Source organism: Ideonella lacteola (assembly GCF_038066555.1).
GTDB classification, from domain to species: Bacteria; Pseudomonadota; Gammaproteobacteria; order Burkholderiales; family Burkholderiaceae_C; genus Ideonella; species Ideonella lacteola.
Genome location: NZ_JBBUTG010000004.1, coordinates 399,072 through 454,569 on the forward strand (window position 1 = coordinate 399,072; position 55,498 = coordinate 454,569).

54 protein-coding genes (1 of these 54 running past the window's edge) are annotated in these 55,498 nt (G+C 69.2%); 21 read left to right on the forward strand and 33 right to left on the reverse strand.

The window, feature by feature from the left end; all coding sequences use genetic code 11:
- Both AACH06_RS09780 and AACH06_RS09785 read left to right on the forward strand, forming a co-directional pair.
- Positions 1-1,003 carry the 3' portion of an FAD-dependent oxidoreductase gene (locus tag AACH06_RS09780; RefSeq protein WP_341425464.1) on the forward strand. 227 nt of this gene lie to the left of the window's left edge, so only the last 1,003 of its 1,230 coding nucleotides appear in the window; the start codon falls outside the window, past its left edge; the stop codon is at positions 1,001-1,003.
- Positions 1,004-1,097: 94 nt separating this feature from the next.
- On the forward strand, positions 1,098-1,562 hold the full coding sequence (locus AACH06_RS09785; protein WP_341425465.1) for a RidA family protein: 465 nt from the start codon (positions 1,098-1,100) through the stop codon (positions 1,560-1,562).
- 37 nt (positions 1,563-1,599) lie between these two features.
- On the opposite strand, the gene AACH06_RS09790 is transcribed toward AACH06_RS09785, so the two are convergent.
- The 9 genes from AACH06_RS09790 to recG form a co-directional block, all read right to left on the reverse strand.
- Positions 1,600-2,490 (reverse strand): LysR family transcriptional regulator, encoded by an 891-nt coding sequence (locus AACH06_RS09790; protein ID WP_341425466.1) that lies wholly within the window; start codon positions 2,488-2,490, stop codon positions 1,600-1,602.
- Between the two features lie 22 nt (positions 2,491-2,512).
- Complete coding sequence (locus tag AACH06_RS09795) at positions 2,513-3,019, reverse strand: Dps family protein (protein WP_341425467.1); 507 nt, start codon at positions 3,017-3,019, stop codon at positions 2,513-2,515.
- A 105-nt stretch (positions 3,020-3,124) separates the two neighbouring features.
- A complete protein-coding gene (locus AACH06_RS09800; RefSeq protein WP_341425468.1) occupies positions 3,125-4,297 on the reverse strand; it encodes a hypothetical protein in 1,173 nt (390 codons plus the stop codon).
- A gap of 22 nt (positions 4,298-4,319) precedes the next feature.
- Positions 4,320-7,136, reverse strand: coding sequence for an ATP-binding protein (locus tag AACH06_RS09805; protein WP_341425469.1), 2,817 nt, complete (start codon positions 7,134-7,136; stop codon positions 4,320-4,322).
- A gap of 8 nt (positions 7,137-7,144) precedes the next feature.
- Complete coding sequence (locus tag AACH06_RS09810) at positions 7,145-7,849, reverse strand: hypothetical protein (RefSeq protein ID WP_341425471.1); 705 nt, start codon at positions 7,847-7,849, stop codon at positions 7,145-7,147.
- Between the two features lie 13 nt (positions 7,850-7,862).
- Complete coding sequence (locus AACH06_RS09815) at positions 7,863-9,296, reverse strand: hypothetical protein (RefSeq protein WP_341425473.1); 1,434 nt, start codon at positions 9,294-9,296, stop codon at positions 7,863-7,865.
- On the reverse strand, positions 9,296-10,219 hold the full coding sequence (locus tag AACH06_RS09820) for a hydrogen peroxide-inducible genes activator (protein ID WP_341425474.1): 924 nt from the start codon (positions 10,217-10,219) through the stop codon (positions 9,296-9,298). Before AACH06_RS09820 ends, AACH06_RS09815 begins: the two co-directional genes overlap by 1 nt.
- Before the next feature lie 146 nt (positions 10,220-10,365).
- Positions 10,366-11,922: a M4 family metallopeptidase gene (locus AACH06_RS09825; RefSeq protein ID WP_341425475.1), complete on the reverse strand. Its 1,557-nt coding sequence runs from the start codon at positions 11,920-11,922 to the stop codon at positions 10,366-10,368.
- A 320-nt stretch (positions 11,923-12,242) separates the two neighbouring features.
- Positions 12,243-14,393 carry an ATP-dependent DNA helicase RecG gene (gene recG / locus AACH06_RS09830; RefSeq protein ID WP_341425476.1) on the reverse strand — a complete coding sequence of 717 codons (2,151 nt, stop codon included), beginning with the start codon at positions 14,391-14,393 and terminating at the stop codon, positions 12,243-12,245.
- A 172-nt stretch (positions 14,394-14,565) separates the two neighbouring features.
- Between recG and AACH06_RS09835 the strand changes: the two genes are divergently transcribed.
- The 6 genes from AACH06_RS09835 (at position 14,566) to AACH06_RS09860 (ending at position 20,869) form a co-directional block, all read left to right on the forward strand.
- Positions 14,566-14,715 carry a hypothetical protein gene (locus AACH06_RS09835; protein WP_341425477.1) on the forward strand — a complete coding sequence of 50 codons (150 nt, stop codon included), beginning with the start codon at positions 14,566-14,568 and terminating at the stop codon, positions 14,713-14,715.
- A 424-nt stretch (positions 14,716-15,139) separates the two neighbouring features.
- Positions 15,140-16,243, forward strand: a complete 1,104-nt coding sequence (queA, locus tag AACH06_RS09840) for a tRNA preQ1(34) S-adenosylmethionine ribosyltransferase-isomerase QueA (protein ID WP_341425478.1) — start codon at positions 15,140-15,142, stop codon at positions 16,241-16,243.
- Between the two features lie 72 nt (positions 16,244-16,315).
- Positions 16,316-17,464 carry a tRNA guanosine(34) transglycosylase Tgt gene (gene tgt / locus AACH06_RS09845; protein ID WP_341425479.1) on the forward strand — a complete coding sequence of 383 codons (1,149 nt, stop codon included), beginning with the start codon at positions 16,316-16,318 and terminating at the stop codon, positions 17,462-17,464.
- 21 nt (positions 17,465-17,485) lie between these two features.
- A complete protein-coding gene (locus tag AACH06_RS09850) occupies positions 17,486-18,037 on the forward strand; it encodes a hypothetical protein (protein WP_341425480.1) in 552 nt (183 codons plus the stop codon).
- Positions 18,030-19,298, forward strand: coding sequence for a helix-turn-helix domain-containing protein (locus tag AACH06_RS09855; RefSeq protein ID WP_341425481.1), 1,269 nt, complete (start codon positions 18,030-18,032; stop codon positions 19,296-19,298). The genes AACH06_RS09850 and AACH06_RS09855 overlap by 8 nt, the downstream gene beginning before the upstream one ends.
- Positions 19,299-19,420: 122 nt before the next feature.
- A complete protein-coding gene (locus tag AACH06_RS09860) occupies positions 19,421-20,869 on the forward strand; it encodes a serine hydrolase domain-containing protein (RefSeq protein ID WP_341425482.1) in 1,449 nt (482 codons plus the stop codon).
- A 54-nt stretch (positions 20,870-20,923) separates the two neighbouring features.
- Here the strand turns inward: AACH06_RS09860 and AACH06_RS09865 are convergent, their stop codons facing one another.
- From AACH06_RS09865 to AACH06_RS09950, 18 genes are all read right to left on the reverse strand, one after another.
- On the reverse strand, positions 20,924-21,463 hold the full coding sequence (locus tag AACH06_RS09865; RefSeq protein ID WP_341425483.1) for a hypothetical protein: 540 nt from the start codon (positions 21,461-21,463) through the stop codon (positions 20,924-20,926).
- A 26-nt stretch (positions 21,464-21,489) separates the two neighbouring features.
- Positions 21,490-21,741 (reverse strand): hypothetical protein, encoded by a 252-nt coding sequence (locus AACH06_RS09870; RefSeq protein ID WP_341425484.1) that lies wholly within the window; start codon positions 21,739-21,741, stop codon positions 21,490-21,492.
- Between the two features lie 129 nt (positions 21,742-21,870).
- Positions 21,871-22,245 (reverse strand): DUF1428 domain-containing protein, encoded by a 375-nt coding sequence (locus tag AACH06_RS09875; RefSeq protein WP_341425485.1) that lies wholly within the window; start codon positions 22,243-22,245, stop codon positions 21,871-21,873.
- Positions 22,221-22,454: a hypothetical protein gene (locus tag AACH06_RS30165; RefSeq protein ID WP_423222006.1), complete on the reverse strand. Its 234-nt coding sequence runs from the start codon at positions 22,452-22,454 to the stop codon at positions 22,221-22,223. The genes AACH06_RS09875 and AACH06_RS30165 overlap by 25 nt, the downstream gene beginning before the upstream one ends.
- A 9-nt stretch (positions 22,455-22,463) precedes the next feature.
- Complete coding sequence (locus AACH06_RS09885; RefSeq protein WP_341425486.1) at positions 22,464-24,650, reverse strand: coagulation factor 5/8 type domain-containing protein; 2,187 nt, start codon at positions 24,648-24,650, stop codon at positions 22,464-22,466.
- A gap of 244 nt (positions 24,651-24,894) precedes the next feature.
- Positions 24,895-25,728 carry a DUF817 domain-containing protein gene (locus AACH06_RS09890; protein ID WP_423222001.1) on the reverse strand — a complete coding sequence of 278 codons (834 nt, stop codon included), beginning with the start codon at positions 25,726-25,728 and terminating at the stop codon, positions 24,895-24,897.
- Between the two features lie 34 nt (positions 25,729-25,762).
- Complete coding sequence (locus tag AACH06_RS09895) at positions 25,763-26,479, reverse strand: hypothetical protein (RefSeq protein WP_341425487.1); 717 nt, start codon at positions 26,477-26,479, stop codon at positions 25,763-25,765.
- A gap of 14 nt (positions 26,480-26,493) precedes the next feature.
- A complete protein-coding gene (locus AACH06_RS09900) occupies positions 26,494-27,942 on the reverse strand; it encodes a radical SAM protein (RefSeq protein ID WP_341425488.1) in 1,449 nt (482 codons plus the stop codon).
- A gap of 10 nt (positions 27,943-27,952) precedes the next feature.
- Complete coding sequence (locus AACH06_RS09905) at positions 27,953-28,747, reverse strand: prolipoprotein diacylglyceryl transferase (RefSeq protein WP_341425489.1); 795 nt, start codon at positions 28,745-28,747, stop codon at positions 27,953-27,955.
- Complete coding sequence (locus AACH06_RS09910) at positions 28,737-29,027, reverse strand: hypothetical protein (RefSeq protein ID WP_341425490.1); 291 nt, start codon at positions 29,025-29,027, stop codon at positions 28,737-28,739. The genes AACH06_RS09905 and AACH06_RS09910 overlap by 11 nt, the downstream gene beginning before the upstream one ends.
- 29 nt (positions 29,028-29,056) lie before the next feature.
- Positions 29,057-29,329 carry a hypothetical protein gene (locus AACH06_RS09915; RefSeq protein WP_341425491.1) on the reverse strand — a complete coding sequence of 91 codons (273 nt, stop codon included), beginning with the start codon at positions 29,327-29,329 and terminating at the stop codon, positions 29,057-29,059.
- A 75-nt stretch (positions 29,330-29,404) separates the two neighbouring features.
- Positions 29,405-30,469, reverse strand: a complete 1,065-nt coding sequence (locus tag AACH06_RS09920; RefSeq protein ID WP_341425492.1) for a hypothetical protein — start codon at positions 30,467-30,469, stop codon at positions 29,405-29,407.
- Positions 30,470-30,477: 8 nt separating this feature from the next.
- On the reverse strand, positions 30,478-30,768 hold the full coding sequence (locus AACH06_RS09925) for a DUF805 domain-containing protein (protein ID WP_341425493.1): 291 nt from the start codon (positions 30,766-30,768) through the stop codon (positions 30,478-30,480).
- Positions 30,765-32,726, reverse strand: a complete 1,962-nt coding sequence (locus tag AACH06_RS09930; protein ID WP_341425494.1) for an MFS transporter — start codon at positions 32,724-32,726, stop codon at positions 30,765-30,767. Before AACH06_RS09930 ends, AACH06_RS09925 begins: the two co-directional genes overlap by 4 nt.
- A 320-nt stretch (positions 32,727-33,046) precedes the next feature.
- Entirely contained in the window at positions 33,047-33,877 is an 831-nt protein-coding gene (locus tag AACH06_RS09935; protein ID WP_341425495.1) for a DUF2145 domain-containing protein, read from the reverse strand.
- Positions 33,874-34,350 carry a hypothetical protein gene (locus AACH06_RS09940; RefSeq protein WP_341425496.1) on the reverse strand — a complete coding sequence of 159 codons (477 nt, stop codon included), beginning with the start codon at positions 34,348-34,350 and terminating at the stop codon, positions 33,874-33,876. Before AACH06_RS09940 ends, AACH06_RS09935 begins: the two co-directional genes overlap by 4 nt.
- Positions 34,351-34,362: 12 nt before the next feature.
- Positions 34,363-34,845 carry a YiaA/YiaB family inner membrane protein gene (locus AACH06_RS09945; protein WP_341425497.1) on the reverse strand — a complete coding sequence of 161 codons (483 nt, stop codon included), beginning with the start codon at positions 34,843-34,845 and terminating at the stop codon, positions 34,363-34,365.
- Between the two features lie 105 nt (positions 34,846-34,950).
- Entirely contained in the window at positions 34,951-36,243 is a 1,293-nt protein-coding gene (locus AACH06_RS09950; RefSeq protein WP_341425498.1) for an amidohydrolase family protein, read from the reverse strand.
- A gap of 134 nt (positions 36,244-36,377) precedes the next feature.
- Between AACH06_RS09950 and AACH06_RS09955 the strand changes: the two genes are divergently transcribed.
- The 5 genes from AACH06_RS09955 (at position 36,378) to AACH06_RS09975 (ending at position 39,724) form a co-directional block, all read left to right on the forward strand.
- Positions 36,378-37,385, forward strand: a complete 1,008-nt coding sequence (locus AACH06_RS09955; protein ID WP_341425499.1) for a hypothetical protein — start codon at positions 36,378-36,380, stop codon at positions 37,383-37,385.
- 14 nt (positions 37,386-37,399) lie between these two features.
- Positions 37,400-38,137, forward strand: coding sequence for a helix-turn-helix domain-containing protein (locus AACH06_RS09960; protein ID WP_341425500.1), 738 nt, complete (start codon positions 37,400-37,402; stop codon positions 38,135-38,137).
- Positions 38,138-38,265: 128 nt separating this feature from the next.
- The gene (locus AACH06_RS09965; RefSeq protein WP_341425501.1) at positions 38,266-38,826 is read left to right on the forward strand and encodes a GNAT family N-acetyltransferase; all 561 of its coding nucleotides are present in this window, start codon (positions 38,266-38,268) and stop codon (positions 38,824-38,826) included.
- 86 nt (positions 38,827-38,912) lie between these two features.
- Positions 38,913-39,311: a VOC family protein gene (locus AACH06_RS09970; RefSeq protein WP_341425502.1), complete on the forward strand. Its 399-nt coding sequence runs from the start codon at positions 38,913-38,915 to the stop codon at positions 39,309-39,311.
- Positions 39,311-39,724, forward strand: a complete 414-nt coding sequence (locus AACH06_RS09975; RefSeq protein ID WP_341425503.1) for a VOC family protein — start codon at positions 39,311-39,313, stop codon at positions 39,722-39,724. Before AACH06_RS09970 ends, AACH06_RS09975 begins: the two co-directional genes overlap by 1 nt.
- 22 nt (positions 39,725-39,746) lie before the next feature.
- Here AACH06_RS09975 and AACH06_RS09980 read toward each other — a convergent pair whose 3' ends face one another.
- From AACH06_RS09980 to AACH06_RS09990, 3 genes are all read right to left on the reverse strand, one after another.
- The gene (locus tag AACH06_RS09980; RefSeq protein ID WP_341425504.1) at positions 39,747-40,667 is read right to left on the reverse strand and encodes an intradiol ring-cleavage dioxygenase; all 921 of its coding nucleotides are present in this window, start codon (positions 40,665-40,667) and stop codon (positions 39,747-39,749) included.
- Positions 40,668-40,803: 136 nt separating this feature from the next.
- Complete coding sequence (locus AACH06_RS09985) at positions 40,804-41,979, reverse strand: ATP-binding protein (protein ID WP_341425505.1); 1,176 nt, start codon at positions 41,977-41,979, stop codon at positions 40,804-40,806.
- Positions 41,976-42,689 (reverse strand): response regulator, encoded by a 714-nt coding sequence (locus AACH06_RS09990; protein WP_341425506.1) that lies wholly within the window; start codon positions 42,687-42,689, stop codon positions 41,976-41,978. The genes AACH06_RS09985 and AACH06_RS09990 overlap by 4 nt, the downstream gene beginning before the upstream one ends.
- A 161-nt stretch (positions 42,690-42,850) precedes the next feature.
- On the opposite strand from AACH06_RS09990, the gene AACH06_RS09995 reads away from it, so the two are divergent.
- Together AACH06_RS09995 and AACH06_RS10000 are read left to right on the forward strand one after the other, a co-directional pair.
- Positions 42,851-43,630, forward strand: coding sequence for an SPFH domain-containing protein (locus AACH06_RS09995; RefSeq protein ID WP_341425507.1), 780 nt, complete (start codon positions 42,851-42,853; stop codon positions 43,628-43,630).
- Positions 43,631-43,733: 103 nt separating this feature from the next.
- The gene (locus AACH06_RS10000) at positions 43,734-44,513 is read left to right on the forward strand and encodes a hypothetical protein (RefSeq protein WP_341425508.1); all 780 of its coding nucleotides are present in this window, start codon (positions 43,734-43,736) and stop codon (positions 44,511-44,513) included.
- Positions 44,514-44,535: 22 nt separating this feature from the next.
- Here AACH06_RS10000 and AACH06_RS10005 read toward each other — a convergent pair whose 3' ends face one another.
- Positions 44,536-46,569 carry a M61 family metallopeptidase gene (locus tag AACH06_RS10005; protein ID WP_341425509.1) on the reverse strand — a complete coding sequence of 678 codons (2,034 nt, stop codon included), beginning with the start codon at positions 46,567-46,569 and terminating at the stop codon, positions 44,536-44,538.
- Positions 46,570-46,595: 26 nt separating this feature from the next.
- Positions 46,596-48,659: a M61 family metallopeptidase gene (locus AACH06_RS10010; RefSeq protein WP_341425510.1), complete on the reverse strand. Its 2,064-nt coding sequence runs from the start codon at positions 48,657-48,659 to the stop codon at positions 46,596-46,598.
- 140 nt (positions 48,660-48,799) lie between these two features.
- Here AACH06_RS10010 and AACH06_RS10015 point away from each other — a divergent pair, with 140 nt between their 5' ends.
- Positions 48,800-49,687 (forward strand): DUF4034 domain-containing protein, encoded by an 888-nt coding sequence (locus AACH06_RS10015; protein ID WP_341425511.1) that lies wholly within the window; start codon positions 48,800-48,802, stop codon positions 49,685-49,687.
- A gap of 15 nt (positions 49,688-49,702) precedes the next feature.
- On the opposite strand, the gene AACH06_RS10020 is transcribed toward AACH06_RS10015, so the two are convergent.
- A complete protein-coding gene (locus tag AACH06_RS10020; RefSeq protein ID WP_341425512.1) occupies positions 49,703-50,590 on the reverse strand; it encodes a 23S rRNA (adenine(2030)-N(6))-methyltransferase RlmJ in 888 nt (295 codons plus the stop codon).
- Positions 50,591-50,723: 133 nt separating this feature from the next.
- Here AACH06_RS10020 and AACH06_RS10025 point away from each other — a divergent pair, with 133 nt between their 5' ends.
- The 5 genes from AACH06_RS10025 to ssuC all read left to right on the forward strand — a co-directional run bounded on the left by AACH06_RS10025 (position 50,724) and on the right by ssuC (position 55,484).
- Positions 50,724-51,842, forward strand: coding sequence for an alkene reductase (locus tag AACH06_RS10025; protein ID WP_341425513.1), 1,119 nt, complete (start codon positions 50,724-50,726; stop codon positions 51,840-51,842).
- A 90-nt stretch (positions 51,843-51,932) separates the two neighbouring features.
- Positions 51,933-52,262 carry a hypothetical protein gene (locus AACH06_RS10030; RefSeq protein WP_341425514.1) on the forward strand — a complete coding sequence of 110 codons (330 nt, stop codon included), beginning with the start codon at positions 51,933-51,935 and terminating at the stop codon, positions 52,260-52,262.
- 136 nt (positions 52,263-52,398) lie between these two features.
- Positions 52,399-53,397, forward strand: a complete 999-nt coding sequence (locus AACH06_RS10035; protein ID WP_341425515.1) for a sulfonate ABC transporter substrate-binding protein — start codon at positions 52,399-52,401, stop codon at positions 53,395-53,397.
- 66 nt (positions 53,398-53,463) lie between these two features.
- The gene (gene ssuD / locus AACH06_RS10040; RefSeq protein ID WP_341425516.1) at positions 53,464-54,684 is read left to right on the forward strand and encodes an FMNH2-dependent alkanesulfonate monooxygenase; all 1,221 of its coding nucleotides are present in this window, start codon (positions 53,464-53,466) and stop codon (positions 54,682-54,684) included.
- Between the two features lie 5 nt (positions 54,685-54,689).
- Positions 54,690-55,484: an aliphatic sulfonate ABC transporter permease SsuC gene (gene ssuC / locus AACH06_RS10045; protein WP_341425517.1), complete on the forward strand. Its 795-nt coding sequence runs from the start codon at positions 54,690-54,692 to the stop codon at positions 55,482-55,484.
- Positions 55,485-55,498: the final 14 nt, after the last annotated feature.

A 55,498-nucleotide genomic window follows, 5' to 3' on the forward strand; every position in this document is an offset into this window, starting at 1 on the left:
CCCGGTGCGGTGGCGGCCGCGCGCGGCGGCGTCTCACTGGCGGTGGCTGGGCGGTTTCGTGGGCGCCTGCCGCACGGCGCAGGTCCGGTGCACCACCGAGGCCTTGCTGGCGCTCTCTGCCCTCAGCCGCGCCACCTTGAAGGCCTGGCTGGCCGAGGGTCTTGCCGCCCCGTCGCTGCAGCACCGCCAGCCTGGCAAGCTGGTGCTCTATCGCCATGCCTCCGCCAGGCCAGGTGTCGAGCGGCAGCTCGCGTGGCAACGCGCACTGGGCTGCGACCAACGGGTGGTCGATGCGCCCGAGTGCCGGCAGATCGAGCCCGCGCTGCCCGAGTTGATCACTCGCTCGGTGGCCTTCGGTGTGTGGACCAGCAGTGAAGAGGTGATCGATGGTGCCGCGTTGACACGGGCTCTGGTGACGGCCAGCGGGGCCGATTGCCGGCTTGGCGAGAAGGTGGTGGGTTTCGAGCGCCGAGGCGACCGCGTGGTGGGGCTGCGCCTGGCTGGCGGCAGCGTTCTGGCCGCCGATCAGGTGATCGTCGCCGCCGGCCCGGATGCGGCCGCCTTGCTGCGGCCCCTGCGCGTGCCTGTGCCGATCGAGCCGATCAAGGGGTACAGCCTCACGCTGCCCGTGCGTCAGGCGGCCCGGGCGCCGCAGGTCAGCATCACCGATGCGGCCAGGAAGATGGTGTTCGCCCGGCTCGGCCCGGTGCTGCGCGTGGCCGGGTTCGCCGAGCTGGTGGGGCATGACCGGGCTTTGGTGCCGGCGCGATTGGCGGCGCTGCGCGAGGCGACGAACCGGCTCTTTCCCGGCGCCTGCGATCTGGACGCCGCCGTGCCTTGGGCCGGGCTGCGGCCTGCCACGCCGGATGGGGCGCCACGCATCGGCGCCACACGCTGGCGGGGGCTTTGGTTAAACGTCGGCCACGGGGCACTGGGGCTCACGCTCGCCGCGGGCAGCGCCGCGCGTCTGGTGGCGATGATGCGGGCTGATGATGTGGTTTGATGGCGCGCAGTGATGGCGCGCGGTGATGGAGGCCAGTGATGGCGCCCCACTCGGCTGTTAGCATGAATCGAACTGCGAGAAAGGCGATCGACCCATGAACGATCCTGTGACCGAGCGGCTGGCGGCCCTGGGCCTCACCTTGCCGTCGCTCACGCCCCCGCGTGGGCGGTTTCAGCTGTATCGCCGGTGCGGCTCGATGCTGTACCTGTCGGGCAAAGGGGCGCCCGCTCGGCCGGGCGATGCGCCGGTGCCCAAAGTGGGCGCCGAAGTCTCGGTGGAAGAAGCCCGGGCCCATGCGCAGGAGGTGGGCCTGTACCTGCTGGCGGTGATGCACCAGGCGGCCGGGGGTTGGGCGCGGGTGCGACAGATCGTCAAGGTGCTGGGCCTGGTCAACGCCACCCCCGATTTCAAGCGCCACACCGAGGTGATCGACGGTTGCTCGGCCTTGTTCGTCGACGTGCTCGGCGAGCGCGGTGAACACGCACGATCGGCCGTGGGGGTGGGCTCGCTGCCGATGGGCTTTGCCGTCGAAATCGAGGCGATCGTCGAGGTGGATTGAGCGGTCGCTGGCGGGCGGCGGCCCGCTGTGCCACGCGTCAGCCGGCCGGCTCGGTCACCGCGCGGAATGCCGCGATGAAGTCCGCCACCGGTTGCGGTGAACGCAAGCCCTGAGGCAATAGCGCCGTCACCCGCACCGGCACTTCGGGCAGCACGGTGCGCACGTGCAGTGCATCCGGCCGGCTGGCCTGGGCGGTGAACGAATCGATCACCGCCGGCCCGAAGCCCTGCTCGGCCAGCACCATCGCGATGTGGTGCGTCTGCACGGTGATGCCGCCCTGGGGTGACAGGCCCAGCCGGCTCCATTGGTCGGCCAGCATCGCGCCCAGCGGGTCGCGCTCGTCGATGCGGATGAAGGGGGCACGCAGCACGTCGTCCAGTGCCACCGTGCTGCGCCGATCCGCACTGGTGCGGCTGGCCCGGGTGACGCACACCAGCCGCCCGGTGGCCACCGCCTCTTCATGCAGCGTGGGATGGGGGGCGCTGCCGTAGACGATGCCCACGTCGCCTTCCTGCAGGGCAATGGCGCGCGCGATCTCATTCGAATGCAGCGTGCGGATCGAGACCGGCATCGCCGGATGCCGGTCGCGAAACCGTTGCAGCGCAGCCGGCAGGGCGCTCACCGCCAACGACGGCACCACCAGGATGCGCAACTGGCCGCCGTCACCCCGGCCCAGCGCTTCGGCGAGCCGTCGCACTGATTCGAGCTGCGATATCAGGCGCTGCACCTCGGGGTACAGCGCCTGCGCCTCGTTCGTTGGCACCAGGCGATTGCGCTGGCGGGTGAAGAGCTTGAAACCCAGCTGCAGCTCGGCGTGCTGCAGCGTTTGCGTCACCGCCGGCTGGGTCACATGCAGCAGCCGGGCCGCCGCGCTGACCGAGCCGGTCAGCATCACGGCGTTGAAGGCCTCGATGTGCTTCAGGCGCATCGGCCGGGCCCGCGCGCGGGGCTCAGTCTTCGAGCAGGCTGCGCAGCATCCAGGCGGTCTGCTCGTGCACCGTCAGGCGCTGGGTGAGCAGGTCGGCGGTGGGCTCGTCGCCGGCCTTGTCGGCGAGCGGGAAGATGCTGCGGGCAGTGCGGGCCACCGCCTCATGGCCTTCCACCAGGATGCGCACCATCTCCAGCGCACGCGGGGGTGTCGATGGCGCGTCGGGCAGCGAGCTGAGCTGCCCGAACTGGCCATAGCTGCCCGGCGCGGTGTGCCCCAGCGAGCGGATGCGCTCGGCGATCGGGTCCACCGCGTTCCACAGCTCGGTGTACTGGGCCATGAACATCGCATGCAGCGTGTTGAACATCGGCCCGGTCACATTCCAGTGGAAGTTGTGGGTGGTCAAGTAGAGCGTGTAGGTGTCGGCCAGCAGCTTCGCCAGGCCACCGGCGATCGCGCCGCGGTCCTTCTCGCTGATGCCGATGTTGATCTGCGGCGCCGTGCCGCTGCTCTTCGACTTCTTCGCCATGGTTCATCGCTCCTTCGAGACAAGAGCTCAGATTGTCCGCCAGGCCGTTTCTCCTCAGAGGGTCCTCGGGGATGCACCGTGCATGTGGGGTGCACCCCGGGCGGGTCAGAGCCACGCCTCCTGCTCGTGCTTGACGCCCCCTGCGGCCATGGCCTCGACCAGGCTCACCAGCGCCGGTGGCAGGTCGTCCCTCGCCTGCAGCCGGGCGATGGCCTGGCGGTCATAGTCGTTCAGCGGCAACGGCCGGCCGCTGGTCAGGCGATGCGGCTCCATCGCATGGGCTTGCCACGCCACCCCGAGTGAGTCGCACAGCGAACCGGCGGCCAGGGCGATCTCGACGCCGGCGGGGTCGGTATCGGCACTGACCAGCACCGGCATGGGGGCTCGTCGCAGCAGATGCAGCCACGCCTCGCACCAGCCGGTGGAGGGGCGGCCGGGCAGCCAGGCCAACAGCACGCTGGGCGGACACTGCGCGGCCTGCCGCTCGAAGCTGGTGCGGTTTTCGATGAGCCAGTGGCGCTGGACACCGTCGACGGCCGACAGCTGGCCGAAATGCTTCTGCGGCAGCCCGACGAAGGGCAGGCCCGCCAGGTGCAAAGCGGCGGCGCCGAAATGCAGGCAGGCGCTGCCGGCAATCCACAGCGTGTGGGCCAGTGGCTCGATGCCCCAGGCTTCGAGGTCGAAATGGCCGCGCAGCCACGTCCATTCCATGTCGCTGATGGCCTTGGTGTGGGGGCGGGCGTGCAGCGCGAAATCCCGTTGCAGCCCCCGCCGCTCGGAAGCGCGCCAACTGGCCAGGGCCTGCAGCAGCTCCAGGCGTGCCGCCTGGCGCTGGGGTGTGAGTCGGCCCTTCACGGTGGCCTCGGCGGCCAGACGCATCTCTTCGGGGCCTTGCCGCGCCAGGCCTGCCAGGGCGTCATCCAGCGAGGCGCGCACGTCGTCTCGTTCCTGCCGGTTCCGCAGGCCCAGGGCTTGTTGCAAGGTGGGCAGGTCACGCCAATTCAGGAACTGCAGCCACCAGCGGCCCGCGCGGTGTTCTTCGTCCAGCGTCGCCCAGCCGGCGAGCAGCAGTTTTTCAGCCAATGGTTCGACGAGGTCGAGCCGCGCGGCGCCCGCCAGCTGCCGCAGCGTGGCCGAGCTGCGCCGCTGCGCGTGCGCCTTTGCCCAGTCCGTCAGCAGCTCGCGCTCGGGGGGCGTCTGCCGCGGCAGGCCGACGGGCTCGACGCCAGGGCGCCGCTGTCGGCGCTTGCGGCTGCGCGAATGCTCCTCGACTGTCATGCCCCGCTCCGGGCTCTCCGCCTCAAGCCACCGGCGCGCCTCGCCGCTGCACCACGGCAATCGGCGGTGCCCAGCGTTCGGTGCGCGGCTTCTTGCTTGTCACCAGCGTGATCTCGGCGGGCTCGAAGACCTCGACGTTGTGCGTGATCGGGGTGGTCAGCAGGTACTGGGCCCGCGTCGACCGCAGGAAGTGCCCCACCAGCTGGATGTTGCGCACATCGAGGTGGGCGAAGGGCTCGTCGATGAAGACGAAGCCGCCGGGGGTGTCGTCGTCCTTCAGCAGGCCCACGAGCAGGATCAGGCTCTTCATGACCTGCTGGCCGCCCGAGGCTTCACCGTCGTTCAAGCCGATCGCGGCCTTGCCGTCGAAGTTGAACTTCACCGACAAGCCGGCCTGCGCCAGCACGGTGTCGTCGTTCTCCAGGTGCGGCAGCTCGGCGTTGACTTCGACACCGGCCAATTGGCCCAGCTCCTGGATGTTGCGTCGGTACTGGCGCACGGTGGCCCGCAGCACATCGATGTAGCGCTCGCGGGCGTTGTGGACGGCGATGCGGGCTTGTTCGTTGTGCGCCTTGCGGTCGTCCAGCGACTGCTGCTGTTCGCCCACCGCCAGCCCCATGCGCACGAAGCGATCCTCGACCGTGTCGTCGGTCTCCCAGCTGCCGCTGTCCAGCTCGTGCTGGATCGCGTGGGCACGCAAGCGGGCCTGGTGGGCGTTGGTGTGTTCGTCGCGCAGCGCCTGCAGCACCTCGGGTGTGCGCCAGCGCGCCGGCAGGCGGGCACGTTGTTCGCGGGATCGCGCCACCTCGTCGTGGTGCGAGGCGAGCCGGGCCCGTTGCTCGCGCGATTGCTGCTCGGCGTGCTCTTCGGCACGGCCGATCTGCTGGCGCAGCTGCTCGTAGGCGGCCTTGGCGTTCTGGTCGTCGCGCACCGCACGCTCGAGCTCGGCCTGGAGCTGCTGCCATCGCTCGCTGGCCGCGCGCCGCGCCGCCACGAGGGCGGGCAGCCGCTCGTGGGCCTCGGCGAATTCGGTCGCGCGCTCGGCCAACTGCTCGGCGGCGTGCTGCCCGCGCAGGGCACGCTGCGCATCGTCGAGCTGGCGCTTGAGCGCCTGCGCCTGGCCCGCGAGCTCGGTCAGTCGCGCATCGGCATCGGCGGTGCGGCGCTGCAGGTGGGTCCGGCGTGCTTCCAGCGCGCCGGCGCCGAACTGGTGATCGGCCGGGTCCACCCAGACCGAGCGGCCCCCGCGACCATCGCGCCAGAAGGCCTGTGGGGTGATCCATTCGCCCCCGGCGGCGCGGCCTGCGTCGACCGAGTCGACCCGGCGGATGCCGGCCAGCTGGCGCAACAGCCATTCCGGCACCGCGGCGCTGAACTCGACCACCCCGAGCAAGGCGTTGGCCGGCGCCTCCAGACGGACGGCCTGGGGCGCCACGACGTAGTGCCGGTAGCGCTGCGCTTCGGCCAGTGCGAAGGCCTGGGCTTCTTGCGCGGGGCTGGTCAGCATCACCATCCAGCGCAAACCGCGCAGCATGCCTTCCACCGCACCGCGCCAGCGTTCGTCCCGCACATCCACCACCTCGGCCAGCCACTGGTGCTCGATGCCCGCTGCGCGCAGCGCCTGCCGGAAGCGCTGCACATCGGCCGGTGGCGGTGGCACGCGGTGGCCCGCCAGCCCGTCGAGCTGCTGCTGCAGCGCTTCGCGCTCGCCCTGGGCCTCGTCGAAGCGCTTGTCGAGCGCGCGCTTGCGCTCGAGCAGGCCCTGGTGCAGCTCGGCCAGCCGCGCCGCATCGCCCTCAGCCGCCGCGAGTTGGCGCAGTTCGTTCTCGCGCTTGACGAGCTCCTCCACGGGGCGTTCAGCGTCTCGGGCCTGCAACTGCGCTGCCTGCGCCGCATCGCCCTCGGCCTTCAGCGCCCCCACCCGCGCGGTGGCGGCCTGCGCCTGCTCGTGCAACTGCAGCAGCTCGCTGCGTTGCGCCGCATGGCGGGCCTGCTCGGCCAGCAGATGGCGGCGCAGGCGGTGCAAGTCGCGCGCCTCGCGCAGCAGGCCCTCGCGGCCCTCGGCCCATTCCAGCACCGGCACCACCTCGGTGGCCAGCCGCTCGCGCTCGCGCAGCTTGAGTTGTCGCTGGCGCCAGTTGTTGACGCGGTTCTGCAGCTCGGCCAATTGGCTGCGGGCGTGGCCCAGCTCTCGCTCGGCCTGCTCTACTTCGCGTGCCAGACCCTGCTGGTGGCCGCGCGCCTGCTCGTAGCGGTCGAGCACATCCTGGTCGCCGAAGACATCGAAGACCAGCTTCAACAGCTCTTTCGGGCTGAATTCGCACAGGCGGTCGGTCTGGCCCTGTTCCAGCGACAGCACGCGGGCGATCGCCGGCGTGAGGCCGGCGGCGGCCAATCGGCGCCGCCAGGCCTCGACGCCCAGCCACTGCAGCTCTTTCTCCGGCGCCGCGAGCAGGGTTTCGATGCTGCAGTCGCCATCAGCCAGGACGTAGCGCCGTTGCCAGTCGCCGCCGGCGCGTTCGATGCGGCACGCCAGGGTGACCCGGTCGCCATGCAGCAGCGACGAGGCGAACGGCCGCGAGCTGCCCGGGCGGCCGTGGGGCCGGTTGTCCACGCAGGCGCGCAGCCAGACCTGCTGGGCGTTGGCGTGGCGGGCGTAGGTCTTGTAGCTGCGGCCACCGGAGCATTCGAGCCCCAGCAAGGTGCGCAGCGCGTCGAGCAAGGTGGTCTTGCCCGATCCGTTGGGGCCGGCGATGGTGACGATGGCCGCATCGAGCGGCAGCTGCACTCGGCGGCAGTAGTCCCAATGCAGCAGTTCGAGGGTTTGCAGATGGAACATCGGGCGGTTCAGTCGGCCTGGGGCAGAGGGGCAGGCGGTTCGGTCGAGTCGGTGGTGGCGGCGGCCGGCGTGGCGGCGCTGCGCCGCAGCACGTCGGCCAGGGCGCCTTCGAGGATGCGTGGCGCCAGGGCGTCGTAGTCGAGCAGCAAGTCCAGCAGCGGGCCTTCGGCGATGTCGTCCTGGCGCCGCTCGATGAAGCCATTCCGCTCCAGCAGCTTGAGGTTGGCGTCCAGGCGCGTCTTCTTGCCCAGCTGGGCGCCGAAGTCGACCAGCAGCGCGCGGTACGACACCACCGGGCTGACGCTGCGCGCGCTGGGCAGACTCTTGGTGGACCCGAACATCTCCACCTGCATCTGCCCTTCGGGCTCGCTGGCCCGGGCCGCCTGGCGCTCGCGCTTGGGCAGCACGATCAGGGCCCACAACACGATGAGCAGGGCCACCGCATCGCGCGGCAGTTCGAGGTTGTTGCTGGCACTGAGCCCATGCTCACCGAACACGGCGCCTTCGGCCCCGCGCTGCAACGCGACGGTGACGTGGTCGGCGAAGACGTTGTCCACCAGCCGAAGGCCGACCTCGCCCAGACGGCGTTCGACCGCCTGCCACTGGTCGGCATCGACCAGCGCGCGCTTGACGCGGGGATGGTTGCGGGGAAGCCAGCGCCGGGCCAGCAGCTCGGCCGCCAGCAAGGCGGCATCATCGACAGGGGCGCTCATCGCGGGTCCAAGGTCATCGGGCAGAGGGCGGCGTGCCGCCGTCGGTTTCAGCAGGGATGGGCAGCGCCTCGAAGGGCGCCGGCTCTGCATCGGGGGGATGGAGGCAGCCGACGCTGGCGGCGGCCACCTCAGGCCATGGCAGGGCCTGCACGCGGTCGGACCATCGCGGCCGCCACGGCAGGCGCGCGAGCTCGCCGGTCGCACCCTTGAGCGCCTGCGATTGCGGATCGCCCAGCAGCGGCATCAGCTGCGCGCGGTAGGCGACGGCCGCGTAGCGCGGATCGGAGCCGCCGGCCTGCAGCGCTTCGGCCATGTCACGCACCGCGGCCGGGCCCTCCTGCTGCCAGGCGGACAGCGCCTGCACCAGGGCATCCAGCTCCTTGGGCAGCGCCAGCGCGTGCAGTTCTCCGGTGGGCGCCGTGGTGGCCTCGGGCAAGGCTTCGGGCGCCGACACGGGGCGCTCGCGCTCGAACTCGGCCTCGGCCACGTCGAGCATGTCGTGTCCCATCACGAACACCGGGCGAACCGGCAGGGCGAGGGCGTCGCCCAACAGGGTGGCCGGGTCGGCGACCCCGCGCAGCCACTGGCGCACATCGGTGGTCGTGACGCCGGTGCTGCCGAGCGTGACGCGCTGTCGCTCCACCTGGTGCAGGGCGCGGTCGAACTGGCTCTTCATCGCCAGCAGCCGGGCCTGGGCCAGGCCGATGTCGCGCGCCAGCCGCAAGGCGCCCGGGTGCTCCTGGGCCGAGGCGGTGATCGCAGACAGCACTTGCGAGGCCCGGTCGATCAGCTCGAAGACCCGACCGTGGCGTTCGCGCGCACGGCGCAGGCGGAACTCGGAGCCGCTGGCGATGGCGTCGGCGAACTCGTCGTGCAGGCGCGCCAGCTGGGCTTGCAGGTGCTTGAGCTGCGATGGCTGCAGCGTGCCCAGCTGGTGGGCACCCGCCACCTGGGCCAGCAGGCCGGCCAGCTCCGTGTCTTCGTCGGCCGAACGAGTCAGCGGCGACAGCAGGGCCATCAGGCCCGAGGCCAGCGGCGTGACGCTGTATTCCAGCGTGCCCGCGTCCCATTCGATCAGCCCCGCCGTGCGCAGTGGCCGCAGGGCGAGGTCCAGGGCTTCTTCGCGCAGCAGATGGAAGTGCAGGTTCAGCGCTTCGCGGGTGAGACGCGCCTGCGGCAGCGCCATCAGTTCGAGGAACACCCACAGGCGCAACTGCACCAGCGCGGGCGTGCCGGTGCACAGGCTGCGCAGGGCCTCGACCAGCTCGGCCTGGTGCGTCAGCTGCCACCACAGCGGGGCGTCCATCGGCGCGGCGCCGTCGCGGAACCAGGGCTGCGCGTCTGCGCGTTCGTCCGCGCGTTGGTCCCCGCGTTCGTGTGCGTGGTCGTGATCGGACTCGGCCATGTCGAGCGCCGCCGTGTCGGCGCCTTGGATGCGGGCCGACATCACGCTGTCAGCCGCTTCACGCCCGTGAGCTCGCAGGCGTAGACCGCGTTGCGCAAGGCGGCGATGGCTTCGTAGCGGGTGAAGGTCTTGCGCCAGGCCAGCACCACGCGCCGGCTGGGCACGGGCTCGGCGAACGGGATGAACGCCAGGTGGGGCTGGGGTTCGCGGGGCACCGACAACGCGGGCACGACCGTCACGCCCATCCCCGAGGCGACCATGTGCTTGATCGTCTCCAGCGACGAGCCTTCGAAGCTTTTCTTGATGCCCTCGGCGTCGCTGGAAAAACGGGCAAACTCCGGGCAGACCTCCAGCACGTGGTCGCGAAAGCAGTGGCCGGTGCCCAGCAGCAGCATGGTCTCACGCTTGAGCTCTTCGGAGCTGACCTGCGCGCGCTCGGCCAGCGCGTGGGTGCGCGGCACCGCGGCCATGAAAGGCTCGTCGTACAGCGGGGCGATGGCGAGGCCCGTGTCGGGGAATGGCTCGGCCATGATCGCGCAGTCGAGTTCGCCGGTGCGCAGCATGTCCAGCAGTTTGACGGTGAAGTTCTCTTGCAGGATGAGCGGCATTTGCGGCGTGTGCTCGATCGCGTTCTTCACCAGCTCAGGCAGCAGGTAAGGCCCAATGGTGTAGATGATGCCCAGCCGCAGCGGGCCGGCCAGAGGGTCTTTGCCGCGCTTGGCGATTTCGCGGATGCCTTGGGCCTGTTCGATCACCTGCTGGGCCTGGCGCACGATGGCTTCGCCCAGGGGTGTCATGGTGACTTCGTTGCTGCCTCGCTCGAAGATCTTCACGTCCAGCTCTTCTTCGAGCTTCTTGATGGCCACGGACAGGGTGGGCTGCGAGACGAAGCAGGCTTCAGCGGCGCGGCCGAAGTGGCGCTCGCGGGCAACGGCGACGATGTAGCGCAGCTCGGTGAGGGTCATCCCCGCATTGTGCAGAGGTTCGCGCCCGGGGCGATGGCCAGCCCCCAAAAGGCGCCGCCCCGACGCCAGGGGCGCCGGGGCGGCGATCAGGTCGATGCGGGCTGGCTCACGCGCCCCCCCGGGCGCGCAGCTCGCCCGAAGGCTGATTACGGGCGGTTGACGGCCGTCCAGGCGGCGTTGACCGCCGCCACTTCAGGCGAGCTCGCGCCGTACAGGTCGGTGGCGGCCTTGACGGTGTCCAGGCGGGCCTTGGCGAAGGTCTCGCTGGCGGTCATGTAGGTCGTCAGGGCGCGATACCAGATCTTGCCGGCCTTGTCGCGGCCAATGCCGGTGAGGGTCCCGTTGCCGGTGGCCACACGGGTGTTGCCCGAGACGCAGGTCTTCGACGGCGAGCCGTTGGTCGTGCCTTCGGCCAGCAGGTAGAAGAAGTGGTTGGCCACGCCCGACGAGTAGTGCACGTCGAGGTTGCCAACGCCGGAGTACCAGCAGTCGGCCGAGGCGCCGTCGCTGCTCGGGGTGATCATGTTGCGCAGCGGCGAGCTGGAGAGCTCTTCGCCGATCAGGTAGTCGCCCGGGTCGTTGGCGTTGTTCGCATAGAACTCGGCCATCGAGCCGAAGATGTCGGAGGTGCCTTCGTTCAGGCCGCCCGACTCACCCGAGTAGATCAGCGCGGCGGTGCGCGAGGTCACGCCGTGGGTCATTTCGTGGCCGGCCACGTCCAGCGAGACCAGCGGCGTGAAGAAGCTGCCGTCGCCGTAGGTCATGCAGAAGCAGCTGTCGCTCCAGAAGGCGTTGTCGTAGTTGCTGGAGTAGTGCACGCGCGAACGGGCGCCATTGCCATCGTTGGCGATGCCGTTGCGGCCATGGACGTTCTTGAAGTAGTCCCAGGTCACGTTCTGACCGTAGGCAGCGTCGGCGGCCACCGTCTCGTTGCTCGACTCGGAGTTGTTGCCCCAGACGTTGTTGGTGTCGACGAAGATCGTCTCGCTGCCGGTGGACTTCTTCATGTCCACGACGTAGTGCTTGCCGCGGGTCAGATCCTTCAGCTTGTACTTCGTGCCGGCGGCGTTCTTGTTGTCGTGCAGCGTCACGTCGCCCGAGTACAGCGTCTTGCCTTGGCCGACGTCATCGGCGGTGTGGATGTCGTCCCAGCGGTCGAGCACCTTGCCGTTGGCGCCCAGGATCACATGGTGTTCGCTGGGGGTGCCGTCGGCCTGCACGCCCTTGACGAGCACGTTCCAGGCGAGTTGCGGCTGGGTGTTGCGGGCGTAGATCACCAGTTGCTGGCTGTCGACGCGGCCGTCACGGTGCGGGAAGGCGGCCAGCGCCTTGGAAGCAGCGTCGCGCGAGGCCAGTTGCGGCTTCACGTCGACGGCGATGCGCGCCACTTGGGAGATGGAGACGTCCTTCAGCGCGCCGCTGGGCGACATGTGCACCACCAGGTCGCCGCCGATGACCGGCAGGCCACGGTACTGGCGCTGGAAGCGAACATGCTGCGAGCCGTCGGCATCGGCCATCAGGTCAGAGGCCTTGAAGGTGTCGGCGGAGGACACCTGGGCGACGGCGGCGGCTTCGCTCTTCAGGTGCGACAGGGCGCGTTGAACGGCGGGATGGTCGGCAGCGGGCGCGGCCTGGACGGCGAGGGACGCGAACGAGGCCAGGGCGGCCAGGGCGGCCTGATGGATCAACGTGAACTTTGTCATTGGTGTCTCCAACGGGTGATTGGGGTGGGGTAACCGCAGGGGCCGTCTCCGGTCGAAACGGCCCCGACGGACGCATCGGGCGCCGGTACAAGCGGGGGAACGGGCCCGATGCCGCATGCACTGTCACCGTCGTCACCAACCTGCAACCATCCCGAGAACTGGGGGGCGGGTTAACGCGCCTTCACGCGATTTACCGGGCGTCGAGGCCGTGAAAACGTCACGCAGCGACGCCGGCGCGTTGATGTTTGTTGATGGTCTGTGGACTTCTCGCCATGCCCCGGCGGCCGGTTGTTCGCCCGTTTGACACGGTCATGACACGGTCAAGCCTTCAGGTAGTCCATTTGGTGGCCCAACCAACGGGTCACATGCGCGTGGGCGGCCTGGGGATGTCGGTCCAGCAGGGCGGTCGCGTGCCGTCGCGCCTGCGTCAGCAGCGGCGCGTCTTCGTCCAGGTCGGCAAAGCGCAGCAGCGCATCGCCCGACTGCCGAGCGCCCATGAACTCGCCCGGGCCGCGAATCTCCAGATCGCGCCGCGCGATTTCGAAGCCATCGGTCGTCTCGGCCATCGCACGCAAACGCTGCTTGCCGGTGTCTGACAACGGTGTCGAATACAGCAGCACGCACACGCTGGCCACCTCGCCGCGGCCGACGCGGCCGCGCAGCTGATGCAACTGCGCCAGGCCAAAACGCTCGGCATGCTCGACCACCATCAGGCTGGCGTTGGGCACGTCCACGCCCACCTCGATCACCGTGGTGGCCACCAGCACCGACAGCTCACCGGCCTTAAAGCGCGCCATCACCGCGGCCTTCTCGGCGGGCTTGAGCCGCCCGTGGATCAGGCCCACCTCGACGCCGGGCAGCGCCTGGCTGAGTTGCGCGTGGGTCTCGGTGGCATTGCGCAGCTCGGCCAGCGGTTTGCCGCGGGCCGGCTTGGCGGGTGCCTCGCCGGTCTCTTCGGCCGCTTCGATGAGCGGGCAGACCCAGTAGACCTGCTTGCCCTGGGCCACCTCGTCGCGGATGCGTGCGATCAGCTCGTCGCGCCGGTTGTCGGCGATCAGCTTGGTGACGATGGGGGTGCGCCCGGGCGGCAGCTCGTCGATCGTCGAGACCTCCAGGTCGGCGAAGTAGGTCATCGCCAGCGTGCGGGGGATCGGCGTGGCGGTCATCATCAGCAGGTGGGGTTCCAGGGCGGGCCCTTCACGGGCAGCAGGGGCCTGGGCCGCCGCGTCCTCCTCGGGCGGTGCCTGCAGCTTGCGGCGCAGGGCCAGCCGTTGCGCCACGCCGAAGCGGTGCTGCTCGTCAACCACCGCCAGGCCCAGTCGGGCGAACTGCACGTCGTGCTGGATCACCGCATGGGTGCCCACCACCAGGGCCGCCTGCCCGCTGGCCACGGCGGCCAGGGCCTGCTCGCGCGCCTTGCCCCGCTTGCTGCCCGTCAACCAGGCGACGCGCACGCCCAGCGGCTCCAGCCATTGGACGAGCTTGGCGAAGTGCTGCTCGGCCAGGATCTCGGTGGGTGCCATCAGCGCGCACTGCCAGCCGGCGTCCATCGCCACCGCCGCGGCGAGTGCGGCCACCACCGTCTTGCCCGCGCCCACATCGCCTTGCAGCAGCCGGTGCATCGGTCGGCCGAGCGCCAGGTCGGCCGCGATCTCGCGCGACACGCGGGCCTGCGCGCCGGTGAGGCGAAAGGGCAGTGTGGCCATCAGCTTCGCGTGCAGGCCGTCCGGCCGCATGGCCAGCACCGGGGCCGACAGCAGCGCGCGCTCTCGGCGCGATTGGGCCTGCGCAACCTGCTGCGCCAGCAGTTCTTCGAACTTCAGCCGTTGCCAGGCCGGGTGGCTGTGGTCTTCGAGCGTGGCCAAGGCCGTCTGCGGCGGCGGGTGGTGCAGGAACTGCAGGGCCTCGCGAAGCGGGGGCAGGCCCGCCGGCACGACCCCCGCCGGCAGCACCTCGCGCAAGTCGGCGCGCTGCAGGCCCGAAGCCACCGCCTTGCGCAAGTAGGCCTGGGGCAAGCCGGCACTGCTGGGGTAGACCGGTGTCAGCTCTGCGGCCAGCGGGGTGTCGGGCTGCACCGCCTTGAACTGCGGGTGCACCATCTCGCGCCCGAAGAAACCGCCGCGCAGCTCGCCCCGCGCGCGGATGCGCTGGCCAGGCTGCAGCGTCTTCTGGTGCGAGGGATAGAAGTTCACGAAGCGCAGCACCAGCGGCTCGCCATCGGCATCGACCAGCCGTGCCACCAGTTGCCGCCGGGGGCGGAACTCGACATGGGCCTCCTGCACGATCGCCTCGACCTGCAGGGTGTCACCAGGCCGGGCATCGGCCAGTGGCGTCAATCGCGTCTCGTCTTCGTACCGAAGTGGCAGGTGCAAGGCCAGCGCGATCGGCGACGTGAGCCCCAGCGATTCCAAGGCCCGCGCCGGGCCGGATTTGGCGGCAGGGGCGGCGGGCTTGGTGGGCGTGGGGGGCATGCCCGAGATTGTCTCCGCGCGTCATGCGCGCTCACACGCCGCCGCGACCCCACGAGTGCGGCGCGCACGCGACAGACGGTGACCGCTGTTTGCGTCTGCTCACCAACCCTGAGGCCTGCGCAGCCGGATTGGCTGGACAATCCGCACGCGCCGTTTCCCGAATGCTTCTGCCATGCGTTTCGCCCTTCGCCTGCTTGTTCTGATCACCACCGTGCTGGGCCTGGGCGTTGCCTTCGCATGGGCCTGGGATCGCTCCGATGCGCGGGCCCAGGCCGGCGCCGCGCCCGCTGCGGCGCACGCGCAGGCCGAGCACCCGCGCTGATCCCCAGCGCCACAACGCCCCGGCGGCCCTGGGGAACTGAATCGCGCCGCGGTGGCCCAGGGCCTGTTCACACTATGCAGCCCCGTGCGAACGGGTTGTCCAGGGATGCAGGGCAAGGCGCCCGACGCCGCCCAGGCTGGTGCCTGGGCAAGTTGGGCAACGCCGCCATGCGCCCTGGACGGCCCGTTCCCGAAGGGTTGCCACCAGAACCAGCCGTCCGCGGCGTTGCAAAGCCTCGCCGGGGCACCACCCCGGCTTCGTTTTGCGCCTTGCGCTCGACCGGTTCTGGTGGCAACGCATCGGGGCTGCATAGTGTGAACAGGCCCCAAGACAGGCCTACCGCACATGAGGCTTTGGCGCCCCGGCGTGCGGCATGGAACAATCCGGCCACCGTGTTTGAAGGCCGGTGAAGCCTGCAAGCCCCATGTCCGAACAGAACCAGCGCACCTACACCCTCGCCGATTTCGATTTCACGCTGCCGTCCGAGCTGATCGCGCAGCACCCCAGTGCCGAACGCAGCGCCTCGCGCCTGCTCGATGGCCGGGGAGAGCGTCCGGTAGACCGCGTCTTCCGCGATCTGCCGGGCCTGTTGGCTCCGGGCGACCTGCTCGTCTTCAACGACACCCGCGTCATCAAGGCGCGCCTGTTCGGCGAGAAGCCCACCGGTGGCGCGGTGGAAGCGCTGATCGAGCGCATCGTGCCCGATGAGCCCGGCCAGCCACCGAACCAGGTGCTGGCGCACTTGAGGGCCAGCAAATCGCCCAAGGCGGGCAGCACGGTGCGATTTGGTGACCCGGCGCAGTTGGCGACCGTGGGTTTCGATGCCGAGGTGCTGGGCCGCGCCGGGCCCGACGATTCGTTGTTCCGCCTGCGTTTCCCGGCCCATCCGCTGGCCCTGCTGCAGGCCTTCGGCCATGTGCCGCTGCCGCCCTACATCACCCACGCCGACGAGGCGGACGACGAGCGCCGGTATCAAACCGTGTTCGCGCAGCGCCCCGGCGCGGTGGCGGCGCCGACCGCGTCGCTGCACTTCGACGAAGCCGTGCTGGCTGCGCTGCAGGCGCGCGGTGTCGAGCGCACCCACGTCACGCTGCATGTCGGCGCAGGCACCTTCCAGCCGGTGCGCAGTGAGAACCTGGCCGAGCACCGCATGCACAGCGAATGGTTCGAGGTGCCCGAGGACACGGTGGCCGCGGTGGCACGCGCCAAGGCGGCGGGCCGACGCGTGATCGCTGCCGGCACCACCACCTTGCGGGCCCTCGAATCGGCAGCCAAGCGGTCGCCGGGCCGTGGGCTCACCAGCGCCCAGCAGGGCGAGACGGACATCTTCATCACGCCCGGCTTCGATTTCGAGGTGGTCGACCGCCTGATCACCAACTTCCACCTGCCCAAGAGCACCTTGATGATGCTGGTCAGCGCCTTTGCCGGGCATGACCACGTGATGGCGCTGTACCGCCATGCCATCGAGGCGCGGTATCGCTTCTTCAGCTACGGTGATGCGATGCTGCTCGATTTGAAGGGCCGCTGAGGCTCACCGGCGCGCCCGATCGTCGGCCGCGCCGCTGAACTTCGACGGCCCCAACGCTTTCCCTTCCAACCCATGCTCCAGTTCGAACTTCTGGCCACCGAGGGCCTGGCCCGGCGCGGCCGTCTCACCCTGAACCACGGCGTGGTGCAGACGCCGATCTTCATGCCGGTGGGCACCTACGGCACCGTCAAGGGCGTGCTGCCGCGCTCGCTGCACGACATGAACGCCCAGATCATCCTGGGCAACACCTTCCACCTGTGGATGCGGCCGGGGCTGGACGTGATGCGTCACTTCGGCGGACTGCACGGCTTCGAGAACTGGCACAAGCCGATCCTCACCGACTCGGGCGGTTTCCAGGTGTGGTCACTGGGGGAGATGCGCAAGATCAGCGAAGAAGGCGTGAAGTTCGCGTCGCCGGTCAATGGCGACAAGCTGTTCCTGACGCCCGAGATCAGCATGCAGATCCAGACGGTGCTGAACTCGGACATCGTCATGCAGTTCGACGAGTGCACGCCGTACGAGACCAAGGGCCACCTCACCACCGAGGCCGAGGCCCGCCACTCGATGGAGCTGAGCCGCCGCTGGATGAAGCGCTGCATGGCCGAATTCGAGCGCCTGCAGAACCCGAATGCGCTGTTCGGCATCGTGCAGGGCGGCATGTTCGAGCACCTGCGGCAAGAGTCGTTGGAGGCGCTGGTCGAGCTGGACCTGCCCGGCTATGCCGTCGGCGGCGTCTCGGTGGGCGAGCCGAAGGAAGACATGCTGCGCATCATGGCCCACACGCCGCACCGGCTGCCGGCGCACAAGCCACGCTACCTCATGGGCGTGGGCACGCCCGAAGACCTGGTCGAAGGCGTGTCATGCGGCGTGGACATGTTCGACTGCGTGATGCCGACCCGCAACGCGCGCAACGGCCACCTGTTCACCCGCTTCGGCGACCTGAAGATCCGCAACGCCCGCCACAAGAGTGACGAGCGGCCGATCGACGAAACCTGCCGCTGCTACACCTGCGCCGGCGATGGCCAGGGCCACGGCGGTTTCAGCCGCGCCTACCTGCACCACCTGGAGCGCTGTGGCGAAATGCTGGCGCCGATGCTGGCCACCATCCATAACCTGCACTACTACCTGCAACTGATGCAGGAAGTGCGCGACGCCCTCGACGTGGGCCAGTTCGCGGCCTTCCGCGCCCGCTTCGCCGCGGATCGGGCGCGCGGCGTCTGACGGCTCTGATACCGTTGGCGCGTGTTGCGCCTGTTGATGAGGGCCCTGGCCTGGCCGTTCAAGTGGTTGCTGGCCCTGTTGATCCTCTTCGAGGAATGGGGCTGGGAGCCGCTGCAGCGCGGCCTCGCACGCATCGGCCGCTCGCCCGGCCTGCGCTGGATCGAAGCGTGGGTCCGCCGGCTGCCGCCCTATGGCGCGCTCGCACTCTTCGCGCTGCCGGCGCTCGCCCTGCTGCCCATCAAGATCCTTGCCCTCTGGCTGATCGGACTGGGTCGCGTGGTGCTGGGCACCACCGTCATCCTGCTGACCAAGCTGGTCGGCACGGCAGTGCTCGCGCGTCTGTTCACGCTGACCCAGCCGGCGCTCATGCAGCTGGGCTGGTTCGCCCGCGCCTATGGCCGCTGGTCGCGCTGGAAGCAGGGCCTGCTGGCGTGGGTGCGGGCGTCGGCCATGTGGCGAACGGCCCGATTCTGGCGCCTGAGTCTGCGGCGCCGCTGGCGTGCCCAGATGCGGCGCTGGCGGCCCGGGCAGCCGCGCCGGGCGTCCCGCCGCCAGCGGGGCGCTGATGTCTGACGCTTCAAGCCTCGGCGGCCCCTTGCCGGCCATCGACACCGCGCTGCGCGGGGCCCTGGTCGCGCTGCTCGCCCTGCTGGCCGTCGCCTTGTGGCGCGACCGGCCGCGCACGGTGGCCGCCCAGGCCGCGGTGGCGTTGGCGCTCGGCCTGGGTCTGGCGACGCTGGGCACCGCGCCGGCCTGGGCGTCGGGCATGGATCCGGCCCGGTTGGCGCCGTGGGTCGGGCTGTCGATGGGCAATGCGGTGCTGTTCGCCCTGTTTGCCCGGGCGCTCTTCAACGATGCGGCGCGCTGGCGGCCTTGGCAGGCGGCCGTCTGGCTCACGGTGACGGGGCTGGGTGCCGCGCGCTGCGCCGGCCAGTGGACGCCCGGTGCCACGCCGCCGGGCGCTTGGGTGGCCGGCCTGAGCGCTGTGCTGGACTTGGTGCCCCTCGCCTGCACCGCTTGGGTTGTGGGCGAAGCGATCGCTCACTGGCGCGGCGACCTGGTCGAGCGGCGCCGCCGGCTGCGCTGGTTCGTGTCGGTGGCGGGCAGCGCCGACATGCTGTTGACGATGGGCGTGCGGGGCCTGTCGCCGCACGGGCGCCTGCCGCCTGCATGGTCCACCGTCGAGGTCGGCCTGCAGCTGGCGGTGGCGGCGGTGCTGGCGATCGGCCTGCTGCGGGTGCGCCGGACCGAGTTGTTCCCGTCGGGCGCGTCTGCGCTCGGGCCCGCGCCCCTCTCGGCGGATGGGCTGGCACTGGCGCATGCCCCGGCGTCCCCCGCCGCTCGCGTGCCCGCGGCCGAACCCGAACCCGCGCCCGTGCCCGCACCGGCGCACGCGGCCGGGCAGGCCCTCGAGCATGCATCGGCCGACACCGCCGAGGCCGTGCGGTCCGGCCAGGCGGCCCCCGCGCCGCATGACGAGGCTGACCGCGAGCTGGCCACGGCGCTCGAACGGCTCATGGCCAAAGAGCAGGTCTATCGGGAAGAGGGTCTGACCGTCGCCGGCCTGGCGCAGCGGTTGGCGGTGCCGGAATACCGCCTGCGCCGGGTCATCCACCAGCGCCTGGGTCACCGCCACTTCAACGCCTACCTCAATGGCTTGCGCCTGTCCGATGCGCAGGAGGCGCTGGCTGATCCGGCGCGCCGCAGCCTGCCGGTGCTGACGATCGCGCTGGACGCCGGCTTCCAGTCGATCGGCCCGTTCAACCGCGCGTTCAAGGCCGCCACCGGCCTGACGCCCACCGAATTCCGCCAACGCGCCCTGGCCGAAACCTGAAATCCCTGGCCGATTGCAGCAATCGGCCAATGGCTTTCGGCTTCCGGCCAGACGGTGGGGGGTCGACTCGACACCATGCGGCGCGAACGGGGGCCGTCGCTCCCGGTGTGGAGTGATGGCCCGTGTCTTTTGTTTTCGATCGATGGAACGTGGTGCCCGCGTGGGGGCCTGCTTGGGTGCTGGTGGCGTGCGGCCTGTCCGGCTGCGCCGATCTGCCGCCAGTGCGCGCGGTGCGCATCGCCACCGCCAGCGCGAGCGAGGTGATGTGCAACGCGGCCTTCGTCCAGCACATCGACCCGCAACGGGCCTTTGACGACGAATTGCGCCCCGCCACCGGGATGGGCCTGATCGCCTGGGGCCTGCGCAGCGAGGTGGACGACCGCCGCCGCGAAGTGCGAACCACCTTCGCCGGTCACGCACTGGGCCGGGCCGCCTGGCGCGACGGGGGCGGTTGCACGGTGATGCATGGCGAGGGCGACCTGCCTCCGCTCGCGGCCTCGCCCAGGTCGGACCTGCCCGATCCGTTCCCGGGCCTGGCGGTGCCGGCGCCGATGGCAGCCACCGACCTCCGCCTGGCCGCCGCGGTCGATGCCGCCTTTGCCGAAGAGCCGGGAGCCACGCCGCGCCGCACTCAGGCGGTGCTGGTGGTTCAGCACGGCCGCATCCTGGCCGAGCGATACGCCAGCGACATCCCGCCGGACACGCCGCTCGCCGGCCACTCGATCAGCAAATCGGTCACCCATGCGCTCATTGGCATCCTGTCGGCACAGGGGCGGCTCGATCCGACGGCGCCGTTGGCGTTGCCGGCCTGGTCCGCGCCGGGTGACCCCCGCGCCGCGATCACGCCCAACCTGCTGCTGGCCAACGCCAGCGGCCTGCCGTGGGACGAAGACAGCCGCGGCTGGGATGGCGCCACCCGCATGTGGCACATCGAGCCCGATCCGGCCTCATTCGCGCTGAACATGCCGGCCGAGACCGCGCCGGGCACCCACTTCGCCTACAGCAACGCGGGGTGGACGGTGCTGTCTCGGGTCTTGCGCGATCTGAACGGCGGCACCGGCGAGGGCTTCAACGCCTTTGCCGAGCGTGAGCTGCTCGGACCGCTGGGCATGCGCCACACCGTGTTGACGCTGGACGCCACCGACACGCCCCTGGGCGCCAATCTTTTCCATGCCAGTGCACGCGACTGGGCCCGCTTCGGCCTGCTGTACCTGAGCGACGGCGTTGTCCAGGGCCGCCGCCTGCTGCCGGAAGGTTGGGTGCGCGAGGCACGTACGCCAACGCTGGACGCGGGCTACGGCCGCGGCTTCTGGCTCAACCACCGACACGACGCCCATCCGCTGCCCGGGCGCTGGGGGCTGCCGCACGCGCCGGCCGAGGCCTTCTTCGCACGCGGCTACCTGGGCCAGTTCATCGTCATCGTGCCCAGCCTCGACCTGGTGGTGGTTCGCCTGGGCATCAGCTACCGCCCGGGCGGCGACGTCGACACGGTGGGCCGGCTGGTGGCACAGGTGGTCCAGCGGCTGCGCGAAGCTGGCCACGTCGGCTCGGCCGGCGAGGGCGCCCGCTGATGGGATCTCGGCGCCGACCGGGGCGTCCCGCGGCGCGGCCTCATCCGAGAGCCATCACGCCAGCGCCGGCGCGGCTTCCCGGCCGGACGGGGCCTGCGTGGCGTTGGCGCTCGAACCGTCGTCCATCCCCGTCTGCAGCCAGTCGTTCAGGTCGTCCACCGTCCAGCCGTGGCGGTCCATCAGGTGGCGCGCCAACAGCCAGTGCGCGGCGCGCGCCGCCTCGAAGGGCCCGAAGTTGGCCACGTACAGCGCCAGCATCTTCACGTCCTGATCGAGCGGGTTGCCGTTGCCCACTTCCGGGTCGAACCAGACGAGGTAGTCGTTCGAGCTGTGGTGGATGAACTCGCCGGTGGGCAGGCGCCGGCACAGTGCCTCGTACTGCTGCGTCTGCAAAATCCACGCGTGCCAGACCTCGTCGATCTCGCGCGACACCGGGATCGCCCCGGTGCACTCGTGCGCGATGAACAGGAAACGCAGGGTTTCTTCGAGGCGCAGCCGCAACTCCGCGGCCGGCAGCGACGCGAACTTGCGCTCGAAGTAGCACCGCATCGGCGCGTCCAGCAGGCTGTCGAGCAGCACGCGCTTCGTTGCCATCACGCCACCGCCGTCGCGGCCGACCGTCACTCGCCCAGGCCCGGCAAGCCCGGCTGTTCGATGCGAAGACGGGCGTTGGGGCAGCAGGTGCCGCCGTCCGGCTTGCAGCAGCCGTCGCGTGCCACACGGGCCAGCACACCGCGTTGCACCAGGTGCTCGAGCGCGTCATCGCTGACCACGCGAACACGCTTGGTCAGCTCCTGCATCAGGCCCTCGAGCCGCATCTGCGTGATGGTCTCGAAGGACTGCAGCCGCGCGGTGAGTTTGTCGTCGTTCATCATCAGGCTCCCTGGTACCGGTGGATCGGATCGGCCGGCGCGAGTGCGCGGACCGTGGCCACAAGGTACGCCGAGCCTCGCGGGCTCGCATCCTGAAGTCTGGGGACGGGTTCGCTGACGCCGTGTGAACTAAGGCCTGCCGAGCGACACCACCGGTTCGAAGCCGCCGAAGACCATCCGCTTGCCGTCGAAGGGCATCGGGTTCTTCGCCGGGTCCCAGCGTGGGTCGTTTTTCATCTTCTCGCCCATTTGCGCCATGGCTTGGTCGCGGGTGGGCTTGTCGGGCCATTCGATCCACGAGAAGCACACCGATTCGTCGTCTTGCGCGTTCACTGCGCGCCAGAAGTCGGTGACCTGGCCCTTGGGGACGTCGTCGCTCCAGCATTCGAGGATGCGTTGGGCGCCCATCTCGATGAAGAGCGCGTCGAAATGCTGTGCGTGCTCAATGAACTGCTGCTTGTTCGCCGTGGGAACGGCGATCACGAATCCGTCGATGTAGGCCATGAAGACTCTCCGGTGAGGGGGTGACGTGGGTCTGGCCCGACGCGGCAATCACCGTGCCGTGGCCCCTCGCGACCCCCCACGTGCGCCCCCACGTGCGGGCGCCGACGCGGCGTGGTGTCGTCGACCTCGGCCCAGCGCAACCGGGCCTCCTGCACGATGTCTTCGGCATCGGCCTGCGAACCCAGCCTGCGGCAGGCCCGGGCGCGCAGGCGGCGCGATCAGGGGAAATCCGTCACCGTCGGCGTGCCCTGTGCGTTGCAGACCGTCTGGGCGCCGGTGTTGTTGATCACGTGCACGATGCCGCCGTTGCTGCCCAGGCAGACGCTGATCATGTTGTGGAAGCGCACGTTGCTGTTCACCGGCACCTCGATGGCGCGGTCCAGGAAGATGCCCGCGTTGGTGAACACGCTGTAGACGCCCAGCCCCCAAGCCTCGTGGCTGGTCACGTTGTCGCTCACCTTGTACGAGGCGTAGCCGCGGCCGGTGGCGCTGTTCCAGGCCGATTGGCTGGGCGGGTCGTACGGGATCTCGGACTGGTAGAAGTACACCCGGCCGCCGTTGCCGTTCCACACCACCTGGTGCTTCTGGAAGTGCTCGGCGAATAGGCCGTAGATCGTCACGTTCTGGCCATTGACCCACAGGCCATTCGCCGACGGGTTGTCGTTCCAGCCCACGCCGTCGCCATGGTCGGCGCGCCACAGCCAGGTGTGGTCGACGATCGTGTGGTTGGCGTTGATGCTCAGTGCGATGCCCACGCGGCCCGCCGCGGCGCCACCGATGCGGAAGAACACATCGTGCAGCACGGTGGGGTTGGCCGAATGGTCAGCCACCGATCCCGGCGGGCCCACCTCCAGCAACACGCCCGATTCGGTGGCACCGGCGTCAAAGAACAGTCCGGAGATCGTCACGCCGTGCACATCAGCCGTCTTCATCAGCGGCTTGCCGTTGTCCGAGCGCAGGGTCGGGAAGCCGATGCCGAGGATCACCGTCTTCGCGTTGTTGACCTGCAGCGTGTCATTCAGCACGTAGACGCCGGGCGTGAAGAGCAGGTGCTTGCCGGCGGCCAGCTTGGCGTTCAGCGTCGCGGCGCTGTCGGCCGGCTTGGCGATGTAGAAGTTCTTCAGCGGGATGGTCTTGCCAGCCCCCGCGCCATTGGCCCAGCTGATGCCAGCGCTGTTGGTGCGAAGCGAGGGCACCCGCACCGCCCATTTGCCCTTGGCGTTGATGAACAGGTAGGGCTTCTCGCGCACCACCGGCGTCTGGGCGATCTTGGTGTAGCGCTGGCCCGGTGTCGGGAAGCTGCCGGCCGGCGGGTTGGGCACGCCGACGAAGACCATGTTCCAGTTCGAGCCGATCCAGCTGCCCCACTGGGTGTTGCGCGAGATCCATTGCTGCTGGCTCGCCGAATTCACCTGGCCATCGACCAGCACATCCGAGAACCAGCCTCCGCTGGCCCAGCCGTTGTTCTGGTTCAGCTTCATGTTGCCCTTCACGTGCATGCGCCGGAAGGGAATCGCCTGGGAGACGGCCCACTGCATCGTGTTGTTGCCGATGCCCAGGCTCGGCGTCACCGAGAAGTTCTCGGCGCCGCGCCAGAAGTTCTGCGTGGCGTTGTCGCCGCCCAGGAAGGCGCTGGAGCGCAGGTCTCCGTTGACATGCACGTCGTCGGGGCTCGCCCCCAGGCCGAGCACCTGGGTGTAGAAGCCCACCGGGATGCGCAGGCCCTCGTAGTTGCCGGGCATCAGCAGGATGGCGTCGCGCCGCGAGCCGAAGTGGTTGGGCTGCTGCGCGCTGTAGATGCTGTCGATCAGGCCCTGCAGGTTGGGCGTGGTGGGGCTCACGATGTGGGCGTTGGGGCCCAGGTCGGGTGCGCCATCGGGCGGCTCGCCGGTGCCGTCGGTGAGCGTGAACTGCTCCCAGCCCTGCACGGTGGTGCGGTTGGCCACCAGGGCGCCGCCGTTGTTCAGGTCGGCCGACACGTACATCTGGTTGGCCTCTGCGCGCAGGGCCACCGTGCCGTTGGACTGGGGCACGAGCGTGAACTGCTCCCAGGTGCCGATCGAGGTGCGGTTGGCGATCAACCGGCCGGTGTTCGGCGAGGCCAGGCCGATGTCCGCGGACACGATGTTGCCGCTGACCGTGGCCTTGAGCGAGACCGTGCCGTTGGCGTTGTCGATGATCTCGAACTCTTCCCACGCGCCGGGTGCCGCGGCATTGGCCATCAGGTAGGAGGTGCCGGTGGCGGTCGCGCTCACGTACTGGTTGTTCGCGGCAGCGCGCAAGGTGGCCGCCTGGGTGGTGGTCGGCAGGCCGAACAGGCTGCAGGCCGCGCCCCAACCGGCGATGGACAAGGCGGGCAAGGCCCGCACGGCGGTGCGAGACCAGCGACCCAGAAAACTCAACATGGGCGGCATCTCCTCAATGCGTCGGATGGCATGGAATGGGCGGCAACCGAAGTGCCACGCAAATTGGAACCGGTTCCCAATTCGGTGCCAATACGTGTTTGCAACGAGTCGCCGCCGTGAGGCCGAGCGCCTTCACCCGGGTTCACCGCGGTTTCACCGGGGTGGCGCCGGGCCTTGCGGGAGAGATCCTGCCGAAGGGTGTAGCAACCGGTTGCACTTTGCCGGCGCGCGCCGTGCCGTGCCCTCAGCTCGGCACGTGCACCGTGGCCTTGATGTGCTTCAGGTTCGTCACGATGGTGAAGCTCATCAGCACGAGCAGCGACCAGGCGCTCCACTTGGTGACGTGCACCGCGGCCCAGGCGCCCAGCTGGTGCGGGTAGGCCCACAGGCCGAAGAAGGTGCCGATGTTTTCCGCCAGCCAGATGAAGAAGCCGACCAACACCAGGCCGAGCGCCAGTGGCATGCGCCGGTCGCGGCGCAGCGGGCGGAACACGATCTGCGATCGGGCGTACAGGCCGATCGCACCGGCCGCCAGGTACCAGCGGTAGTCGCCGATGAAGTGGTGGGTGAAGAAGTTGAGGTAGATCGCCGTAGCGATCAGCCCGGCCATCCAGTACGGTGGGTGGTGCTCGATGCGCAGATCGAGCAGCCGCCAAGCCTGGATGATGTAGCTGCCGACCGCCGCGTACATGAAGCCCGAAAACAGCGGCACGCCGAACACCTTGGTGTACGCCGCATCGGGATACGACCACGATTGGATGCCGCTGGAAGTCTTGAACACCTCGAGCGCAAAGCCCAGCACGTGGAACAGGCCGATGGCCTTCAGCTCGTCGAAGGTCTCGCGGCCCGACCAGACCAGCCCCGCCTGGATCGCCAGCGCGATGACCAGCAATGCGTCGTAGCGCGGCAAGCCCAGCACGCCGCTGCGGGGCACCAGCAGCACCGAGGCGAAGAACAGGCCCGCGAAGAGGCAGGCGCTGGCTTCCTTTTGCACGAAGTGGAAGAACTCGATGGCGAAGTCGCGCAGACCCGGCGTGGGCGCCATGCCGGCCGTCTGCGCCCGGGCGAACTCAGGCATGCGGCGATTGTCGGTGTTGCACCGGGCGCCTCCTTCAGCCCACCGGCGGCTTGCCGCCTGAGCGCACCCAGGTGCCCAGATCGACGAGCTCATGGGCCAGGGGCCCACTGCGCCAACGCTGGAGCGCCCGATCGGCGCCGCCTTGCCGATAGGCTTGGCGGATCTGTTCGATCTCTGACGCGCGTGCGGCCCATTCGTCTGCCGATGGTGCCCGACGAAGCGGGGTGTGGATGGGGGGCATCTGCTGCAGCCACTGTCGCAGGCGGCCCAGCAGGCCCAGCGCGTCCTGTACCTCTGCCGGTACGGGTTCACCGGCGCAACCGGCCAACGCCAGGTCGATCACCGAGGTGCCATGCGGCAGATGGGCACGCCGGCGCCGAAGGTGGGGGGCATAAGCCGCCTGTGGTGCCAACGCCGCCAGCCAGGCGCCCCAGTTCGCTTCGCGCCAGCTGAAAGCGAAGAGCAGATCCTGAAGCAGGTCCTCGTCCAGCATGCCGGTGGCGCGCCGAAAGACGTACAGCGAGTCCAGCGGCGCGCACATCACCATCGGGTACTCGCCGAGGTACTTCTCGTAGCCCTGCACACTGGCGCACAGCGACTGCAGCTGCCGCGTGATCGATTTGTTCGACAGCCCGAGGTAGAAGGGCCCCAGGCGATCCATCAGGTGCACGGTGTCCCGGGGCCAGTAGTGGGGCCAGTGTTGGGGGTTGTTGTGGGGCATGTGGCGCGGCGAGTGCCCTTCGTCCGACATGGTGGTGCCTGGTGTCAGCACGGCGGCGTGCGCCGGGCCTCATGGAAGCGGTCAAGCTCAGCGCGCAGGGCCTCCACCGACAGCGCACGTTCATCGCGGTAGAAGATGTTGTGGCTCTCGAAGGGGATCATGCGGCCGTCGGGCCGGGCCATGTGGATGCAGCTCTTCTTCAACGCGCGGATGTCGAGGCCGCGAGCGTCCATGAACTGCACGATCAGCACGCGAAACACCTTGGTGTAGTCCAGCCCTTGGGGTGCGGCGATCTGTGGCAGGCAGCACATCAGCTCGCTCAGGCAATGGGCCTGCGACTCCGGCGAATGGTTGGTCGCAAACAGCTTGAAGACCTGGTCTTTCAGCGATGCGTCGCGCTCGAAGACGATGGTGTTGCCGGCCGTCTCGACGAGGGTGCGCGGATCGAGAAAGCGTGTCAGGGGCTGCAGTGCGCCGCGGTCGTCGGTGCGCACCGCGTAGGCCATCGCCAGCGTGTCCGGATTGCAGGGCACGGGCACCACATCCTGCGGGCTGAACAGGCCCGATTGTTCGACGATGCGGCGGCGGATTTCGCTGACGGTGAGGCGGTGCCGCGCGGCGTCGTAGGCCTCGACGCGGCCGGCATCTTGCACCGGCTGCAGCGTGACGCCGCGCACGCAGGGCTGGCTGGCAGCGAAGCGGATCACCTCGCCGATCTCTTCGTCGTTGATGCCGCGCTTGACCGTCATCACCAGCGTGGTCGAGAGGTTCAGCGCGTTGAGCCGGTCGAGGGCCTCTTGGCGAATGCGTCGCAGGTCGGCGCCGCGCAGGTCCATCAACGGTTCTCGTTGCAGCGAGTCGAACTGCAGGTAAACCTCGAAGCCGGGTGCGTAGCCGGCCAGCCGTTCGGCGAAGCCCGGCTCCTGGGCGATGCGGAGGCCGTTGGTGTTGAGCATCAGGTGGCGGATGGGCCGGGCCTTGGCCGCGTCGAGGATGTCGAACAACCGAGGGTGCAGCGTGGGTTCGCCGCCGCTGATCTGCACCACATCGGCCTGGCCTTCGCTGGCCACCACCGCGTCGAGCATCGCAAGCACCTCGTCGAACGACCGATGGGTCAATCGCTCGGGGCCGGAGGCCGCATAGCAGGTGGGGCAGCGCAGGTTGCAGTGGTCGGTGATCTCGACGATGGACAGGCAGCTGTGCTGCATGTGATCGGGGCACAGCCCGCAGTCGTAGGGGCAGCCATGGCGCATCGGCGTGGCGAAGCGCTGCGGCATCTCGGGCGGCTTCACGAACACTTCGCGGCACAGCCGGTAGTAGGCGACGTCGTCGCTCATCAGCACCCGCTCGGTGCCGTGCACGGGGCACCACTTGTCCATGTAGACCCGGTCGTCCTTGAAGACGATCTTGGCTTCCACCTGGCGCAAACAGGTGGTGCACACGCTCTGCGTGGTGTCGTAGAACAGATAGGGGCGGTTCTTGCGGTCGCTCATGCGTTCGAGGTCAGGGGCGCCAGGTGCGCGGGGTGGTGCCATCGCCTTCGCTGCCGCCGTGGCCAACCGCGCGCGGCAGGCGGGCCAGCGCCCGCCACAGCGTCGGGGCATACAGCAGCAGGGCGATCAGACAGGTCCACTGGATGCCGGACAGGCCGAAGGGGTAAGGCTGACGCACCGGCTTCCAGTTGTCGCCGACCAGGCGCCACAGCAGGTAGCTGGCCAGGAACAGCTTGAACTGCAGGCCTGGCACGGCGCCGAGGCGATGGCGCAGGCGCCACAGCAGCCCGCCCAACAACCCGAGGAAGACGATCTCGTACAACGGCGAGGGGTGCCGTCGCACGCCGTCGCCCAGGTCCACGCCCCATGGCCAGGTGGTGGGCAGGCCATAGGTGTCGTCGTGCAGCCCGGCCAGAAAGCAACCGACGCGACCCACCGAGATGCCGATCACCAGCGGCACCATCAGCGCGTCGCCGGTGCTGCGCGTCTGGCGAGTGGCCCACTTGGCCAGCTCCACGCCCAACAGGCCGCCCAGCAGCCCGCCGACGATGCTCTGGCCGGGCCAGGCCGCCTGGCCCTGCCAGAGCGCCAGCGCCACATCCGGCCGCTCGATCAGGAACACCGCCTTGTTGCCGATGCCCGCCCCGAGCAGCAGCCCGACGACCACCGCGAAATGGCGGTCGGAGAGCGGCCCGCCGAGTTGCTGGGCGCGCAGGGTGCGCCGCCACCACCAGGCCCCGGTGGCGATCCCCAGGTACTCGAAGGCCGTGTGGACCCAGGCCGCCGTGTGCAGGTCAGCGATCATCGGACGGGGACGGGGACGGGGACGGGGACGGGGGCGCCTCGGTGTTCGCCTTGCCGGCCGTGTGGGCGTCGTCGGGCGTGGCCTCCGGCTCGGCGCTGCGCTTGCGTGTCCACAGCGTGATGCCGCCGATGAGCATCAACCCGGCCAGCAGCATCAGCCCCATCCCGATGGATCTGTCTTCACCGGAGTTGCCGGCGGCGACGACGCACAGACCACACACACCCACACCCAGGGCCAGCAAGGTCAGCACCAGGGCGGCAAGGACTCGAAAGCAGCTCATGGAGACTCCGTCGGCTCAGGTACTTCGGTTCAGGACACATCGCCCGCCTGGGCGCTCGAAGGGCGGCGCAGTTTGCGCAATTGACGAACGCACAGGTAGCTCAGCGCGCCGCCCAGCAACAGCGATGGCACGGCGATCACCAGCACCGCCCCGGCGTAGTCGCCCCCACCCATGCCCATCACGGTGAATGCCGCACCGCAGAGCGTGGCGCCGCCGAAACCGACGAGGCCGAGGATGAGGAACAGCACGGCCAGGGTTCGCGACAGCGAGGGGCGATCGGTGGCCGGTGGTTGATCAGACATGGCAGTCCTTCCAGGCGCGTGAAGCCATCGTGAAGCGAACGACGGGGCCGGCAGCAACCGCGTCGCGCGCCGGCATCAGAAATCGTAGATGTGTTCCACCTGCAGCTCGGGCCGGGCCGCCCAGGAGCGCAGCGCCGAGGCCAGTTGCGGCACCGGCACGGTGACCCAGCGGCGCTCGTGATCCGCTAGGGTCAGCAGCGGTTGCGCGAACACCAGGCGGCCGGCCTCGACCGCGTTGGCGTCACGCGGGGCTCGCAGCGAGACGACGATGTCGCCGCGGTTTCCGGCCACCTCCTCGAACTGGATGCCTTGCTGCGCCAGGCTGGGCCCCTGGGTCGTGAGGCCGGTGCGCCGGGGCACCGTGGCCAGGACGCCCCCCTCCAGGGTGCGCATCCGCTTGAGCGCCGGCCATCGCTCGGCATCGGCGGGCCACGCGTTCAAGATCAGCGCGGTCGTGCCTTCGGCAGCGGGCGCGGGATCGTCCAGCCGCTGCAGCAGCCAACCCCACGCGGCCTTGGCACCGTATTCGGTGGTCAGCGCGAACCGTCGCTCCCATTTGCGCACGGCGTTGTCGTCCCACAGCGGCGTGGCCTGCCACAGCTCTTTCAGCCGGGCGAGGTGGTCGTAGTCGTGCGAGCGGTGCTGCTGGATGAAGCGGGCGTAGTCCTGGGCCACCCGGGCGCCCAGCTCATCTTCCGGCGTGGGCGCATCGGCCGTGGCTTCGGCCAGGCGCCCGATGGTGGCTTCGTAGCAGGCCTTCAGCGTGAACTCGAAGCCGTGCGCGATGCCCTCACCATTCGCGCGCAGGTGGTAGCGCAGGTCGGTGCTGGCGGCGGGTGAGGCCTGGCTGAGTTCGCCGTAGCTTTGCCAGAACTGCGCCACGTGGCTGAAGAACGGAAAGGCGCTGGGGGGCTTGTGGGCGGCCAGGTAGGTGGCCAGTTCGGTGCGAGAGTGCACCGGCATCCATTCGCTGACGCTGTAGAACGTGAGCACGCCGGCACGGCGCTGGTCGTTCGGCGTGCGGGGGGCGCCATCGGTGCGCGGGGCGGCCAGGCCGGTGAAGGCCGCGGTGGCGACGGCCACGGCCACCCACTTGGCGGCCCACGCGCGAGCGGTGCGGTGCCGAAGAGGTCGTGTCATCGCGTTGGTCATGTGCGCGGCACCCCGGCATCGGGCGTGCCGCGGCACGCCAGCTCCCAGAACAGCCACACGGCGCCCAGCAGCGGCACGAGGATCAGGGCGATCGACCAGGGGCTGCGGCCTCGGTCGAGCATGCGTGCCCGCATCAGCGCCAGCAGCGCGATCACCGCGGCGCCCGCCCACACCAGCGCCAGCGTCTGCGAAAACTGCAGGTGCATGAGGCCGCCAAAGAACACCGCCCACACGAGCAGGCTGCCGATCCAGAACCCTTGGCGGCCCAGGCGCAGATCGCCGTTCATGCGGCCAGGGGGCGCAGCACCGGCTCGCCGTGGGCGATCAGCAGGCCCTGCACCGTGTCACGCAGGCCGTCGGGTGTCACCTGCTGGGGTGCCACCGGCGGCGCGGCCACCACCGTGACACGGCTGAACAGCCCGCGGCGGAAGGGCTTGACCATCGCCCGGCCGCCTTCGGCCCTAGAGAAGAACGAGCCCCACAGGTTGACCAGGGCCACCGGAATCACCGGCACCGGGCGGCGCTCGATGATCTTCATGACGCCGCCCTTGAAGGGCTGCAACACGCCATCGTGGGTGATGCCGCCTTCGGGGAAGATGCCAATGATCTCGTCGTCGGCCAGCACAGCGTCGGCCGCTTCGAAGGCGGCTTCGTAGGCGGCCGGGTCTTCACCGCGCGGCGCGATCGGGATGGCCTTGGCCAGCTTGAACAGCCAGCCGAGCACCGGCACCTTGAAGATGCGGTGGTCCATCACGAAGCGGATCGGGCGCGGGCTCGCCGCCATCAGCAGCACTGCATCGACGAAGCTGACGTGATTGCACACGATCACCGCCGGCCCACTGGAAGGGATGTGCTCGGTGTCCACCAGGCGCAGGCGGTAGATGAAGCGCGACAGCATCCAGGCCAGGAAGCGCAGCAGGTACTCGGGCACCACCAGGAAGATGTAGGCCCCCACGATCAGGTTGGCCAGGGCGATCAGGCCGAACACCTCGGGGATGCTGAAGCCCGCCGACAGCAGCGCGCCGACGATCAGGCTGCTGGCGATCATGAACAGCGCGTTGAGGATGTTGTTGGCCGCGATGATGCGAGCGCGGTGGCTGGGCGGCGAACGCAATTGAATGAGCGCGTACATCGGCACGCTGTACAGACCGGCCGAGAGCGACAGCGCGAACAGATCGGCCAGCACACGCCAGTGGGCCGACTGGGCCAGGAAGGCGGCCACCGTCATCGTGCCGGTGGTGGCGTCACCGCCCAAGCCGCGGGAGGCGAAGTACAGGTCGGCGGCGAAGACGCTCATGCCGATCGCCCCCAGCGGCACCAGGCCGATCTCGACATGGCGGCGGCTCAAGGTCTCGCACAGCAGCGAGCCGGTGGCGATGCCGATCGAGAACACCATCAGCAGCAGCGAGGCGACCTGCTCGTTGCCGTGCAGCACGTCTTTGGCGAACGAGGGGAACTGGCTGAGGAAGGCGGCGCCGAAGAACCACATCCACGAAATGCCCAGCAGAGAGCGGAAGACGGCCAGCCCTTCGTGTGCCAGCTTCAGGTTGCGCCAGGTTTCGCTGAACGGGTTCCAGTTGACCTTCAAGCCCGGCGCCGTCGACGGTGTGGCCGGCACCGCTTGGGCCACCACCCGGCCCACGATGGCCAGCACCACGCTGGCCACCGCCACCGCGTGGGTGCCGGGCAGCCAATGATCGGCCGGCAGCGCGATCAGCACACCGCCCGCCAGGTTGCCCAGCAGGATGGCGACGAAGGTGCCCATCTCGATCATGCCGTTGCCGCCGGTCAGCTCATGCTCGGCCAGGTGCTGCGGCAGGTAGGCATATTTCACCGGGCCGAACACCGTGCTGTGCAGGCCGAGCAGGAAGATGCAGCCCAGCAGCAGCGGGATGGCGCTGGTGAACAGGCCGATGGCGCCCAGCACCATGATGACCAGTTCGAGGTTCTTCACCAGCCGGGTGAGCGTCGCCTTGTCGTACTTGTCGGCCAACTGGCCCGAGGTGGCCGAGAACAGCAGGAACGGCGCGATGAACACGGCGCCGATCACCAGCCCGGCCATCTTCGGCTCCATCCACGAGACGTGCATCTGGTAAGTCACCAGCACGGTGAAGGCGAACTTGAAGATGTTGTCGTTGGCCGCGCCCAGGAACTGCGTCCAGAAGAAGGGGGCGAAGCGCCGCTGGCCAAGCAGGGCGAACTGGCCGCCTTCGTGGCCGTGGCTGGGGGACGATGCAGTGGACATGGGACAAGCCTTGCGGGGCGGTGGGTCAGGATGATGCCGCAGCCAGCGTGGGCTGCCGATCGGTATTCGCGAGTGTGGTGGTACGGAACGACACCCTAGGGCGTGTTCACACGACGCAGCTCCGTGCGAACGGGTTGTCCAGGGATGCAGGGCAACGCCGCCGTGCGCCCTGGACGGCCCGTTCCCGAAGGGTTGCCACCAGAACCAGCCGCCCGCGGCGTTGCAAAGCCTCGCCGGGGCCGCACCCCGGCTTCGTTTTGCGCCTTGCGATCGACCGGTTCTGGTGGCAACGCATCGGGGCTGCGTCGTGTGAACACGCCCTAACCACCCTGACGCACGGTTTGTACCGGGCCGCCGCGCTGGGTGCGCACCACCCAGTCGAACATCGAGTCCACCGTCACGGTGGCGATGCGGCCGGCGAACCGGTCACCGGTGGGGTGGTCGTCGAACTCGACGTTCGCTCGCGTCAGCCGTGCCCCGAGCCGGGTGAAGGTGTCGATGTGCAGCACGCTCGGGCGGTAGCCCTCGTCGCGCAGCCACCCTTGCGCGCGGGATCGGCTCTGGTTGCGAGGCTCCAGCGCCATCGCCAGCGTTTCCAGCACCCATTGGTTGGATTGCTGGTAGCGGGTGTTGAAGGCGTACGCCACCATGCTGTAGCGCGGGGTGTGCATCCGTGCCACAGCGGTGTTGTCGCGCAGCAGCGGCAGCACCTGGGCCTGCGCCTCGCGCGTCAGCGGGACGAAGGCCGCCTCGTAGCGGAACGGCCGGTCGTTGAAGAACTCGCCCAGGCCTTGGCGGAACAGATCGGCACGGTCGGTGCCGCAGGCGTTGAGCTTGTGGACCACCCGCCAGGCACCTTGGCCCCCGTTGGCCGATTCGTCCTTGTACGCCAGCCCGAGGTGCGACCAACGCAGACCGTACTTCGACAGGTCCTGCCCGGCGCGGGCCAGCAGCACCACCTGGGCGCCGGAGGCATCCAGCTGCCGGGCGGTGCGGGCGGCCAGCTCCAGCCCAGCCGTCAGTTGCTGGGTGGTGGGCTTGCCTTCTTCGCAGGGGCGGCCCGCGTGGGCGGGGCTGGCCACCAGCGCGATCGTCAAGGTGGCGGCGGCCCACGCGCCACGCGACCAAGGGGCGGCCAGGCGCTTGCTCATCGCGTGATCCGTTCGTCGTGGATCAAGGCACGGCCCAGCTCATTCGGGATGAAGGCGACCGCCTCGCCGGCCACGGAGAGCACACAGCCCGCCGCCACCACACTGGCGACGATCACGGTGCCGGTGGCCACCACCGAAGCTTCGCCAACCTGTGCACCGAACTTGACCGACATGCGGGCGCCATCTGAGGCGCGCTCCAGCACCCACACCGTGCCTTCGGCCACCGCTTCGATGGCGACCACGGTGAACGACGCCCCCGCCACCAGCACGGCCGAGGGGGCCGCCACCGAGATGGCCACCGGCACGGAGAGCGACAAGCCCGATGCGGCGCTCAGGTCTCGCGAGGGGTCATGAGCGTGGGCCGGCGCGGCGGCCAGCAGGGTGAGGCTCAAGGCAAGAGCCATGGCATGGGTCGCATGCGCTCGGCGGCGGGGGAAGGTCATGACAGCGTCCAGATGGTTCAGCAGGTTCATCGAGGTCTCCGATCAGGCCGTGCGGTCGTGGGCAGGATGGGTGTCGAGGTGGTCGCCACGCAGCGAGCGGTCGGCCCGGTCCGCCTCAAAGGCGTCGCGCAGCGTCTTGGCCAGCGTGAAGGCGCTCGAGATCAGGAACAGCCAGCTCACGAGCAGGTAGGCCTTGTACGTCGGGTTGATCTGCATCCGCCACAGGCCCCAGCCGGTCAGCGCCATCGCGAGTGCAAAGCCGCCCCAGACCACCAGGTTCCACATGGGCGTGTCGCCGTTCGGGCCCCGCAGTTGCTGGTCCCGCACGTATTTGGCCAGCGCGAAGGCCGAGCTCAAACAGAAGATGTAGCCCATCACCATGAACGCGCGGTCCAGGTCTTCGCCAGGCAACCAGGCCAGACCGGTGGCGCAAACCGCGATCGACACACCGAACGAGATCCAGACCTGGGCACGCCAGGCCTTGGTGTCGCGGCGGACGATGACGCGGGGTGACGAGGTACTCATACGGGGCCTCTCAGGGCTGTTGAACATGGCTGAATGCTGCGCCGGCTGGGCACGAAAGTCTCGCTTCATGGGCCGGTGTAGCGTGAAGCGGCCGATTGGGTATCGTCAAGCGATACCTGGCGCCGCCGTGGTGAAGTGCCAGCGGGTGTCGAAGACGAGCGGCGACAGGCGTTCGCCGCGCCAGGCCACGCGGCGCTTGAGGGCGAGGTCGAACAGCAGTGGGTTGTGCCGGCGCAGCCGTTCCAGCGGCGCAACGTCCGCCAGGTCCAGCAGGCCCTCTTGCACCAGGCGCGAGGTGGAATACAGCAGGTCCACGCCGGGCAACGGGTAGTCCGAGCCGTGCAGCAGGCGAGGGTGCCAGTCGCTGCGGGTCAGCACGGTCTTCCACACGTCGGCGCGCCGGTTCACCTGGAACAACGCCGACACGTCGCCCAGCAGATGCCCGCGCCAGGCGGGCTCATCCATCAGACGGGCAAACAGCTCGAAGGCCGGCCGCCGGCTGGGCCGGCGCTGGTCCAGGTCCAGCGCTTCGCCCAGCGACGCGCAGTGCGCCATGATGACCCGCACACCCGCCTCCAACGGTGCACGCACCAGCAGCGGGTTGCCGTAGTCGTGCCGTTGCGCGCCCGGCACCGCCTTTTCCTCGCCGCCATGCACGATGAGCGGCGTGCGGCTGCGGGCCAGCTGGTCGTAGAAGGGCGCCAATCGGCGGTCACGCAGGTCGATGGCCATCGCGCTCGGCAGCCACTTGACCGCCAGCGCACCTTGGCGCAGCGCCTGGTCCAGACGCTCGAGCGCGTCGTGCCGCAGCGGGTGGATCGACGCCACCCAGCCGAAGCGATCCGGCGTGCTCGCGGCCACCTGCTGCGCGTAACGATCGGGCACGTGGAAGGTTGTCCACTCCGGCCGATCGTGTCCCGACCCATCCACGGCCCGGTCGAAGGCGAACAGCAGCCAGCGCGCGCCGGGCGGGAAGCCGGCGGCGAGCCGGCGCAGCCGCTCTACATAGGCCCGGTCGACCGAGCCCCCCGCCAGCGCGTCCCCAGGCACGCCCGCCGCGTTCATGATGGTGGCGCGGCGCAGCCGCTCGATCGGGTGCCAGCCTTCGGTCATCGAGGTATGGATGGTGCAGCCCGAGCCGCTGTCTCCATTGCCCAGCAAGTGGGTGTGCACGTCCCACAAGGCGGCGGGGTCGATGCCGTCAAAGGTGGCGTGCAGCAGGTCGGCGATGGCCGTGGGCCAGACCGGCACGGCCGGTTCCGAGCGCGGAACCCGGCCCACCGGATCGACTGGGGTCTCGCTGGCGGTGGCGAGGTTGGTGAACAGCCCGGTGAGGGCGGCCGCACCGCAGCACAGCGCGCGCCGGCGGCCGGCATGAAGGTGAACAGGTTTCGACATGGCGCCGCATGCTCGCCCAACCGACCCGCAAAGTTCACATTGGCGCCCCTTGGTGGCTGCTTTCGCGCCGGGCGGTATCCTTCTGCGCTACCCGCGCCAGATCGGCGCTCACCCGGGCACCCCAAAGGACTGACATGCGCCGCCCCTTCCTCACTCTGCTGATTCTTTCCGCTGCGCTGGTGGCCACATGGCCGATGACTGCGCGAGCCGAGAGCCCGCCCACTGCAGTGGTGGCCGATTCGGCCTATGGCGGAGGCCGCAGCGGAGGCAGCTTCTTCTACCTGGCCGCTGTCAACGGGCAGAAATCTGAAGGCAATGCCTTGCTCGCGAGTCGCGGCGCCAGCCAGGGACAGGGCCAAAACATGCGGCTCAAGTCGTTCGAGCGCTCGGTGCCCGCCGGTCGGGTGAAGCTGAAGCTGGTGGCGCAATGGGCCTACGCCGCGCCGATGCAGGAGATGTTCGCCGGTGACAAGACCAAGCCGCTGGAGGCTGAAGTCGACGTCGAGCTGCAGCCAGGCATGCGCTACGTCGTCAACGGCGTCCTGGACGCTTTCCGGCGAGAGCTGTGGCTTGAAGATGGCAATGGCCCCATCGCCGCCACCAAGACCGTCGACGCGATTCGAGACCCGGCGGTGCTGCAACAGATGGCCAATGCGCAATACACCTGCTGCAATCTGCACTACGAAGACGATTGGATCAGCGACGCCAACTGGGCGACGCTGCCCTTCATACCTGCCGGCGCGCGCATCGTGGTGAAGGAATACGGTCGCCACAAGGCGGAAGTGCTGATCGAAGGCAAACCGATGCGCATCGGCCTGGATTACGGGCGCGACAGGGAGACGCGCGAGCAACTGGTTGCGCGGCTGATGGTGAAAGAAGACCCATCGGCGAAGCTGGACGCCTGGCCCCGGCCCGTGCAGGCCGCCATCCGTGCCGGCAAGGTGGCCGTGGGCATGGACCGGGAGCAAGTCGTGATGGCTCTGGGCCGTCCGCGTATCGACACCACGCCTTCTCTCGACGCTGCGCAGTGGACGTACTACACGTTCCAGGAGGAAACCGTCGTGGTCGTCTGGGGGGCCGATCAGCGCGTCGTTCGAGTGGATGCAACGCCGGCGGTGCGCAAGCAGTTGGTGGCTGAGTAGCCCGGAGCGCAGCGATGTCCACCACCCAAGCGCTGATCGACCAGATCAAGTCCGAGCTGAAGCTCTCGAACATCACCTACGCTCAATTGGCGCCGCGCATCGGCATGGCCGAGTCGAGCGTCAAGCGCATGTTCGCCAAGGGCGACATGCCATTGGCCCGCGTCGACGAAATCTGCCGTGTGCTCAAGCTGGACTTTGCCGACCTCGCGCGCAAGGTCGCCGATGCGCAACCGCTGCGCAAGGAGCTGACGCTGGAGCAGGAGCGGGCGGTGGTCTCCGATCGCAAGCTGCTGCTGCTGGCGATCTGTTGCATGAGCCAGTGGACGTGCGAGCAGGTCGTGGCCACCTACCGAGTCACCGAGGCCGAGGCGATCAAGTACCTCGCGCAGCTCGATCGGCTGGGCATCATCGAGCTGCGGCCGATGAACCGCTACCGCTTGCGCCTGGCAAAGACCTTCCGCTGGCGACCCCACGGGCCGGTGATGCAGTACTTCCGTGAAGACGTGGTGACCGACTACTACGCCGGCGGCTTCGATGGCGAAGGCGAAATGCTGACGCTCGTGCACGGCCAGATCGGCCGCAGCCTGGCGACCTTGTTCAATGAGCGGCTGCAGCGCGTCGCGCAGGACTTCGCCCAGCAGCACCTGGCCGACCAGAAGCTGCCGCCCGACCAGAAGCGGCCCTACACCCTCGTCATCGCCATGCGCTCGTGGCTCTTCGCCGCGTTCCGCGATCTCAAGCGCGAGCTGTGATTCTCGATGCAGGATGTGTTCCCTGGTCTGAGCTGAGACCACGCCTGTCCACGCTCACGGTCGGTGGCATAGTCGGTGATCGGTTCGAAAGCGTGGCCGAATTCGAGCTTTCGTGATGGAGCAACGTCGTGCAAATCCTGGTTCCCACACCGGCCCACCTTCCGGCCTACATCGCTGCGCTGGAGCAGGGGTGGACGGTCGATACCGCGCGAGGCGAGGTGGCGGCTCGTGAGGAGCTGGCCAGGATCCGGGCCGATGCGCGCGTGTTCATCGAACAGCAGCAGGATCGCCTTGCATTGGGAGGGCCGGTGACCCTGCCGGACGGCAGCCAGGTGCCGCGCATTCCAGGCTTCAAGATGTGGATGTGGGACGGCGAGTTCTGCGGGGTCATCAGCTTGCGTTGGCGGCCCGGCCGCACCGACCTGCCACCCCACTGCCTGGGACACGTCGGCTACAACGTGGTGCCCTGGAAGCGTCGGCGAGGCTATGCCACCCAGGCCCTGGCGCAGATGCTGCCGCTGGCCCGCGCCGAAGGGCTGCCCTTCGCCGAGGTCACCACCGACCCGACCAACACCGCCTCGCAGCGTGTCATCGAAGCCAACGGCGGCGTATTGATCGAGCGCTTCACCAAACCTGCGGCGTTCGGCGGCACCGAAGGCTTGCGCTATCGGATCGCGCTGGTGGCCTGAGAGGCCGAGACGCCTGATACGCGCAAGCCCTTGACCGTGCCGCCCCTTCAGCCCGTGATCTACCCACCCACACGGAGACGCTCACCATGCAGATCAAACTGACCAGCCTGACCGTCGATGACCAGGACCGCGCCTTGGCCTTCTACACCGGCGTGCTGGGCTTCGAAAAGAAGCACGACATCCCGATGGGCGGCGGTTTCCGCTGGCTGACCGTCACCTCGCCTGAAGGGGTGGACGGTGTCGAGTTGGTGCTGGAGCCGATGGCCTTTCCACCGGCGCGTGACTACCAGCGCGCGTTGTTCGAAGCCGGCATTCCATCCACCGCCTTCTTCACCCACGACATCGCGGCCGAGTGGGCCCGGCTGCAGGCGCTGGGTGTGCGCTTTCGGGGCGAGCCCAAGGTCATGGGACCGGTGACGGCCGTGATCTTTGAAGACGGCTGCGGCAACCTGATCAACCTGGTTCAACCGTCGGAGCCAGCGTGATGGCCATTCGCGTGCGAGAGATCGATCACGTCGTGCTGCGGGTGATCGACCTGGACCGCATGCTGCGCTTCTACACCGAAGTGCTGGGCTGCCAAGTGGAACGGCGCCAGGAAGAGATCGGATTGGTGCAGTTGCGCGCGGGCCGCTCGATGGTCGATCTGGTGCCGGTCGATGGTCGGCTGGGCTTGCGCGGCGGGGCGGCGCCCGGGCGCGAAGGCCGCAATGTCGACCATTTGTGTTTCCGCGTCGATCCGTTCGACGCCGATGAGATCCATGCGCATCTGGCGGCGCACGGGGTGCAGGGCGGCCCGGTCGAATCGCGCTATGGCGCTGAAGGCGAGGGGCCCTCGATCTACCTCGACGATCCCGAGGGCAACACCGTCGAGTTGAAGGGCCCGCCCGCCACCGTTTGAGCGCCCGCCGGCCCGCACACCATCAGGCGCTGATGCCGACGGTGAGCGTGGCCGTGAACCCGGCGGAGACGCTGCCGGTGACGCTGGCGAGCTCCAGCCCGTCGGTGTCGTCGCTGAAGATGTTGTCGGTCGACAGCGACATCTGCGCGAGGTTGCCCACGCTGTCGTCGTAGCCGCTGGCCACGCCGTACACCAGGTCGCAGGCGTCCTCGGGGAGGGCCAGTTGCGAGGTCTTCACGTTGTTGCGGCCGGTGGTGGCGGTGTCGAGGCTGCTGTAGATCTCGAAGTGCATGTGCGGCCAGCGCCCGCTGTAGCAGCCCGGGAAGATGGTGGTGAAAGTGACTTCGCCATTCGAGTCGGTGACCTGCACGGCGCGCAGGTAGTTCTCGTCGGTCACGCCGCTGGAGTACAGCGAGTAGTTGCCGCCTGCGTCGCAGTGCCAGAGGTACACGGCATAGCCTTCAAGGCTCGCGCAGCTGGAGGCGGTGTTCACCACTTTCAGCGTCACGGTCATCTCCACGCCCTCGGCCTGGTTGCTGCCATAGTCGCCGAAGCTCGAACGCATGTCGCTGCGAACGATGCCGCTCATGGTCAGCACGTTGACGACGCCGCTCGAGTTGCTGTTGGTGCCATCGCCGGGGTAGGGGCCGTTGGTTTCGCTGGGGATCACCGAGCAACTGCCGCTGTCGCTGCCACTGCTGCCTCCGCTGCTGCCGCTCGATCCGCTCGATCCGCTGCTGCCCGAGCTGCTCGTGCCGGCGTCGGCGTCGCCCCCGCCGCCACAGCCCACCAGGCCGAGCGGCGATGTCATCGCCGCGCCGACGGCCAGCCAGCGCAGCATGCCGCGCCGTGCCAGCGCCCGCTGGGCAAGGGTGTTCAGGTCGGCCGCCAGGCCGTGCGGGTGATCGTCACGCCGATCGTCAAGGTGGTGCGGGGTGTTCATGGCCCACATCGTGAAGGGCCGCTGTGTCGCGCGTTTTCCCGTTGTTTGTCAGCCCTGACACACTCGCGTACGTTTCGCCATCTTGAGGAAACGCATCGGGGCTCCGTCGTGTGAACACGCCCCAGGGCGGCTGCTTTCAGGCGGCCGGCAGCCAAAGCGTGGCCCGCAAGCCGCGCTCGGTCCGATTCGCCAGGCTCAGGCGCCCGCCATCGCGCTCGGCCAGATCGCGCGCGATGGCCAGGCCCAGGCCCAGGCCCTGCCGGGTGCCGTGGTCCGGCGAGAGGCTCACCCAGGGTTGCATGACCTGGTCGATCTGCTCTGGCGGGATGCCCGGGCCCTCGTCATCGACCCACAGCACCACGCCGCGTTCGCCCGATCCGCTGTCGGCCGGCCTCACCGTGACGCGGGCGCTGCCGCCGTGTTGCAGCGCGTTGTTCAGCAGGTTGTCAACGATGCGCCGCAAGGCCACCGGGTGGGCACGGGCGCGCACCGCTTGCGATTCACCCATCGTCACTTGGTGCCCCTGGCCCGCCAGGTCGTCGACGGCCGCCTGCGCCAACGCGAGCAGGTCCACAGCGTCGGGTGGCGCCGCGTCGCGCTGTTCGCGCAGCACCGCGAGCGAGCTGTCGATCAAGGCGTTCATCTCGTGGATGTCGGCGATGGCCGCCGAAGTGGCCGGGTGGTCGATGCCTTCCAGCCGCATGCGCAGCCGCGTGAGGGGCGTGCGCAGGTCGTGCGAGACGGCCGCCATCTGCAGGCCTCGGGCGTCGAACTGCGCCTGCAGTTGCTGCGCCATGTCGTTGAACACGTGGGCGGTTGCCCGCACCTCGCGGCTGCCGCGCCGCTCGTCGAGCATCGGCGGCCGTTGGCCGGGCTGCAGACCTTGCGCGAGCTGTTCGGCCGCGCTGGCCAGCCGCCGCATCGGGCCGGCCACCCAGCGGGCGCACAGCGCAGCGCCGAGGGCGATCACGAGCAGGCGCACCCCGTAGTCCAGCCACATCGAAGGGCCCGGGGGCACGCGGCCGGGGCCTGGCGATGGGCCCATGGCGTTGCGGCCCGCCTCGGGCGGGGCTGGCTGGCGGGCCGGGTCAGGCGGCCCTCCGCGGTCCCACAGGGGGCTGGGTGGCAGCGAAGGAAAGGGCTCCATCGGCGCGGGTGGCCCGCTGGCGGCCCCGGGGGGCGGCGGCACCGCCAGCCAATGCGCGGCGGCATGCGCGCCCACCAGCACCACCCACATCAGCACAAACAGCCGCAGGGTCAGCGTGTCGAAACGGCGCCAGCCCTGGGGCGGTGAGGCGGAGCCGCGGTTCACCGCCCGCCCTCCACGGGCGTGTCGAAGCGGTAGCCCTCGCCGCGCACCGTGCGGATCATCGGCGCGCCGCCCGGGTGAACCAGCTTGCCACGCAGGCGAGAGACGGCGAGATCGATGCTGCGCTCAGTGCCGGCCGTGCCGGGCGCGCGCGACAGGTCGAGCAGTCGCTCGCGACCCAGCACCTGACCCGGGTGCTCGGCAAAGGCCGACAGCAGGCGAAATTCGGCGGTGGACAAGGGCACGATCGTCCCGTCGGGGGCCTGCAGTTGGTGCTTGAGGCGGTCGAAGGTCCAACCGGCAAAGCGCAGCACGGCGGCGGTGGGCGAGGCCGGGCCGGCCGTGAGCGCCTGCCCCCGGCGCAACACCGCCCGGATGCGTGCGACCAGCTCACGCGGCTCGAAGGGTTTGGGCAGGTAGTCGTCGGCGCCCAGCTCCAGCCCCAGCACACGCGACAGGGGGTCGCCCTGGGCGGTCAGCATGATGATCGGCAGCGAGGGGCATTGCTGCTTGGCCCACGGGCACAGCGCCAGCCCATCGTCGTCAGGCAGCATCAGATCGAGCAGCAGCACATCGAAGCGCGAGGCGGTCAGGCGCCGGCGCAACGAGGCGCCGTCGGGCAGCGCTTCGACCTCGAAGCCGAACGATTGCAGATAGTCCAGCAGCAGCGTGCGGATCGCGGGGTCGTCATCGACCAGCAGGCAACGTGTCATGGCAGAGGCTCTAAGTGGCCTGGGCGGCTGATGGCGCGAGTATCAGCGAGTCCGATCCATCATGGATGGCAATCCGCTGACGACCATCCCGATGCCTTCCTTATGCCGCCAAGAGCAAGATGGACCGACTTGAAACGACGACTCATCATGAAGGAGGAGTCATGTACATCGTCACCATCGTCTTGTTGATCATCTTGCTGTCGGGCCTGCGGATCGCGCAGGAATATCAGCGAGGTGTCGTGTTCCGATTGGGGCGGCATGTGGGCCTGCGCGGGCCTGGGCTTTACTGGATCTGGCCGCTGGGACTGGAGCGGGCCGTCACCATCGACGTCCGAACACGCACCGTTTCGGCGGAACAGCAAGAGACGATCACCCGGGACAGCGTCACCGTCAAGGTCAACGCGGTGCTTTGGTACCGCATCACCGACGCCGCCAAGTCGGTGATCGAGGTGGCGGATGCCGATGCCGCCGCTTACCAGTTGGCGCTGACGGGCTTGCGCAACATCATCGGCCAACACGACCTCGACGAGGTGCTGCAGGAGCGCGACAAGATCAATGCCTTGCTGGGCGACAGCATCGTAGGCCCCACACGGGCATGGGGCCTCGAGATCCAGCGTTTCGAGATGAAGGACGTGGAACTTCCGGCGGCGATGCAACAAGTGATGGCGATGCAAGCTGAGGCGATTCGTGAGAAACGGGCCCGCATCATCAAGGCCGAGGCCGAATTCGAGGCCTCGGTCAAGCTCTCGGCGGCCGCGTCTCAAATCATGGAGAACCCGGCGGCACTCGAACTGCGACGCATGCAGATGATCTCGGAGGTCGGCGCGGAGAACAGCAGCACGACAGTGATGATGATCCCGTCCGACTTTGTCACCTTGTCGCAGACGCTGAGCCAGTACTTCCAGAAGCGCACTGACGTGGTGTCGGCCTCAACCGGCTGAACGGCACACTGAATGGCACGCTGAACGGCCATCGCGAGGCGGCAACAATCCAGCATCATGGGGACACGAAGAATCGGGGCTCACATCGCACCGTGGAGGGGACATGCGCCGTGCCTTGCTGATCATTGCCGCAGGAGGTGCGCTGCTGTTCGGCAGTGTGCTCGCCTTGTCGTGGCTGAATCCGCTGCTGATCGAGCGTGCTGCCCGCGACGTGGTGCGCATCGAGGTCGAGCAGCGGGTGGGCGAGAAGATCGACACGCTGTCGAATTCAAAGGTCGCCATCCTCGCGGCCAAGGCCCTGGGCCAGACCGAGGCCGAGATCGAGGGCGAGATCGAGGGGCGGTGGCGCGCGCTGCAGGACGGCGTGCCTTCCAAGGTGGCGCAGGCCTTGGCCGATCTGTTGCGCGTCGACTGTGAGTGCCGGCGCCGCATGCGCGAGCGCGCCCGCCACGACGCCGAGCAGCACCTGGGCACCTTGGAGCAGGTGCGGGCCCGACTGCAGGGCCTGATCGAGACGGCGTATGCCTCCACCACCGACCAGTTGCTGCGAGAACTGCGCATCGTCTGCGCCAGCAACGCCGCGGTGTTCGGGCTGCTGGGACTGCTCGCGTGGCATCGAGCTCGCGCGACGCTTCAACTCCTGCTGCCGGCGGCGGTGCTGCTGGGCGCCGCTGGCGTGACGGGCGGGCTCTACCTGTTCGAGCAGAACTGGATGCACACCCTGGTCTTCGGCGACTACGTGGGTTGGGGCTACCTCGGTTACCTGGGCCTGGCGTTCGCGCTGTTGTCCGACGTGGCGTTCAACCACGCCCGCGTCATCACATCGGCGCTGAATGCCGCGTTCAACGTGGTCGGATCGGCTGTCGTGGTCGTGCCGTGCTGAGCGCAGTGGCCGGCGCGGCAGGTCAGCGCGGCTTCCAGATCTTGCCCAGGCGGTCGGGCATGCCGTCGGCACGTTCCAGCCGCGGGTATCGCAGGCCGCCGCGCCAATCGATCGTGACGGTGCGGTACAGGTCGCCGTCTTTCACCAGCAAGCGCAGCGGCGCTTCGCCGCCGGTGTTGGCGCGAACTGCAGCCTCCAGCCGCTCGGGCTTGTAGGCCCGGTCGTTCACCGCCAGCAGCGTCATGCCCGAGGTGAGGCCGGCTTCGAAGGCCGGGCTGTTCCAGTAGACCTGGGTGAGGCTGCCGTCGCCGATGACCCGCAGGCCCAGCGAGTAGGCCAGGTTCTGCGCGCGCTCGTTGCCGCTCTCACCCTCCCAGCCGCGTTCGTTGCCTTCGAAGCTGCTTTCCTCGGTGGCCCAGGTGAGCCGCCAGCCGCTGTTCGCGAGGCCGGGCACGGAATCACCGACACGGTCCATCCGCTCGCGAAGGAAGCGCCGCCAGTCATGGGGCTGCACCGCGTTCAGGGCGGCCACCAGATCGTCTTCGGTGTAGGTGACCGGGCCGGGTGAGCCATCGGGTCGCCGGCCGCGGGTGGCGCCACCGAAGAAGGCGCGGGCGAAGTCGTCCAGCGAGCGTTGGTCGCGGCTGAGTTGGCGCAGGGCCAGGTCCACGTCCAGCCACACCAGCTGCGCCTCGTCGTAGTAGTCGGCGTTGCGCTGCCAGGTGTCCCACTCGCGCGTCGGGCCGGGGCCGATGGCGGGGTCGTTCACCGTGTCCTGCAGCGGGCGCCAGGTGCGGCCGGCGCGGGCGGCGATGTCGGCCACCACATTGGCCAGCCGGTCGCGGGTCTGTTCGGGCGTGCTCAGGCCCGACCGCACCGCCAGCACGCGACCCCAGTACTCCGTCAGACCTTCATAGACCCACAGCAGGCTGTTGCCCATGGGCACCTGGTAGTCGGGCGTGGCCAGGTCGGCCGGCCGGCGGTACTTGCCGTTCCACGCATGCACGTACTCGTGCGGCAGCAGCTCACGGCCCCGGATGGCCTTGTCCCAGTCTTTGAAGTAGTCGGGCTTCAGTCCGTTCTCGCTGGACTCGTGGTGCTCCAGCCCGATGCCGCCGAACTCGTCCGATAGCGCGAGCATCAGGTCGTACTGGCGGAAGTGGCGCGCGCCGCCGAAGAGCTTGTCGGCCTGCGCGACCAGGGCCCGGTGCGCGTCCAGCTGGGCGGGGCTCGCTTCGAGCGTTGCCGCCTCGTCGCCCACCAGCGTCAGCGTGACGGGGTGCGCGGCACCCGGCGGGTCGAGCGGCACCTGCCGCAGGTGGCGGCCGGCAAAGAGCGGCGAGTCGATCAGCGTCTCAACCGAGACCGTGCCGAACTCAACCCAGCCGTCCGCGGCCGGCTGCACCACCGCGCCTTGCGCACCGCGCAGCGCGCTGACCTGCTGCCACTGCGAAGGCAACCGCAGCCGGGGCTTGACGCTGATGGCATGGGCCGCGGGCCCGGCCGGGTACAGCAGCACGGTTTCCCATTCGATGCCCAGCATCTGCCGCGTGACGCTCGCGCGCTCGTGGCTGCCGCGCACGGGGGCCAGGTACTGGAAGCTCAGCTCCAGCTGGTGCGCGTGGGCCGGCACATCCACCAGGAAGGTGAATGGATCGGCCGATTCCCGGCGCCAGCTCAAGCGCTCGCCCTGCGCGCGGACCACCAGGCCCGCCAGCCGCGTGACATCGCCGTACGGGCCGTGGCCCCCAGGCAGGTAGCGCGCGTAGCGCAGCGCCAGCGTGCGCCCCGGCGTGGCCACGGGCAGCGTCTGCTGCACCTTGACCACCCGCCGGTCCAGATCGGTCGCGTCCACGGAAAGGGTCATCGGGCCCGGCCACGACACTGGCGCCTCGGCGGCCTCGTTCGCCGAGGTGGGCGAGGCCGACGAATGGGCCAGCGCCGTCGACGGGGCGAGGCCCCACAGCAGGGACAACGCCAGCGGCGCCGCGGCCAGTTGCGTGCACAGCACCTGGCTGAGCCAGGTGCCGCGCTGTCGCATCGAGAGACTCTTCATCGTGGGGACCTTCAACGGACGGGCTTTCAGCGTGCGGACCAGATGGCGCTCAGCCGGTCGGGCGCGCCATCGACCCGTTCGAGCCGGGGGTAGCGAAGACCACCGCGCCAATCGATGCGCAGCTGCTTGTAGACATCGCCATCTTTCACCAGCAGCTCGATCGGCGCGCGGCCGCCCTGGTTGGCGGTGATGGCCGCGGCCAGGCGTTCGGGCTTGTAGACCTGCATGTTCACGGCGACCACCTTCTGGCCGGTGGCCGCGCCCGCCTGGAAGGCCGGGCTGTTCCAGAGCACTTGGTCGAACTCGCCATCGCTGGCGATCTGCAGGCCGAGCGAGAACGAGAAGTCGTCCGGTCGCTCGCGGCCGGTCGGGCCGCTGCGGCCTTCCTGCTGGCGCGCGAAGTCGCTTTCCTTGTCTGACCAGCCGAGCTTCCATCCCGCGCGGGTCAGGCCATCGAGCGGGGCGCCGGGCCCGGTGCGGTCGAGCCGCTCACGCAGGAAGCCGGCCCAGTCGTGCGGCTGCACGTTGTTCAGCGTCTTGACCACCTCATCGAAGGTGTAGGTCAGGGCGCGCGGGCTGCCATCGGCGTGGGTGGGCATGGCCGGGCCGAAGAAGGCGCGGGCGAAATCGTCGAGCGAGCGCGTGTTGCCACTCTTCTCACGGATCAGCGTGTCCGCATCGAGCCAGATCAGCACGGCCTCGTCGTAGTAATCGGCGCTGCGCTGCCAGTCGCGCCAGATCTTGTCGCGCTGCGAGGCGAGCGTGCCTTCGGTGGTCGTGTCTTGCAGGTTGCGCCAGGCGCGGCCGCTTCGGGCATCGAGGCTGGCGGCCAGATGGGCCAGCGCGTCACGCGCCTGCTCGGGCGTGGCGAGGCCGCTGCGGGCGGTGAGCACCTGGCCCCAGTACTGGGTCATGCCTTCGTACACCCACAGCAGCGGGTTGCGCATCGGCACGTTGTACTGCGGCGTCCACAGATCGGCCGGCCGGCGGAACTTGCCGTTCCAGGCGTGGGTGTACTCATGCGGCAGCAGGCCGCGGGCACGGATGGCCTTGTCCCAGTCTTTGAAGTAATTCGAGCGCACGCCGTTCTCGCTCGACTCGTGGTGCTCCAAGCCGATGCCGCCGAATGAATTCGACAGCGCGAGCAGGAAGTCGTAGTGGCGCCAGGGGCGTGATCCGTAGAGCTTGTCGGCCTGCTGCACCAGCGCCTTGTGGGCATCGATCTGCTCGGGGCTCGCTTCCAACTGCGCCGCTTCGTCGGCCAGCAGGTTCAGGGCCACCGGGCGCGGTGTGCCGGGTGGGTCGAGCTCGATGCGCTTGACGTTCGGGCCGGCGAAGAGCGGCGAGTCGACCAGGGTCTCCAGCGAGACCGGCGCAAAGCGCACCCACCCGTCGGCACCGGCCTGGGCCACCTGGCCGTCGGCGGCGCGCAAGGCGCTCGCCTGCTGCCAGCCGCCCGGCAGGCGCACACTGGCCTCGACGCGGATGGCGCTCGCGTAGTGGCCAGCGGGATAGAGCACGGTCTGGTTCCACTGCACCCCCAGCAGCGCCCGTGTCATCGACACCCGGCCCTGGCCACGCTCTACCGGCGTGAGGTGCTCGTAGCTCAAGCTCAGGCTCGACACCCCGGCCGGCACGTCGATGTGAAAGGCAAAGGGGTCGACGAGGTCGCGCTGCCACGCGAGGCTGCGCTCACCGGCCCGCACCTGCAGGCCCGCCAGCCGATCGACATCGCCGTAGGGCCCGTGGGTGCCCGGAAGCCAGCGCGGGTAGAGCAGGGTGAGTCGACCGGGTTGCGCCACCGGCACTGTCTGCAGCACGCGCAGCACCCGGTGATCCAGGTCGGTGGCATCGACGGCCACGGTCAGGGTGCCGGGGTAGGGCGTGTCACGCGGCGTGGGCTGCGGGATGGCGGCCGCATCGGCGATGGGGCTCAGGGGCGTGATGGCGGCCGCGTGCAGCGGCAGCAGGGTGGCGCTGAGGCAGCTCAGTCCAGCGAGCCCGACGCGGGCGGCACCGATCAGGCGCGCCCCGCGGCCGGCTGCGTACGCCATGCCGGCCGGGTGGGCCGAGCGAGGGGTGCGTGGCATCGGTGGGATCTCCAAAAGCCCCGCACCATACACGAGGGCGGCAGCGACTTTGGCCAATGCGGCAACAATGGCGCGGCTGCCGCGCGGCCCACCGGGCTCATCGCCGCGACGCAACTGCTGCACCCTTGAATTCGCTGTCCATGAACGCTGACTCTGCCGAGACCTGTCGCCCCACATCCCGGTGGTGGGGCGCTGCGGTCTGGCCGCTGGTGCTGGCGGTGGGCCTGTCGGCCTGCACTCGGCCGACAGGGGGTGAGGGCCAGGCCCTGTTGAGGCGGGGCGACACGGCCGCCGTGGAGACGCGCTTGACTCAGGCGGCCGAGGCGCATGCGGCGGGGCATTTGTCCGAGGCCGAGTGGCGGCAGGTCTACCGCGAGTTCGAAGGCCTGGATGAGCCGGCGAGCCAGGCCCTCGACCGCTGGTTGGCCGACGATCCCGGCTCGTACCAGGCCCGCCTGCTCAAGGGGGCGGCCCTGCTGCAGCAGGCCTGGACGGTGCGTGGCCGCGACCGCGCGGCCCGATTGACGGCCGATCAGGCGGGCAATTCCGCGCGGCTCTTCCGCCAGGCCGACGAGCAGCTGAGCGCCGCGTTGTCACTCGACCCTCAGCCGCTGATGGCCGCGTTCTATCTGATGGATGCCTTGGGTGCGGGCTGTCAACGCGAGCGGATGCGCCAACTGCTGGACGAGACGCGGCTGTACAGCCCCTACGGCGCGCTGATCCACAACCGCTACCAGTCCTTCATCGGTTCGCGCTGGTGCGGCACGCACGCCGAGATGCGCGCTTTTGCCGATGCCGAGCGTGCACGCGGCATGCCGGAAAGCGGCGTGCTGCAACTGGAGGCGATCGAAGAAGACGACCGTGGCCAGGACTGGCTCGACAGCCGCAAGCCCGACCAAGCGGCCATGCACTTCAAGCGCGCACTCGATCGGGCCCGCCAGATTGGCGGCCGCTTCCAGTCAGACTGGCTGACCTACGCCGATTCGCAGCGCTGCCAGCTGCCGCAGCTCAAGAGCTACTGCGAATAGGCCGCTGCGCCGGGTTCAGGCGGGCTGCTCTTCGATCAGGTAGCTGGCGCCGTCGTACTGCGCCAGCACCTCCACCAGGAAGGGCATCACGCCTTGCAGCGTCTCGTGCAGCGTGTAGGGCGGGTTGATGACGAACAGGCCGCTGCCGGCCAGGCCGAAGCCCTGCGAATCGGTCTGCGCGACCGTCATCCGCACATGCAGCCAACCTTTGGGCGACAGCGACATCAGCCGCTTGGGCAGTTGCGCCGCTTCGACCCGCGCGATCTGCGGATACCAGACGACGTAGACGCCCTCGGGAAAGCGCTGCACGGCGTCGCGCATCGTGGCCACGACCTTGCCGTAGTCGGCCACCAACTCGTACGACGGGTCGACCAGCACCAGCGCGCGCCGCGGCGTGGGCGGCACCTGGCCCTTCAGGCCAGCGAAGCCATCTTCGTTGATCACCTGCACCTGGCGCCCGCCGAAATGGGCCGCGAGCGTCCGTGCGTCGCTGGGGTGCAGCTCGAACAGGCGCATCGAATCGCCTGGACGGGCATGCAGCCGGGCGATGGAGGGCGAGCCGGGGTACAGCGCCAAGGGCGGCGTCATGCCCTTTTCGAGCACCGGGGCCGGTTGCCCGGGTTCGGGCGCCGGCAGGTTGAACTGCTGCACCAGGTGCACGTAGTCGGCCACCGCCTCGGGCAGGTCGGGGCGGCTCCACAGGCGGTTGATGCCCTCGCGGTACTCGGCCTTCTTTTGCGCCTGGGCGCCCTTGAGCAGGTAGCCGCCGGCCCCGGCGTGGGTGTCGATGTAGCGAAACGGCTTGTCCTTGGCCGTCATGTAGCGCAGCACCTGGTCGAGCACCAGGTGCTTGAGGACGTCGGCGTGATTGCCCGCGTGGAAAGCGTGTCGGTAGGCCAGCATGGCGGGTCTTCTTTCAGGTCATGAAGCCGAAAACGCCGCCGCCTGCCGGCAATGCGGCCGGTGGGCTTGGGCGACGTGGGGCTTTGGTTCAGACCCCACTGTAGCCGCCGCCGCTTTGGGTAGGCTCCGGGTCATGAGTGATTCAACCCCTTTTCTCGACCGTCCCCTGCAAATGGGCGACATCGCCTTGGCCAATCGCCTGGTCATGGCCCCTCTCACCCGCAACCGCGCTGGCGCGGGCCAAGTGCCCACGCCCTTGATGGCGGAGTACTACCGCCAGCGCGCCAACCCCGAGACGGGCGCCGGCCTCATCATCACCGAGGCCAGCCAGATCAGCCCGATGGGCCAGGGCTACCTGGACACCCCGGGCATCTACTCGGCCGAGCAAGTGGCCGGCTGGAAGCGTGTCACCGATGCCGTGCACGCCGAAGGCGGCAAGATCGTCATCCAGCTTTGGCATGTGGGCCGCATCTCGCACGTGTCGCTGCTGCCCGATGGCGCGGCGCCGGTGTCGTCCACCGCCCGGGCTGCGAACACCCGCACCTTCATCAAGGAAGGCTTCTTTCCGGTGTCGACCCCGCGCGCGTTGCGCACCGATGAGATCCCCGGCCTGATCGACGACTACCGCCGCGCGGCGGGCCTGGCGATGCAGGCTGGCTTCGACGGTGTAGAGCTGCATTCGGCCAACGGCTACCTGATCGAGCAGTTCATCCGCGACAGTGTCAACGACCGCACCGACGGTTACGGCGGCTCGGTCGAGAACCGCACCCGGCTGCTGATCGAGGTGTTGCAGGCCATCACCGGCGAAATCGGCGCCGGCCGAACCGGGCTGCGCCTGTCGCCCATCACGCCGGCCAACGATGCCGGCCAGGACAGCGATGCGCAGGGCACCTACGGCCGCGCGATGCAGCGCCTGGCACCGATGGGCCTGGCCTACGTGCATGTGGTCGAAGGCGCCACCGGCGGCCCGCGCGACCTCACGGCCCAGGGTGTGGCGCCGTTCGACTACGCCGCGCTGCGTGCGCCGTTCCGCGGCGCCTGGATGGTGAACAACGGCTACGACCGCGACCTGGCCCATGCCACGCTGCGCGAAGGCCGTGCCGACTTGATCGCCTTCGGCAGGCCCTTCATCGCCAACCCCGACCTCGGCCTTCGCCTGCGCCGGGGGGCGCCGCTGAACGCACCCGACAGCAGCACCTTTTACGGTGGCGGCGAACACGGCTACACCGACTATCCCACCTTGTCGGCCTGACGAGCCGCGCGCCCGCCGTGGCAACGAGGCTCTAAGTTCAGTCGAAAGCCTTCGTTGTTCCAGGGTGGGCCCGCCGCTAACGTGGGCGGCATGCTGGATGCGCCGACCACCGCCGAATTGAAGTCATGCCGCGTGGCCGCCTTGGTCACGCCGGCCATCTGGCCCCGGCCCGCTCGGCCCCAACCGGCGCGCGGGCCTAGGCCGTCGCCCGCCGCCGGTTCGGTGACCGTGACCTACGGCCCGTTCGATGACCTGGCACCGCAGCGGCGCACGGTCGAATTGCCGTCGCCGCGCCCGACGGCGGCGGATCGCCATGGCGCCGCGACGGCGGCAGATCGCCATGGGGCCGCGACGGCGGCCTGTTGGCGACCCCCGATCCCGATCCCGATCCCGATCGTCCCGATCCCCATCGATTTCTGAGCACTGGTGGCTCTTCGTCCGGTGGCATGCCGATGGCGTGCGGCTGGCGTTCGACCCTGGCTCTTCGCCGAGGGTCGCTTTTATCCCAGGTCGCCCGGCTTCCAACGAGCGACCCGTCTTGCGAGAAGCGGTTGTCATGTCTGTTGTGGTGAATCGAAAGGGGCGCCGAGCGCGCCTGGTGCAGGTGGCGTTGCTGGCCCTCGGTGCGGGGCTGCTGCCACTCGGCCACCTGCCTGCGTTGGCGCAATCGAGCGGCCTGGTGCTGCGGATCGGCTATCAGAAGTCAGCGAGCCTTCTGGCCTTGCAGAAGTCGCAAGGGACGCTGGAGAAGCGGCTGGCCCCCTTGGGCGCCGCTGTGCAGTGGGTCGAGTTCCCCGCGGGGCCACAGTTGCTGGAGGGGCTGAACGTCGGCTCCGTCGACGTCGGCTTCGTGGGCGAGGCGCCGCCCATCTTCGCGCAGGCCGCCGGCGCGAACTTTGTCTACATCGGCAACGACCCGGCTGCCCCCGAGGCGGAAGCGATCGTTGTGCCGAAAGACTCTGCCATCCGCAGCGTCGCGGAGTTGCGCGGCAAGAAGGTGGCGCTGAACAAGGGTTCGAACGTCCACTACCTGCTGGTCAAGTCGCTCGAGAAGGCGGGCCTCAAGTACACCGATGTTCAACCCGTTTTCCTGCCGCCGGCCGACGCCCGTGCGGCGTTTGAGCGCGGTGCGGTCGACGCATGGGTGATCTGGGATCCGTTCCTCGCGGCTGTCGAGAAACAGACTGGCGCACGCATCCTGGCCGATGGCCGCGGGGTGGTGAACAACTATGCGTACTACCTGGCCGAGCGCGGCTATGCCGAGCGCCATCCCCAGGTGATTCGCGCCTTGTTTGAAGACACCCTCGACCGCGGGCGGTGGTTGAAGGGCAATCTGAAGCAGGCTGCCGCGCTCATCGCACCGCTGCAAGGCCTGGATGTATCGGTGGTGGAGCTGAGTTTGCAGCGCTATCAGTTCGGTGTCGTGCCGCTCACGCCGGCGGTGGCCGCGGAGCAGCAAAAGATCGCTGATGCGTTCGCCGAGCTGAAGCTCATTCCCCGCCCCATCAAGATCGCGGACGCCGTGTTGCCCTGGCGCGTGGCGCGGGCGGACTGAACCCGTTGTGCCCTGGCGGTGGTGGACGCGCGCCGCCGCCGATCCCATCCCCGTGGAGTGCTCCCCATGAAGATTCTCTGGTTCATCCCGACGCACGGCGACAGCCGCTATCTGGGCACCTCGCACGGCGCCCGCTTGGCTGACTTCAGCTACTTCAAGCAGGTGGCAGTGGCGGCCGACACCTTGGGATACGAGGGCGTTCTCATCCCCACAGGGCGTTCTTGCGAAGACCCTTGGACGGTGGCGTCCAGCCTGATCGATGCGACACGTCGATTGAAGTTTCTGGTGGCGCTGCGTCCGGGCTTGATCACGCCGAGCCAGTATGCGCGCATCGTCGCCACTTTCGATCGCCTCTCGGAGGGCCGCTTGCTGGTGAACCTGGTGACCGGGGGCGATGCCGCAGAGCTGGCTGGTGACGGCCAGTTCCTGCCGCACGCGCAGCGCTATGACCAGGCGCGCGAGTTCCTCACCATCTGGCGCGAAATCCTCACCCGCAGCCATGAGGGCCTGTCGTTCGACTTCGATGGTGAACATCTGCAGGTCCAGGGGGCCAAGCTGTTGTACCCCCCGGTGCAGCGGCCCTACCCGCCGCTCTTCTTCGGGGGCTCGTCGCCCGAGGCCCATGAGCTGGCAGCGGCTCAGCTCGACACCTACCTGACCTGGGGCGAGCCGCCGGCGGCGGTGGCGGAGAAGGTGGCCGACATCCGGCAGCGGGCTGCTCGACACGGGCGCAGCCTGAGCTTCGGCATCCGCCTGCATGTCATCGTGCGCGAGACCGAAGAAGCCGCATGGCGCGCGGCCGCTGACTTGATCTCCCACCTCGACGAGGACACGGTGGCGCGTGCGCAAGCGACATTCGGACGGATGGATTCGGAGGGGCAGCGCCGGATGGCCGCGCTGCACGGGGGCCGCTTCGACAAGCATGATGTCCGCCGAGGGCTGGAAGTGGCGCCCAACCTGTGGGCGGGCGTCGGCCTGGTGCGCGGCGGCGCGGGAACCGCCCTCGTGGGCGACCCTCAGCAGGTGGCTGCACGCATCAAGGAGTACGCCGCCCTGGGCCTGGACTACTTCATCCTTTCCGGCTATCCGCATCTGGAAGAGGCCTACCGATTCGCCGAACTGGTGTTTCCGCTGCTGCCGCTGTCACTGCGTGACCGATGGGTCCAGCCGACGCTCAGCGGCCCCTTCGGCGAGATCGTGGCGAACCAGCACGTGCCCACGGCCGCCTCGGCCGCACGTCCGGCGGCGCCAGCCGGCAGCTCGGCGCTGGAACGCGCCGCGAGTTGACGGCCATGTCGAGAGCATCGCTGCGCAGTGCGGCCCGGCGTCTCCTGCCCTGGGTGCTGCCGGCCCTGATCGTGTTGGTTTGGGAACTCGCCTCCGTGAGCGGGCGTTTGTCCAGCCGGGTGCTGCCGGAGCCTCGGGCGGTGCTGGAGGCCTTCGCATCGTTGCTCGCCTCGGGCGAACTGGCGCACCACGTGCTCGTCAGCACCGGCCGGGCCTTGTCGGGCCTGGCGATGGGCGGCGGGGCGGGGCTGCTGCTGGGCTTGGTCTGCGGCAGCTTTCGCTGGATGGAGACGCTGCTCGATTCAAGTCTACAGATGCTGCGCAACATCCCGGCGTTGGCGCTGATCCCGCTGGTCATCCTGTGGTTCGGCATCGACGAGGCGGCCAAGCTGTGCCTCGTCGCGGTGGGCGTGTTCTTCCCGGTGTACCTCAACACGTTCCACGGCATCCGCTCGGTCGATCCGGCGCTGATCGAGATGGCCCGAAGCTATGGCCTCACGGGTTGGGCGCTGTACCGCGAGGTCATTCTCCCGGGCGCGCTGCCATCCATCCTGGTCGGCTTGCGCTTTTCGCTGGGCCTGATGTGGGTGCTTCTCATCGTGGCGGAGACGATTTCGGCGCAGGCCGGCATCGGCTACCTGACGATGAACGCCAGGGAGTTTTTGCAGACCGACGTCGTGCTGGTGGGCATCATCCTCTACGCCCTGCTGGGCAAGGCGGCTGATCTGCTGGCGCGCGGTTTGGAGCGATGGTGGTTGCGTTGGCATCCGGGGTACCGGCCGCAGGCGCGCACCGCGTGAGCCCGGAGGAATCG

Bases quoted from the DNA above. Each gene is read 5' to 3' on its own strand.
- AACH06_RS10000 (WP_341425508.1), top strand. From the start codon at position 43,734: ATGCGCCGTGCCTTGCTGATCATTGCCGCAGGAGGTGCGCTGCTGTTC.
- AACH06_RS09895 (WP_341425487.1), bottom strand. From the start codon at position 26,479: ATGTCGGACGAAGGGCACTCGCCGCGCCACATGCCCCACAACAACCCC.
- AACH06_RS09905 (WP_341425489.1), bottom strand. From the start codon at position 28,747: ATGATCGCTGACCTGCACACGGCGGCCTGGGTCCACACGGCCTTCGAG.
- AACH06_RS09800 (WP_341425468.1), bottom strand. From the start codon at position 4,297: ATGACAGTCGAGGAGCATTCGCGCAGCCGCAAGCGCCGACAGCGGCGC.
- AACH06_RS09980 (WP_341425504.1), bottom strand. From the start codon at position 40,667: ATGAACACCCCGCACCACCTTGACGATCGGCGTGACGATCACCCGCAC.
- AACH06_RS09970 (WP_341425502.1), top strand. From the start codon at position 38,913: ATGCAGATCAAACTGACCAGCCTGACCGTCGATGACCAGGACCGCGCC.
- AACH06_RS10005 (WP_341425509.1), bottom strand. From the start codon at position 46,569: ATGAAGAGTCTCTCGATGCGACAGCGCGGCACCTGGCTCAGCCAGGTG.
- AACH06_RS09870 (WP_341425484.1), bottom strand. From the start codon at position 21,741: ATGAACGACGACAAACTCACCGCGCGGCTGCAGTCCTTCGAGACCATC.
- ssuC (WP_341425517.1), top strand. From the start codon at position 54,690: ATGTCGAGAGCATCGCTGCGCAGTGCGGCCCGGCGTCTCCTGCCCTGG.
- AACH06_RS09885 (WP_341425486.1), bottom strand. From the start codon at position 24,650: ATGTTGAGTTTTCTGGGTCGCTGGTCTCGCACCGCCGTGCGGGCCTTG.
- AACH06_RS09955 (WP_341425499.1), top strand. From the start codon at position 36,378: ATGCGCCGCCCCTTCCTCACTCTGCTGATTCTTTCCGCTGCGCTGGTG.
- AACH06_RS09920 (WP_341425492.1), bottom strand. From the start codon at position 30,469: ATGACACGACCTCTTCGGCACCGCACCGCTCGCGCGTGGGCCGCCAAG.
- AACH06_RS09945 (WP_341425497.1), bottom strand. From the start codon at position 34,845: ATGAGTACCTCGTCACCCCGCGTCATCGTCCGCCGCGACACCAAGGCC.
- recG (WP_341425476.1), bottom strand. From the start codon at position 14,393: ATGCCCCCCACGCCCACCAAGCCCGCCGCCCCTGCCGCCAAATCCGGC.
- AACH06_RS09805 (WP_341425469.1), bottom strand. From the start codon at position 7,136: ATGTTCCATCTGCAAACCCTCGAACTGCTGCATTGGGACTACTGCCGC.
- AACH06_RS10035 (WP_341425515.1), top strand. From the start codon at position 52,399: ATGTCTGTTGTGGTGAATCGAAAGGGGCGCCGAGCGCGCCTGGTGCAG.
- AACH06_RS10015 (WP_341425511.1), top strand. From the start codon at position 48,800: ATGAACGCTGACTCTGCCGAGACCTGTCGCCCCACATCCCGGTGGTGG.
- queA (WP_341425478.1), top strand. From the start codon at position 15,140: ATGTCCGAACAGAACCAGCGCACCTACACCCTCGCCGATTTCGATTTC.
- AACH06_RS09900 (WP_341425488.1), bottom strand. From the start codon at position 27,942: ATGAGCGACCGCAAGAACCGCCCCTATCTGTTCTACGACACCACGCAG.
- AACH06_RS09825 (WP_341425475.1), bottom strand. From the start codon at position 11,922: ATGACAAAGTTCACGTTGATCCATCAGGCCGCCCTGGCCGCCCTGGCC.
- AACH06_RS09810 (WP_341425471.1), bottom strand. From the start codon at position 7,849: ATGAGCGCCCCTGTCGATGATGCCGCCTTGCTGGCGGCCGAGCTGCTG.
- AACH06_RS09865 (WP_341425483.1), bottom strand. From the start codon at position 21,463: ATGGCAACGAAGCGCGTGCTGCTCGACAGCCTGCTGGACGCGCCGATG.
- AACH06_RS09820 (WP_341425474.1), bottom strand. From the start codon at position 10,219: ATGACCCTCACCGAGCTGCGCTACATCGTCGCCGTTGCCCGCGAGCGC.
- AACH06_RS09890 (WP_423222001.1), bottom strand. From the start codon at position 25,728: ATGCCTGAGTTCGCCCGGGCGCAGACGGCCGGCATGGCGCCCACGCCG.
- AACH06_RS09960 (WP_341425500.1), top strand. From the start codon at position 37,400: ATGTCCACCACCCAAGCGCTGATCGACCAGATCAAGTCCGAGCTGAAG.
- AACH06_RS09790 (WP_341425466.1), bottom strand. From the start codon at position 2,490: ATGCGCCTGAAGCACATCGAGGCCTTCAACGCCGTGATGCTGACCGGC.
- AACH06_RS09875 (WP_341425485.1), bottom strand. From the start codon at position 22,245: ATGGCCTACATCGACGGATTCGTGATCGCCGTTCCCACGGCGAACAAG.
- tgt (WP_341425479.1), top strand. From the start codon at position 16,316: ATGCTCCAGTTCGAACTTCTGGCCACCGAGGGCCTGGCCCGGCGCGGC.
- AACH06_RS09815 (WP_341425473.1), bottom strand. From the start codon at position 9,296: ATGTCGGCCCGCATCCAAGGCGCCGACACGGCGGCGCTCGACATGGCC.
- AACH06_RS09915 (WP_341425491.1), bottom strand. From the start codon at position 29,329: ATGTCTGATCAACCACCGGCCACCGATCGCCCCTCGCTGTCGCGAACC.
- AACH06_RS09785 (WP_341425465.1), top strand. From the start codon at position 1,098: ATGAACGATCCTGTGACCGAGCGGCTGGCGGCCCTGGGCCTCACCTTG.
- AACH06_RS09975 (WP_341425503.1), top strand. From the start codon at position 39,311: ATGGCCATTCGCGTGCGAGAGATCGATCACGTCGTGCTGCGGGTGATC.
- AACH06_RS09835 (WP_341425477.1), top strand. From the start codon at position 14,566: ATGCGTTTCGCCCTTCGCCTGCTTGTTCTGATCACCACCGTGCTGGGC.
- AACH06_RS09855 (WP_341425481.1), top strand. From the start codon at position 18,030: ATGTCTGACGCTTCAAGCCTCGGCGGCCCCTTGCCGGCCATCGACACC.
- AACH06_RS09935 (WP_341425495.1), bottom strand. From the start codon at position 33,877: ATGAGCAAGCGCCTGGCCGCCCCTTGGTCGCGTGGCGCGTGGGCCGCC.
- AACH06_RS09795 (WP_341425467.1), bottom strand. From the start codon at position 3,019: ATGGCGAAGAAGTCGAAGAGCAGCGGCACGGCGCCGCAGATCAACATC.
- AACH06_RS10030 (WP_341425514.1), top strand. From the start codon at position 51,933: ATGCTGGATGCGCCGACCACCGCCGAATTGAAGTCATGCCGCGTGGCC.
- AACH06_RS09940 (WP_341425496.1), bottom strand. From the start codon at position 34,350: ATGAACCTGCTGAACCATCTGGACGCTGTCATGACCTTCCCCCGCCGC.
- AACH06_RS09910 (WP_341425490.1), bottom strand. From the start codon at position 29,027: ATGAGCTGCTTTCGAGTCCTTGCCGCCCTGGTGCTGACCTTGCTGGCC.
- AACH06_RS10020 (WP_341425512.1), bottom strand. From the start codon at position 50,590: ATGCTGGCCTACCGACACGCTTTCCACGCGGGCAATCACGCCGACGTC.
- AACH06_RS09950 (WP_341425498.1), bottom strand. From the start codon at position 36,243: ATGTCGAAACCTGTTCACCTTCATGCCGGCCGCCGGCGCGCGCTGTGC.
- AACH06_RS09995 (WP_341425507.1), top strand. From the start codon at position 42,851: ATGTACATCGTCACCATCGTCTTGTTGATCATCTTGCTGTCGGGCCTG.
- AACH06_RS09930 (WP_341425494.1), bottom strand. From the start codon at position 32,726: ATGTCCACTGCATCGTCCCCCAGCCACGGCCACGAAGGCGGCCAGTTC.
- AACH06_RS09925 (WP_341425493.1), bottom strand. From the start codon at position 30,768: ATGAACGGCGATCTGCGCCTGGGCCGCCAAGGGTTCTGGATCGGCAGC.
- AACH06_RS09990 (WP_341425506.1), bottom strand. From the start codon at position 42,689: ATGACACGTTGCCTGCTGGTCGATGACGACCCCGCGATCCGCACGCTG.
- AACH06_RS10010 (WP_341425510.1), bottom strand. From the start codon at position 48,659: ATGCCACGCACCCCTCGCTCGGCCCACCCGGCCGGCATGGCGTACGCA.
- AACH06_RS10025 (WP_341425513.1), top strand. From the start codon at position 50,724: ATGAGTGATTCAACCCCTTTTCTCGACCGTCCCCTGCAAATGGGCGAC.
- ssuD (WP_341425516.1), top strand. From the start codon at position 53,464: ATGAAGATTCTCTGGTTCATCCCGACGCACGGCGACAGCCGCTATCTG.